Source organism: methanotrophic endosymbiont of Bathymodiolus puteoserpentis (Logatchev) (assembly GCF_900128525.1).
Taxonomy (GTDB): domain Bacteria; phylum Pseudomonadota; class Gammaproteobacteria; order Methylococcales; family Methylomonadaceae; genus Methyloprofundus.
This window is the reverse complement of record NZ_FQTQ01000181.1, coordinates 1-53,456: the sequence shown is the minus strand read 5'-3', so window position 1 is coordinate 53,456 and position 53,456 is coordinate 1. Positions and strand designations below refer to the sequence as shown.

Annotated in this window: 50 protein-coding genes and 1 pseudogene; 23 read left to right on the top strand and 28 right to left on the bottom strand. The window is 40.0% G+C overall.

The features are described from left to right. The 4 genes and pseudogenes from BQ7314_RS13480 to BQ7314_RS13465 all read left to right on the top strand — a co-directional run. A pseudogene (locus BQ7314_RS13480) lies at nt 1-184 on the top strand (IS66 family transposase); the annotation flags it as partial. A 26-nt stretch (nt 185-210) separates the two neighbouring features. Continuing rightward, a complete protein-coding gene (locus BQ7314_RS13475; RefSeq protein WP_174484212.1) occupies nt 211-2,226 on the top strand; it encodes a cellulose biosynthesis cyclic di-GMP-binding regulatory protein BcsB in 2,016 nt (671 codons plus the stop codon). Continuing rightward, a complete protein-coding gene (locus BQ7314_RS13470) occupies nt 2,216-3,220 on the top strand; it encodes a family 8 glycosyl hydrolase (RefSeq protein ID WP_174484210.1) in 1,005 nt (334 codons plus the stop codon). The genes BQ7314_RS13475 and BQ7314_RS13470 overlap by 11 nt, the downstream gene beginning before the upstream one ends. Then, nucleotides 3,217-5,874 carry a cellulose synthase subunit BcsC-related outer membrane protein gene (locus BQ7314_RS13465; RefSeq protein WP_174484209.1) on the top strand — a complete coding sequence of 886 codons (2,658 nt, stop codon included), beginning with the start codon at nt 3,217-3,219 and terminating at the stop codon, nt 5,872-5,874. Before BQ7314_RS13470 ends, BQ7314_RS13465 begins: the two co-directional genes overlap by 4 nt. Here the strand turns inward: BQ7314_RS13465 and BQ7314_RS13460 are convergent. The 16 genes from BQ7314_RS13460 to mnmG form a co-directional block, all read right to left on the bottom strand. Beyond that, entirely contained in the window at nt 5,858-6,859 is a 1,002-nt protein-coding gene (locus BQ7314_RS13460; RefSeq protein ID WP_174484208.1) for a choice-of-anchor A family protein, read from the bottom strand. The two genes, BQ7314_RS13465 and BQ7314_RS13460, sit on opposite strands and share 17 nt — an antisense overlap. A 555-nt stretch (nt 6,860-7,414) precedes the next feature. Continuing rightward, nucleotides 7,415-9,244, bottom strand: coding sequence for a glutamine--fructose-6-phosphate transaminase (isomerizing) (gene glmS, locus BQ7314_RS13455; protein WP_174484207.1), 1,830 nt, complete (start codon nt 9,242-9,244; stop codon nt 7,415-7,417). A 1-nt stretch (nt 9,245) separates the two neighbouring features. Further along, nucleotides 9,246-10,616: a bifunctional UDP-N-acetylglucosamine diphosphorylase/glucosamine-1-phosphate N-acetyltransferase GlmU gene (gene glmU / locus BQ7314_RS13450; RefSeq protein WP_174484206.1), complete on the bottom strand. Its 1,371-nt coding sequence runs from the start codon at nt 10,614-10,616 to the stop codon at nt 9,246-9,248. Nucleotides 10,617-10,896: 280 nt separating this feature from the next. Further along, nucleotides 10,897-11,319: a F0F1 ATP synthase subunit epsilon gene (locus BQ7314_RS13445; protein ID WP_174484205.1), complete on the bottom strand. Its 423-nt coding sequence runs from the start codon at nt 11,317-11,319 to the stop codon at nt 10,897-10,899. A gap of 23 nt (nt 11,320-11,342) precedes the next feature. Beyond that, a complete protein-coding gene (gene atpD / locus BQ7314_RS13440) occupies nt 11,343-12,719 on the bottom strand; it encodes a F0F1 ATP synthase subunit beta (protein ID WP_174484204.1) in 1,377 nt (458 codons plus the stop codon). Between the two features lie 39 nt (nt 12,720-12,758). Further along, nucleotides 12,759-13,625 carry a F0F1 ATP synthase subunit gamma gene (gene atpG, locus BQ7314_RS13435; RefSeq protein WP_174484203.1) on the bottom strand — a complete coding sequence of 289 codons (867 nt, stop codon included), beginning with the start codon at nt 13,623-13,625 and terminating at the stop codon, nt 12,759-12,761. Between the two features lie 12 nt (nt 13,626-13,637). Then, entirely contained in the window at nt 13,638-15,179 is a 1,542-nt protein-coding gene (gene atpA, locus BQ7314_RS13430) for a F0F1 ATP synthase subunit alpha (protein ID WP_174484202.1), read from the bottom strand. Between the two features lie 21 nt (nt 15,180-15,200). After that, on the bottom strand, nt 15,201-15,731 hold the full coding sequence (locus BQ7314_RS13425; protein ID WP_174484201.1) for a F0F1 ATP synthase subunit delta: 531 nt from the start codon (nt 15,729-15,731) through the stop codon (nt 15,201-15,203). Next, on the bottom strand, nt 15,731-16,210 hold the full coding sequence (locus tag BQ7314_RS13420) for a F0F1 ATP synthase subunit B (RefSeq protein ID WP_174484200.1): 480 nt from the start codon (nt 16,208-16,210) through the stop codon (nt 15,731-15,733). Before BQ7314_RS13420 ends, BQ7314_RS13425 begins: the two co-directional genes overlap by 1 nt. Nucleotides 16,211-16,251: 41 nt before the next feature. After that, the gene (gene atpE / locus BQ7314_RS13415) at nt 16,252-16,536 is read right to left on the bottom strand and encodes a F0F1 ATP synthase subunit C (protein WP_080521283.1); all 285 of its coding nucleotides are present in this window, start codon (nt 16,534-16,536) and stop codon (nt 16,252-16,254) included. A 42-nt stretch (nt 16,537-16,578) separates the two neighbouring features. Then, nucleotides 16,579-17,355, bottom strand: coding sequence for a F0F1 ATP synthase subunit A (atpB, locus tag BQ7314_RS13410; RefSeq protein WP_174484199.1), 777 nt, complete (start codon nt 17,353-17,355; stop codon nt 16,579-16,581). Nucleotides 17,356-17,375: 20 nt separating this feature from the next. Further along, complete coding sequence (locus BQ7314_RS13405; RefSeq protein ID WP_174484198.1) at nt 17,376-17,744, bottom strand: ATP synthase subunit I; 369 nt, start codon at nt 17,742-17,744, stop codon at nt 17,376-17,378. Between the two features lie 217 nt (nt 17,745-17,961). Then, on the bottom strand, nt 17,962-18,846 hold the full coding sequence (locus tag BQ7314_RS13400) for a ParB/RepB/Spo0J family partition protein (RefSeq protein WP_174484197.1): 885 nt from the start codon (nt 18,844-18,846) through the stop codon (nt 17,962-17,964). 3 nt (nt 18,847-18,849) lie between these two features. Further along, nucleotides 18,850-19,617, bottom strand: coding sequence for a ParA family protein (locus BQ7314_RS13395; RefSeq protein ID WP_174484196.1), 768 nt, complete (start codon nt 19,615-19,617; stop codon nt 18,850-18,852). Then, the gene (gene rsmG / locus BQ7314_RS13390; RefSeq protein WP_174484195.1) at nt 19,614-20,231 is read right to left on the bottom strand and encodes a 16S rRNA (guanine(527)-N(7))-methyltransferase RsmG; all 618 of its coding nucleotides are present in this window, start codon (nt 20,229-20,231) and stop codon (nt 19,614-19,616) included. Before rsmG ends, BQ7314_RS13395 begins: the two co-directional genes overlap by 4 nt. Further along, nucleotides 20,224-22,092 (bottom strand): tRNA uridine-5-carboxymethylaminomethyl(34) synthesis enzyme MnmG, encoded by a 1,869-nt coding sequence (gene mnmG / locus BQ7314_RS13385; RefSeq protein WP_280953892.1) that lies wholly within the window; start codon nt 22,090-22,092, stop codon nt 20,224-20,226. The genes rsmG and mnmG overlap by 8 nt, the downstream gene beginning before the upstream one ends. Before the next feature lie 100 nt (nt 22,093-22,192). Here mnmG and BQ7314_RS13380 point away from each other — a divergent pair, with 100 nt between their 5' ends. Further along, nucleotides 22,193-22,411 carry a DUF7230 family protein gene (locus BQ7314_RS13380; protein WP_174484193.1) on the top strand — a complete coding sequence of 73 codons (219 nt, stop codon included), beginning with the start codon at nt 22,193-22,195 and terminating at the stop codon, nt 22,409-22,411. Nucleotides 22,412-23,524: 1,113 nt separating this feature from the next. On the opposite strand, the gene BQ7314_RS13375 is transcribed toward BQ7314_RS13380, so the two are convergent. Next, nucleotides 23,525-25,438, bottom strand: coding sequence for a DCC1-like thiol-disulfide oxidoreductase family protein (locus tag BQ7314_RS13375; RefSeq protein WP_174484192.1), 1,914 nt, complete (start codon nt 25,436-25,438; stop codon nt 23,525-23,527). 144 nt (nt 25,439-25,582) lie between these two features. Further along, entirely contained in the window at nt 25,583-25,783 is a 201-nt protein-coding gene (locus tag BQ7314_RS13370; RefSeq protein WP_174484165.1) for a hypothetical protein, read from the bottom strand. Nucleotides 25,784-26,003: 220 nt separating this feature from the next. On the opposite strand from BQ7314_RS13370, the gene BQ7314_RS13365 reads away from it, so the two are divergent. Next, nucleotides 26,004-26,432 (top strand): hypothetical protein, encoded by a 429-nt coding sequence (locus tag BQ7314_RS13365; RefSeq protein ID WP_174484191.1) that lies wholly within the window; start codon nt 26,004-26,006, stop codon nt 26,430-26,432. A 207-nt stretch (nt 26,433-26,639) separates the two neighbouring features. Here the strand turns inward: BQ7314_RS13365 and BQ7314_RS13360 are convergent, their stop codons facing one another. Further along, nucleotides 26,640-26,825 (bottom strand): DUF2970 domain-containing protein, encoded by a 186-nt coding sequence (locus tag BQ7314_RS13360; RefSeq protein WP_174484190.1) that lies wholly within the window; start codon nt 26,823-26,825, stop codon nt 26,640-26,642. A gap of 107 nt (nt 26,826-26,932) precedes the next feature. On the opposite strand from BQ7314_RS13360, the gene metH reads away from it, so the two are divergent. The 10 genes from metH to nth are packed head-to-tail and all read left to right on the top strand — an operon-like array spanning nt 26,933 to nt 37,028. Next, the gene (gene metH / locus BQ7314_RS13355; RefSeq protein WP_174484189.1) at nt 26,933-30,598 is read left to right on the top strand and encodes a methionine synthase; all 3,666 of its coding nucleotides are present in this window, start codon (nt 26,933-26,935) and stop codon (nt 30,596-30,598) included. Nucleotides 30,599-30,617: 19 nt separating this feature from the next. Then, nucleotides 30,618-31,184, top strand: a complete 567-nt coding sequence (locus BQ7314_RS13350) for a plasmid pRiA4b ORF-3 family protein (RefSeq protein ID WP_174484188.1) — start codon at nt 30,618-30,620, stop codon at nt 31,182-31,184. A gap of 18 nt (nt 31,185-31,202) precedes the next feature. After that, nucleotides 31,203-31,583 (top strand): hypothetical protein, encoded by a 381-nt coding sequence (locus tag BQ7314_RS13345; RefSeq protein WP_174484187.1) that lies wholly within the window; start codon nt 31,203-31,205, stop codon nt 31,581-31,583. 59 nt (nt 31,584-31,642) lie between these two features. Continuing rightward, entirely contained in the window at nt 31,643-32,218 is a 576-nt protein-coding gene (gene rsxA, locus BQ7314_RS13340; protein ID WP_174484186.1) for an electron transport complex subunit RsxA, read from the top strand. Next, nucleotides 32,218-32,739 (top strand): electron transport complex subunit RsxB, encoded by a 522-nt coding sequence (gene rsxB / locus BQ7314_RS13335; protein ID WP_174484185.1) that lies wholly within the window; start codon nt 32,218-32,220, stop codon nt 32,737-32,739. Before rsxA ends, rsxB begins: the two co-directional genes overlap by 1 nt. Beyond that, nucleotides 32,732-34,192: an electron transport complex subunit RsxC gene (rsxC, locus tag BQ7314_RS13330; protein ID WP_174484184.1), complete on the top strand. Its 1,461-nt coding sequence runs from the start codon at nt 32,732-32,734 to the stop codon at nt 34,190-34,192. The genes rsxB and rsxC overlap by 8 nt, the downstream gene beginning before the upstream one ends. 1 nt (nt 34,193) lies before the next feature. Further along, on the top strand, nt 34,194-35,132 hold the full coding sequence (locus tag BQ7314_RS13325) for an RnfABCDGE type electron transport complex subunit D (RefSeq protein WP_174484183.1): 939 nt from the start codon (nt 34,194-34,196) through the stop codon (nt 35,130-35,132). A 2-nt stretch (nt 35,133-35,134) separates the two neighbouring features. After that, complete coding sequence (gene rsxG, locus BQ7314_RS13320) at nt 35,135-35,725, top strand: electron transport complex subunit RsxG (protein WP_174484182.1); 591 nt, start codon at nt 35,135-35,137, stop codon at nt 35,723-35,725. After that, nucleotides 35,726-36,397 carry an electron transport complex subunit E gene (locus BQ7314_RS13315; protein ID WP_174484181.1) on the top strand — a complete coding sequence of 224 codons (672 nt, stop codon included), beginning with the start codon at nt 35,726-35,728 and terminating at the stop codon, nt 36,395-36,397. It abuts the gene before it with no gap. Beyond that, nucleotides 36,390-37,028, top strand: a complete 639-nt coding sequence (gene nth / locus BQ7314_RS13310) for an endonuclease III (protein WP_174484180.1) — start codon at nt 36,390-36,392, stop codon at nt 37,026-37,028. Before BQ7314_RS13315 ends, nth begins: the two co-directional genes overlap by 8 nt. 98 nt (nt 37,029-37,126) lie before the next feature. On the opposite strand, the gene BQ7314_RS13305 is transcribed toward nth, so the two are convergent. From BQ7314_RS13305 to rluD, 4 genes are all read right to left on the bottom strand, one after another. Next, entirely contained in the window at nt 37,127-39,136 is a 2,010-nt protein-coding gene (locus BQ7314_RS13305; RefSeq protein ID WP_174484179.1) for a methyl-accepting chemotaxis protein, read from the bottom strand. A gap of 57 nt (nt 39,137-39,193) precedes the next feature. Beyond that, on the bottom strand, nt 39,194-40,099 hold the full coding sequence (locus BQ7314_RS13300) for a ZIP family metal transporter (protein ID WP_174484178.1): 906 nt from the start codon (nt 40,097-40,099) through the stop codon (nt 39,194-39,196). A gap of 114 nt (nt 40,100-40,213) precedes the next feature. Next, nucleotides 40,214-40,939 (bottom strand): peptidoglycan editing factor PgeF, encoded by a 726-nt coding sequence (pgeF, locus tag BQ7314_RS13295; protein ID WP_174484177.1) that lies wholly within the window; start codon nt 40,937-40,939, stop codon nt 40,214-40,216. After that, nucleotides 40,917-41,870, bottom strand: a complete 954-nt coding sequence (rluD, locus tag BQ7314_RS13290) for a 23S rRNA pseudouridine(1911/1915/1917) synthase RluD (protein ID WP_174484176.1) — start codon at nt 41,868-41,870, stop codon at nt 40,917-40,919. The genes pgeF and rluD overlap by 23 nt, the downstream gene beginning before the upstream one ends. A 100-nt stretch (nt 41,871-41,970) precedes the next feature. Between rluD and BQ7314_RS13285 the strand changes: the two genes are divergently transcribed. From BQ7314_RS13285 to rfbC, 7 genes are all read left to right on the top strand, one after another. After that, nucleotides 41,971-42,807, top strand: a complete 837-nt coding sequence (locus BQ7314_RS13285) for an outer membrane protein assembly factor BamD (protein WP_174484175.1) — start codon at nt 41,971-41,973, stop codon at nt 42,805-42,807. A gap of 147 nt (nt 42,808-42,954) precedes the next feature. Then, on the top strand, nt 42,955-43,665 hold the full coding sequence (locus BQ7314_RS13280) for a CbtA family protein (protein ID WP_174484174.1): 711 nt from the start codon (nt 42,955-42,957) through the stop codon (nt 43,663-43,665). 3 nt (nt 43,666-43,668) lie between these two features. Next, the gene (locus BQ7314_RS13275; protein WP_174484173.1) at nt 43,669-43,854 is read left to right on the top strand and encodes a CbtB domain-containing protein; all 186 of its coding nucleotides are present in this window, start codon (nt 43,669-43,671) and stop codon (nt 43,852-43,854) included. A gap of 204 nt (nt 43,855-44,058) precedes the next feature. Beyond that, complete coding sequence (rfbB, locus tag BQ7314_RS13270) at nt 44,059-45,126, top strand: dTDP-glucose 4,6-dehydratase (RefSeq protein ID WP_174484211.1); 1,068 nt, start codon at nt 44,059-44,061, stop codon at nt 45,124-45,126. Next, nucleotides 45,126-46,022 (top strand): dTDP-4-dehydrorhamnose reductase, encoded by an 897-nt coding sequence (gene rfbD / locus BQ7314_RS13265; protein WP_174484172.1) that lies wholly within the window; start codon nt 45,126-45,128, stop codon nt 46,020-46,022. The genes rfbB and rfbD overlap by 1 nt, the downstream gene beginning before the upstream one ends. 2 nt (nt 46,023-46,024) lie before the next feature. Further along, the gene (rfbA, locus tag BQ7314_RS13260; RefSeq protein ID WP_174484171.1) at nt 46,025-46,912 is read left to right on the top strand and encodes a glucose-1-phosphate thymidylyltransferase RfbA; all 888 of its coding nucleotides are present in this window, start codon (nt 46,025-46,027) and stop codon (nt 46,910-46,912) included. Continuing rightward, the gene (rfbC, locus tag BQ7314_RS13255) at nt 46,909-47,454 is read left to right on the top strand and encodes a dTDP-4-dehydrorhamnose 3,5-epimerase (RefSeq protein ID WP_174484170.1); all 546 of its coding nucleotides are present in this window, start codon (nt 46,909-46,911) and stop codon (nt 47,452-47,454) included. The genes rfbA and rfbC overlap by 4 nt, the downstream gene beginning before the upstream one ends. Before the next feature lie 303 nt (nt 47,455-47,757). Here rfbC and BQ7314_RS13250 read toward each other — a convergent pair whose 3' ends face one another. From BQ7314_RS13250 to BQ7314_RS13230, 5 genes are all read right to left on the bottom strand, one after another. Continuing rightward, nucleotides 47,758-49,695 (bottom strand): polysaccharide biosynthesis protein, encoded by a 1,938-nt coding sequence (locus tag BQ7314_RS13250; RefSeq protein ID WP_174484169.1) that lies wholly within the window; start codon nt 49,693-49,695, stop codon nt 47,758-47,760. A gap of 628 nt (nt 49,696-50,323) precedes the next feature. Further along, nucleotides 50,324-50,884, bottom strand: coding sequence for a sugar transferase (locus BQ7314_RS13245; RefSeq protein ID WP_174484168.1), 561 nt, complete (start codon nt 50,882-50,884; stop codon nt 50,324-50,326). 14 nt (nt 50,885-50,898) lie between these two features. Further along, nucleotides 50,899-51,858: a UDP-glucose 4-epimerase family protein gene (locus tag BQ7314_RS13240; protein ID WP_174484167.1), complete on the bottom strand. Its 960-nt coding sequence runs from the start codon at nt 51,856-51,858 to the stop codon at nt 50,899-50,901. Further along, nucleotides 51,855-52,745, bottom strand: coding sequence for a glycosyltransferase (locus tag BQ7314_RS13235; protein ID WP_174484166.1), 891 nt, complete (start codon nt 52,743-52,745; stop codon nt 51,855-51,857). The genes BQ7314_RS13240 and BQ7314_RS13235 overlap by 4 nt, the downstream gene beginning before the upstream one ends. A gap of 405 nt (nt 52,746-53,150) precedes the next feature. Then, nucleotides 53,151-53,315 (bottom strand): hypothetical protein, encoded by a 165-nt coding sequence (locus BQ7314_RS13230; protein ID WP_174484164.1) that lies wholly within the window; start codon nt 53,313-53,315, stop codon nt 53,151-53,153. Nucleotides 53,316-53,456 lie beyond the last annotated feature (141 nt).

Here is a 53,456-nt window from a genome sequence, read left to right as displayed (position 1 = left end):
AAAAATCAGTGGAAGCACCCGAAGTGATGCAGGACGGAAAGCTAGAGATACTTTTGCCAGTCTAAAAAAGACCTGTCGAAAGCATGACTTATCATTTTGGGATTATTTGAAAGATCGCTTATTGGGTGTAGGCGATATTTCTCCGTTATCGGAAGTCATCCGTGCGGCCGCTGCCTGTGGATAATGAGAAGTTACTAAGAACGCTCACAACTGGTTGTTTCTATAAACGATATAGTTGCTAAGCAGTTTGTACTCAACCCTAAAAAACCACAGATTATTAGTGATATAGTATTACCAATAGAGTATTTTATTGCTGGCTATAACAAAATTACGCTCTCAGTTGCTCAACATTATACTGAGCAATGCGAATTCCCAGAATCTTCTGAGCTTTGGACCCAAGTAAACTCTGTCAAGTCCTATTTTAGTATTGACTCAAGTTATACCAACGAAAGATACACTCTGGCAGATTTAAATAAAATAATCGATAAAAAACTAGATCACTATGCAATAACTTTATTACGCCCTAATACCTCCTATAATGATAACGATTTGCAATGGGGCAGCTTAGTATCGCAAGCTATTGCCTTACGGCTAGACTATAAGACCTTCAAACTGAATTTACAGCAAGCGACAGCCATAACTAAGCATAAAGATCAGATTTTATCGAATCAAGACCCTTTGCGATTTTTACAACAATCTAAATTAAACTCCGATGCTGTTTTAATAGGCACAAGCGCCGAACTTGCCGACTTATTAGCACCCGAGCTAAAACATAAAATAAAGGGTGCTTATTTGGGTGTTTACCCTGCGCAAAAAAATAATGCTCAAATTATTATTATCTCAGGGACAACACCGGATGAAGTAACTTTGGCCGCGAAAACCTTTGCTTATGCACGCAACGCATTTCCTGACACACAAGATATGTTTATCAAAACTTTAAACATTCAACCTTATCCAATATCAACGAGGTCCAATATCATCGTTCCTGGGCTCACTTATCAATTTAAAGATTTAGGCTTTACCACGCGTACAATTCACCCTAAGAGTAAGTATGTGAGCTTAACATTTAATATGCCTAGCGACTTGTATCATGAACCAAAAAGCAACGTTACTATTAAGCTAGCTCTAAACTATGGAGCTGCATTTCGCTCTGACTCTGTTTTAAATATTAGGGTGAATGATATTTTTGAAAAAGCGATAAATCTGGACAACGAAGATGGCGATAGTTTTCAAGCTTATACAATTAATATTCCTAGTAGCACTTTTGAGCCTGGATTCAATAAAATTAGTTTTGAAGCTGTTATGCCACCTGTGGTATCAGGTGACTGTACTTATATGCAGGATAAAAATAGCTTATTAACGCTGTTTGAAAATTCAACTATTCTATTTCCAGAGCTTGACCATTATACGCAATTACCTGACTTGTCCTTATTAAAACGAACGGGGTTTCCCTATCTAAGCGCGACTAATGGCTCAGGTTTAGGCATCGTACTGCGTGATCAAAACCACGCAACTTTACTTGGCTCATGGCAATTAATAGCAAAGCTGAGTCAAATTAATCGCGCCCCTTTACCAGAAGCAAAATTATCTTTCAAATCTATTAATGACCGCCACTTATTTATTATCGGTGCTCGAAATTCATTATACGATGATGACTTAGCTCATGCACCAATACAATTAAGCGAAAATATCACATTTCCTTATAGCGCAGGCCATGCCATACAAGAAAAACACCAATCTATTTATCAGTCGCTAGAGCAGTTACTATTTCCCGAGTCTAAATCATCAAATAATGCTCTATTACAACCACTACATACACAAATTAATTTTAATGCCTCACTCGGCTCACAAGCACTCATGGTCAGCTATCCATCCGAGACCGGGATCAATAAGAAACTGAATACACTTATTACTTATGATAACCCCGCGGTATTTTATGCCACTATGTACCGGCTCGTTCAGCCTGAGTTATGGAATAAGCTAAATAATAATATCGCTATATGGAAAGATGATGCAAAATCGCTAGAAACATTAAGCGCAGGAAAGACCTTTTATATAGGCGAAACTACCTTACGTAATAAGCTTGCTTACCATTTTTCACTGCATCGTAACTACTGGTTACTAATAATTCTTGGCCTACTACTCTTCGTTGCATTTCTAAGTCATCAAGCTTTAAAGCGTTACAAACTCAAATATCATAGCAATACCTCTGAATATGATTCGTAGTCTGCTATTATTTTTCCTATTATTAAGTGCCTGTAGCAAGCAGCCAAGCCCCGCACAAAAATCGTGGCAAGCGTTCAAACAAGAATTTATTAGTATAGAGGGACGTGTTATTGATAATGGCAATAAGGGAATCAGCCACTCTGAAGGTCAGGGCTATGGCCTGTTATTTGCCGTTTATTTTAATGACCAAAAAACATTTGCTACACTATGGGACTGGAGTGTTACCCACTTACAGACACGTAATGACTACTTATTTTCTTGGCAATACACTCCGAACCAGGGTGTTACCGATGTCAATAATGCTAGTGATGGTGATATTTTGATTGCATGGGCCTTATTGCAAGCAGCTCAGCGGTGGCATAATTCAAGCTATCAACAAGCGGCTAATAATATTCTCCGCGACATTCGCAATAAATTAATCAAGAATTGGCAGGGGCATAAGATTATCATGCCTGCTGAACAAGGCTTTATTACTCAGCCAGGAAAACTAACCATCAACTTATCTTACTGGGTATTTCCTGCCTTACAAGAATTTGCACGTGTTGATAAGAGTCCACTGTGGCAAAAATTAATTAATAGTGGCCTGTATTTATTTAATACCGCCGAGTTCGGGCAATGGCAGCTACCCGCTGATTGGCTGCAACTAGATGATAAAATCACCTTAAGCTCTGAAAGACCACCAGTGTTTGGTTATGAAGCTATTCGTATCCCCTTATATTTAAGTTGGGCAAATTTACTCCCCTCCGAGAAGCGCAAACAATTTCTAGCGTATGCACAGGCTAGTCAAAATCAATTGGGTTATCTAAGCCCAAAGGCTAACTTATTAAATAATAGTTTCGCTGAATACCCTGCTAATGCTGGCTTTATATCTACCTATCAATTAATTGCTCAAAAACCTATCGGCTTAGCTAATATTTCTCAGAATAAAGACTATTACTCACATAGCCTTGAACTACTTGCCTTTATCGCTCAGCAACAGTCAATTGCCCAATGACCCGTCCCGCCTTTACTCCTTTTATACTAAAACTACTTAGTATCGGCAGTTTCATGATTGCTGTTGCCACCATATGGCACATTACCCAAGAGCAACCCTTATTGCCCAAGCAAGAGCAAGTAACTATAAATATAGCCTCTAAAACCAAAACACCGGCCTCTCCATCAAAGCCAAAATTTGATAAAACCACTCAAGCGCCTGATGAGCGCATTCTATGGCAACTATTTAACTCCAGTAAGTTAACTCTACTACAATCCACTATTAGCCAATGGCAAAAACAGTTTCCAAAGTGGTCTCCCCCAATACAGCTACTTACCTTAATACACAAAAAGCAACCACCGAGTTCAATAGCCAATAGGCAACCGATAGGACATGCTTGGAACCCCCTATTGCTTAACAGTGATATTAATCAAGTCATTTCTCTTGTACTCAGCCAGCCCAGTCAGCACTGCGGCCAACTACAACAATTATGGAATGGAAAAAATATTTATCACTACGTAAACTCACAAGCAGATAAGCTCAACTTATTAACTGCCGCCATTCACCACTGCCATTCAGACCAAGATAGACTTAATTTGATTCAAAGTGCACAAAGCTACTTGGATATAACATATTTTAATCGTTTAATTCAAAATGTTCAGCCGATGTTTCATAAACCTAAAGACATACAGCGTATCGCAAACATCCACTATAGGTATAATCGCTACTCCCTTTCTCAATCCATCACCAAGCATAACGTACCGATTATTGAACAGCTGCTTCCTCAACTGACCATCGCGATAAAACAACGTAAAGATGTTGCTATCGCTAATCAACTTGGCTGGTATTTTTTCAAACAGAACCGGACAATATCAATAAACTGGTTCAGTGCTGCACTCACTTGGCAGCCTCGACACCTCGACTCAGCCATAGGCTTAGTACAAGCTTTGTATGATAATCACCAAAACACACAAGCACTAGATTTAGCTCGTCACTTTTCTGATCACCCCAGAATGCAGCCGCTGCTCGCTAGCCTTTTACTGGCTCAAGCACAAGAATTATACGACCAACATGATTATCAAAACAGCCTAAATACATTACAACAAGCGCAACGATACCTGACTGACGCTCGCCCTGCTGATGAACTAAATGCTTGGATTTTATGGCAAACGGGAGATCAGCAAAAAGCCTTACAACTGGCACAACGCTATCAACCACAATCTAAAGGAATGCGGGAACTAACAGGCCTTATCTATTATAAAAAGGCTTGGCAGCAAATGGATCAAAAACATTATACTCAAGCTGAGGCATCTCTCAACCTCGCACAATCATACTCGGGAGAGAGTCCTGAGGGCAATGAACTCAAAGCCTGGCTTGATTATAAACAAAGTCCAAAAAAATATAGTTTCCCTGAATTATTTGCCTATAAAGAATTTCTTGCTGCTAAGCAATATGCCCCCACCCCATCAATCGCTGCCAGTATTACACCTAGTGCACATTTACTACAGAATATAGATTCCACATTTATAGAAACGGGCATACTATATCGCAGCAGAAGTGGCAGTGCTGGAACCAGCCGACTAGAAATCAAAGAATTACCTCTTATTGGTAGCCGCTATGTATTTTCTAACACTCATGAATTTAGCATTCATGGCTTTCGTAGTGAATTATATAGTGGTCAAGTCAGTAAACAAGATTGTCGATCTATAGGAAGCATAGGTTTAAATGCAAACAATACCCAAATGAAACCTTGTTTTAGCCCCTTTAAGAATTCACTATCTAATGGCTTATACGCACAGATAAACTACCAACATGCGGGGAAATTTAACCCCTATTTCTCTATTGGCAGCACGCCTATGAATGGCATACTGGGGCCCAGCATCACATGGAATATTGGTTTCAAACAACACGGGGATCATGGATTCTGGCAACTTGAGGGATTTTCCAAACCTGTACGCCAGTCAATTTTATCTTACACTGGTATGCAAGACCCTTATAGTCATGAGAAGTGGGGACGTGTAATGAGTACGGGATTACTAGCAACTACCTTAATTCAGCTCAATCAAGATTGGAGTCTTTATAGCGAATCAAAAGGAGCTTTTTTAGGAGGAACTAAGGTTGCTAATAATCTCAACCTAAGTCAAAGTATCAGCCTTGCTTATAATTTTTATTTCAAACACTTTGATTATTTCTCCCTGGGTCCCCACGCATCAATACAGCATTATAAGAAAAATCTAAGTCATTTTACCTTAGGTCATGGGGGGTATTTCAGCCCACAACTACTTTACAATATCGGGGCATCACTTAACTTCCTGACCAAAGAAGGCAAACCTTTTATTCTCAAAGGACAAGCCAGTGCAGGCTTTCAATCGTTTACTGAAGAACAATCTCTCTATTTTCCCACAAACTCGACGCTACAAAGCCTTGCCGAACAAAACTTACAAAATCAAGGCATATATTCCAAAAACAGCCAATTAGGTGCAGCCTTTGATTTAGAATTGAAAGGTGCTTGGCTACTAACGCCTAATATACAAATAGCTGGCGGAGGTGGATTTCAGCAAATAGGAAATTACTCAGATTATTTTTTTGCCGCCAATATTCGCTATTATTTTAAAGGTCGTGTAGCTACATTCAGTACAGATATTCCAAGATTTACCTTCAAGCAACTGTTCTAGCACGTAACAACAGAAATAAACCACCGATACTAAATAAGATTAAAGTAGAGGGTGCCGGTATAACCGCAATAAACTGGTAATGATTCACTTGACCACTTAATTGACCCGTTACACCCCTTAAAGAATTAACAATAAGCTGTCCATCAATATGTCCATCATAAAATACACTATCCGCTAAAGGCGCTAAAATACTTCCTTTAATACCGATACCATTAATCCCTAAATTAGTAGCTTGAAATAAATTAAATAAGACTTTTTGTGTCAAAGTTCCATCATGCCTAATAGTGCTATTAACATCATTGTCCAGAATACGCACGATATTATTGTTCACAGACCTATAGAAGCCAAAACCGCTCAAATTAACATTCGTACCTGAAACATTAATCAAAGCATGTGATTGTATTGGAATATCTAAGGTGAATTTATTGGTTCTAGCTAATTCATCAGCCGTAATAGAAAAAACATTAACATCCAAATTAACCCCACTTAATGTTAGCTGCCCATAGTTATTCATGTCACTTACTGCTGTAGTCGCAAGATTAGACCAGCGCAATGAACTTTGCTTCAATTGTTGCTCTATACTATTAAAATCTAATGGATTACCAGAAATATACGCCCCATTCGGACTAGCTGGGCTAGTACTATAAAAGCCAACGGTATTATCCAAGGTAACTACGCCACCACTACGAGCATTACCATTATAAACTCGGCCATTATGAAATGTTAGATCGCCACCCACAACCAAGTCATCTCGTGTTCCATGAGAATTATCAAGTAGCTTACCAATAGCATAATTATTTAAGGTTAAATTGCCTCCAACAGCTAATCGTCCTTCAACATCAGATTGCGCAGCATCCATATCTCCAAAAACAAAGGCATCAAACGCACCTGCCGCACCAAAATCAAGCCTATAGGCTTGGCTCTCTGCGGTAAAAAAAGAAAAAACCAAGAGAACCTGACACAAGTACTTTTTACTAGTCAGCATACATAATATTCCTATTGGAAGGCGGCAGTGCGCCTATGAATTTAACATTTCCTAACATATTAAGTGTCGTAAATTTACCTTGATATTAACCCGCAGCACATGTCCCCCCGATAAATTATCATTTTTTAAGCTTAACCCATTACCCAAATTAAATGACTAAATAAGTAAGATATTGGAAAGATTATAATTCAGCTTAAGATGAAATGGTGCCAAGATTATTTTCTAAAACTATAGAGCCTGTTAAGGTTGAGGATTCAACCATTACCCCCTTTTTTCTCAGACTATCATTTGGCCTCAAACAGCTAAACATTAATTTAATACGCTTCACAATTTCAATAAATATTTTGCCAAGTACTTTGCAATAAAAAGAAGGTAGCTAACTCTAAGACCAGCAAAAGCTATGCGCAATATAGGCTGCCGCCTCCTTTAATCCAGCTAACACTCTTATCTTCGGAATTCTGCTACCATTTCTTTGCCATAAACCTTTACCAGCTTCTATTCAAATTACCTCATGCAAATTTTCACTTAATAACATATCACTAATAAGCAAACTACTTACTCTACTGTAACTGATTTTGCTAGGTTACGCGGCTGATCAACATCTGTACCTTTCAATATAGCAACATGATAAGAAAGCAATTGTAACGGTATTATATAGACAATCGGTGCTATCAAATTATTCACTTTAGGCACGCGTACAATCTGTACATTCTCATCATCTTCGGTAGTAATTGATTCATCCAAGAAAACAATTAACTGCCCTCCGCGCGCACTTACTTCTTGAATATTAGATTTTAATTTCTCCAACAAACTATTATTAGGTGCGACTGTAACGACCGGCATTTCTGCATCAATTAACGCTAAAGGGCCATGTTTTAGTTCACCAGCCGGATAAGCTTCTGCATGAATATATGAAATTTCTTTTAACTTTAACGCGCCTTCCATTGCAATTGGATAATGCGTTCCTCGCCCCAAAAACAAAGCATGATTCTTTTCTGAAAACTGCTCTGATAATATCTTTATTTCTGCATCAATCAATAAGACATCATCAAGAATACGCGGTAATTTAAACAATTCAGAACTTATCTCTGCTTCCTTTTCTTCATCTAAAGCAAAGCGCCTGCCGACAGCAACAACCAGTAACATCAAGGCTACCAATTGTGTCGTAAACGCTTTAGTTGAGGCTACTCCAATTTCTGGGCCGGCACGCGTCATCAAAACTAGGTCTGATTCCCTCACTAAAGAACTTTCCGGCACATTACAAATTGATAGTGAATATTTAGCACCTAGGCGTTTCGCTTCTAATAAAGCAGCTAAAGTATCGGCTGTTTCTCCGGACTGTGAAATGGTAACAACCAAGGTATCTGCAGGTAACACGGGGTCTCGATAACGAAATTCACTGGCTACTTCAATATTACAAGGCACACGAGCTAAGTTCTCAAACCAATATTTTGCCACTAAACCTGAATGATAACTGGTGCCACAAGCTAAAATTTGCACCGATTTAATTTTATCAAAAACGCCTGCTGCCTTATGTCCAAATGCACTATCTTGTAATTTATTACCAATAAAGCGGCCTTCTAGCGTTTCGGCAATAGCATTAGGTTGCTCGTAAATTTCTTTGAGCATATAGTGGCGGTACTCGCCTTTATCTACTGCATCTGCTTTTACAGTACTTTCTTTAATTGGGCGTTCGACAATTTGGTCATCTTTGTCGTAAATAACTAAACTATCTATTTTAAGTTCAGCAATATCGCCTTCTTCTAAAAAGATAAAACGGTGTGTCACAGGTAAAAGAGCAGCGACATCTGAAGCTATAAAATACTCACCAAAACCAACACCTATTACCAGGGGACTTCCTTTACGGCAAGTAATCAAGGTATTTTCATCTTCTTTACTGACCACACCTAAAGCATAAGCACCTTCTAAGTGCTTAATCGTATTTTTTACGGCTTGTAATAAGCTCTTGGTAGTTTCTAGCTCATGATAAACCTGATGAGCAATCACTTCAGTATCTGTTTCAGAAGTAAATGTATACCCCTCTGCTTTTTGCGCTTCTCGTAAGACTTGATGATTTTCAATAATACCATTGTGTACGATAGCAATTTTATTATTACAAATATGCGGGTGTGCATTTTTTTTGCTCGGCTTTCCGTGTGTTGCCCAACGTGTGTGTGCAATACCTATATTTCCAGAGAAAGGTTCAGCTTTTATTAAATCTTCAAGTCCTTTAACTTTACCTATTTCTCTTTGTCGAAAAATTTTACCATTAGCGACAACAGCTAACCCTGCTGAATCATAACCACGGTACTCTAATCTTTTCAGCCCTTCAAGTAAGATAGGGACAACATTTCTTTGCGCAACTCCACCGACGATACCACACATATTATTGCTCCTTTTTTACTGGACGCTGCCAGCCTTGTATACTGATCTGTTTTGCTCTGGATAAACTTAACTGTTCATCAGGCGTATCTTTGGTAATCGTAGAACCTGCCCCAATCGTAGCATTTTTACCCACTGTTACCGGCGCTATCAATTGTGTATCTGAACCAATAAAAGCACCATCCTCAATAACTGTACGGAATTTATTTACCCCGTCATAATTACAAGTAATTGTACCTGCACCGATATTCACCCCACTGCCAATTGTTGCATCACCAATATAACTGAGATGATTAATTTTACTGCCTTTAGCAACAGTTGATTTTTTGATTTCGACAAAATTGCCGATATGTACATGCTCGGCTAATTCTGCCAGTGGACGTAACCTAGCAAAAGGACCAACTTTACTACCAGTCCCCACCACGGCATTATCAATAATACAATTCGCTAGGATCTGTACATCATCAGCTATTACCGAATTATTAATAATAGTATTTGCTCCAATACTGACATTATTACCAATGCTATTCTTGCCTTCAAAAATCACATTAATATCAACAGAAATATCTTGCCCCAAAGATGCAAAAGTTCCTCGGCAATCTATCCTTGCAGGATCAACCACAGTGACTCCAACCTCCATCAGTTTATCTGCTTGAGCCAATTGATAAACTCTTTCTAAGTGGCTTAACTGCTTACGATTATTCACTCCAAGGACTTCATCTGGGTGTTCAGGCTGACTCGTTTTAATCGTTATACCTTCATTAACTGCCATTTCAATAACATCTGTCAGATAAAACTCTTGCTGGGCGTTACTATTACCTATGCGGGCAATCCAGCTTTTTAACTTTTCACCTTTTACAGCAAGGATTCCAGTATTAACTTCTTTAATCAGTCGCTCTTGTTCTGTAGCATCTTTATGTTCGGTAATTTTTGTAACTTTACCCTCATTATCTCGGACAATGCGCCCGTAACCTGTAGGGTCGTCTAAATTAACGGTTAATAATGCCAATGACTGCTTGGTAACATTACCCAATAACTGCTCAATCGAGTGCTTTGTTAGCAGAGGTACATCGCCATATAAAATCAACACTGTATCGTCATTATTAATCAAATTATCCGCTTGTAAAACTGCATGCCCAGTACCTAATTGCTCTTTTTGCTCTACCCACTGTGCATCTAGGTTAGATAAGCTTTGTTTAACCAACTCACCACCATGACCGTAAATAACGATAATTTCGTTACCATCAAGCAATTTACTTGTATCATAAACGTGTTGCAATAAACTACGGTTTGCAATTTCATGTAAAACTTTTGGCCGAGCTGAGCGCATGCGTGTACCTTGCCCTGCTGCCAAAATAAGCGTTTTCAATGTCATGTAAGTATTTCCTTAGGTTTTCAAGTGAGGGGACTGTATAAATTATAGCAAGCATTATTCTGTAATAAAGAAAAACCAAGAGATCTTTAACAAAAAGCACTGTCTACCAAAATGTAATCACTCAGGTTTCCACCTATTTTAACGCTTTGCCTTCTCCCAGAGGAAGAGGGGCCTAAAGGCTTACACCAAAATAGATGCGTTAATTATTGCTAGCATTTTAAATAAAAAAAGCCCGATAACGAAACCGCTATCGAGCTTTTTTATTAAACACCTAAGTTCCTTAGTGGCCTCGTTTCTTGAGTCTATCTATGGTTCTTAATTGCATCATTGCTTGAGCTAGTTGAGCTTGAGCCGTTGCATAATCAATCTTACCAGACTTATCATTTAACGCTTCTTCTGCTGCTGCTTTCGCTTGTAAGGCGGCTGCTTCATCAATATCTTTTGCTCTTATGGCTGTATCAGCGAGTATCGTCACTAAGTGTGGCTGTACTTCTAATAATCCACCGGAAACATAAAACGCCTGAGACTCTTTCTCGCTCACTTTTACGCGAACTTCTCCTGGGTTCAATTTAGATATTAGTGGCGCATGACGCGGTGTAATACCAACTTCGCCAAGTTCAGCAGGAGCAAAAACCATTTCAGCCATTCCTGAAAAAACCTCCTGTTCTGCACTTACGATATCTACATGTACTGTCATGGTCATAATATTACCTATAAGTTAACAACTTACATTTTTTTCGCTTTTTCAACCGCTTCATCTATGGAACCAACCATATAAAACGCTTGCTCAGGTAAGTCATCATATTCACCATCAATAATACCTTGGAATCCAATGATAGTATCTTTAAGTGAAACATATTTTCCTGGAGAACCAGTAAAGACTTCCGCAACAAAGAAAGGCTGCGATAAGAAACGCTGAATTTTACGCGCTCTTGTTACAGTTTGCTTATCTTCTTCTGATAACTCATCCATACCCAGAATTGCAATAATATCACGTAACTCTTTATAACGTTGCAAGATACCTTGTACTCCACGAGCCACATCATAGTGCGCTTGACCAATCACTAAAGGATCTAACTGACGACTACTTGAATCCAATGGATCAATCGCAGGATAAATACCTAATTCAGCAATTTGACGAGACAATACAACCGTTGCATCTAAATGCGCGAAAGTTGTTGCTGGTGATGGATCGGTTAAATCATCCGCCGGTACGTATACGGCTTGAATTGAAGTAATTGAACCTTTTTTAGTTGAAGTAATACGCTCTTGTAATACACCCATTTCTTCAGCTAGCGTAGGCTGATAACCTACCGCTGATGGCATACGACCTAATAGTGCTGATACTTCAGTACCCGCTAAGGTATAACGGTAAATATTATCTACGAAGAATAAAACATCACGCCCTTCTTCACGGAAGTATTCCGCCATAGTCAATCCAGTCAAAGCAACGCGCAATCTGTTTCCAGGAGGCTCATTCATTTGACCATAAACTAATGATACTTTATCGATAACATTTGAATCTGTCATTTCATGGTAGAAATCGTTACCCTCACGAGTACGCTCACCAACACCAGCAAATACAGAGAAACCACTGTGCTCAATCGCAATATTACGAATAAGCTCCATCATATTGACAGTCTTACCTACACCAGCACCACCGAATAGGCCAACCTTACCGCCTTTAGCAAATGGACATATTAAGTCAATAACTTTAATACCCGTTTCTAAAAGTTCACTAGCTGGAGCCTGTTCAGCATAAGAAGGTGCGTCACGATGAATGACCCATTTTTCTTCTTCACCGATTGGACCTTTTTCATCAATTGGATTACCTAAGACGTCCATAATACGCCCTAAAGTTTTTTGTCCAACAGGTACTTTGATCGCGTCACCGCTGTTGCTTACTTCTAAGCCACGACGAATACCATCCGTTGTTCCCATTGCAATTGCACGTACTATTCCGTCACCTAATTGTTGTTGAACTTCTAAAGTTAGTCCAACGCTCTCTACATTTAGCGCATCATATACTTTTGGTAGTGCTTCACGTGGAAATTCCACATCCACAACCGCACCAATAATCTGAACGATTTTACCCGAACTCATTGTGTCGTCCTCTTAATTACTTAAATTGTTCTACAAGACCTAAACAGCTGCGGCACCGGCAACAATTTCTGAAATTTCCTGCGTAATAGCGGCTTGTCTTGCTTTATTATAAACAAGTTGCAACTCATCAATAAGGTTGCCAGCATTATCTGAAGCACTTTTCATCGCAACCATTCTCGCTGATTGCTCACAGGCATTATTTTCTACTAAACCTTGATAAACAATTGATTCTATATATCGAGTGAGTAAATTATCTAGAACTTCTTTAGCATCAGGCTCATATAAATAATCCCAATGCTTTTTTAGTCCATCATTTTCAAGTTCACTCGCCACAACAGGAATTAACTGCTCTATAGTAGGTGCTTGAGTCATAGTATTTACAAATTGATTGTACATCACATGTAACTCATCAATCGTACCTGCATGATATGCATCGAGCATGATTTTAATAATACCCACTACCTCATTGAGGTGTGGAGTATCACCTAATTTAGATACCTGTCCAACTTTGTTTATCTTTAAACTACCAAAAAAGCTCGCGCCTTTACTACCAACAGTGCAAACATCCACATCAATATTATTATTGTCCCACTGAGTCAGTTGCTTCAGCGTCTTTCTGAATAAGTTTGAATTCAGACCGCCACATAAGCCCCTATCAGAGCTAATAACAATAATACCCACTCGTTTCACTTCACGCTCAACAAGAAATGGGTGCTTATACTCAGGGTTAGCATGAGCCAGATGTTTAATGATCTGGCTAATCTTTTTTGAGTAGGGACGCGTAGCATTCATTCTGTCTTTTGTTTTACGCATTTTACTCGCAGCAACCATTTCCATAGCGCGAGTGATTTTTTGAGTATTCTTAATACTCGCAATCTGGGTGCGTATTTCTTTACCAACAGCCATTAGAAGCCCCTTTTACCAGCTACTTGTTTTAATGAAAGTCTCTATCGCAGACTGAATACCCTGCTTAATTTCATTACTATAATCGCCTGTGTCGTCAATCTTTTTCATTAGATCAGCGTGCTCAGACTTCATATAAGATTGTAAAGCAGCTTCAAAATCAAGTACTTTATTAACCTCTAAATCATCCAGAAAACCTTCGTTCGCAGCATGCAATGAAACACCCATTTCAGCAACTGACATAGGCGAATATTGACCTTGTTTCATCAGTTCAGTAACACGTTGTCCACGTTCAATTTGTTTGCGTGTACCTTCATCTAAATCAGAAGCAAATTGAGCAAAGGCTGCTAATTCACGATACTGAGCTAAATCAAGACGCGTGCCGCCCCCTAGCTTCTTAATGATTTTAGTTTGTGCTGCACCACCTACTCGTGATACTGACAAACCCGCATTAACCGCTGGACGAATACCTGAATTGAATAAATCAGACTCAAGGAAAATCTGTCCATCAGTAATCGAAATTACGTTAGTGGGTACGAATGCCGAAACATCGCCACCTTGAGTTTCAATAATTGGTAATGCAGTTAAAGAACCTGTTTTACCTTTTACTTTGCCGCCAGTTAGCTTTTCTACTTCATCCACATTAATTCTAGAAGCTCTCTCTAGTAAACGAGAATGAATATAGAAAACGTCTCCAGGGTATGCTTCGCGACCTGGAGGACGACGTAGTAGCAATGACATTTGACGATATGCCCAAGCTTGCTTAGTTAAATCATCATAGACAATAAGAGCATCTTCGCCCTTATCTCTAAAATATTCACCCATTGAACACCCTGTATAAGGGGCAATGAACTGTAACGCAGCAGATTCAGAAGCAGTGGCACAGACAATAATCGTATGAGCCATTGCCCCGTGCTCTTCTAGCTTACGCACTACATTAGCAACTGATGAACGTTTTTGACCGATCGCTACATAGATACATTTAACGCCTGTACCTTTTTGATTGATAATCGCATCAATCGCAATTGCTGTTTTACCTGTTTGGCGGTCACCAATAATCAATTCTCGCTGACCACGGCCCACTGGAACCATGGCATCAATTGACTTCAATCCTAATTGTATTGGCTGGTCAACTGATTGCCTTGAAATTACACCGGGTGCAATTTTTTCAACCGGTGACATTTCTTGAGCGTCAATTTCACCTTTAGCATCGATTGGATTACCTAGCGCGTCTACAACACGCCCTAGCAGTGCTTCACCTACAGGTACTTCTAGAATTTTACCAGTACATTTAACGGTATCGCCTTCTGTAATATGTTTATATGCACCTAGCATAACAACACCTACAGAATCTCTCTCTAAGTTTAGAGCCATACCGAAAGAGTCACCTGGGAATTCAAGCATTTCCCCTTGCATAGCCTGTGACAACCCATGAACCTTTACAATACCGTCAGTTACACTAACAACGGTACCTTCCGTATGTGCTTCGACATTAACGTCAAAATTTTCGATCCGTTTCTTAATCAGATCACTTATTTCAGATGGTTTTAATTGCATATTTTTTCTCAGTCTAAGCTGTTAGATCCTTTTAGCTAGTTGTTGAAGTTGACCACTAATAGATCCGTCAATTACGCTGTCACCAGCTCTCACTAAAAATCCACCGATTAAAGAGTTATCGACACTTGCGTGAATATTAACGTCTTTATTTAGCTTCTTTTTTAGTGACAATGCAAAACTTTTCTCTTCTGCTTTGGTTAAGGCATAAGCTGTTATAACATCAACATCGACATAACCTTCATCTTCAGCCTTATAGCTTTCAAATAATTCCGCAATTTGTGGAGCCAAATATAGCCTGCTATTTTCGATCAATAATTTTAGAAAATTTAAACCTTCACCTTTTACTTGATCTTGACAAATCTCCTGCATTAGCTGGACTAATCTATCTTCGCTAACTTTAGGGTTATTGATAATGGCAGATAAATCTGTATCTTGGATTGCAGCCGAAAGAAAAGCTAAAGCATCAGACCACTCTTGCGAATTGCCTGTTTCTTTTGCTCTTTTAAATGCCGCTTCTGCGTATGGCCTTGCCAAAGTTGCTAATTCACTCATTATGCTTGACCTAATTGCTCAGATACTTTGCTGATAAGATCTTTGTGCTTAGCTTTGTCGATTTCTTGTTTTAAAATCTGTCCAGCCGCTTTTAGTGCTAACGCTGATACTTCTTTGCGCATAGCTTCTTGAGCTTGCTGCATCTCTTGTTCAATTTGCGCTTTAGCCGCATCAATCATACGCACGCCTTCTACCTTAGCTGTGCCTTTTGATTCTTCAACGATTTCATTCGCTCTTTTTTGAGCAAGATTAATAATATCAGCTGATTGTTGTTTCGCCTCTCTAAGAACAGTTGCAGCTTTTTTTGCTGCCAATTCCATATCGTGCTGGCCTTTTTCAGCCGCTGCCAATCCTTCAGCAATTTTTGCTTTACGTTCTTCGATAGCGCCAATTAGTGGTGGCCAAATATACTTCATAGTAAACCATACCAGAAGTGTAAATGTTATCATTTGACCGATTAGCGTAGCATTAATACTCACTAGCCTTCCTCATGTTGCTGTTAAAATAACTGATGAGTGTCTTATCCTGCAACTGCTTCAACAGCAGACAGGAATGGGTTAGCGAATGTAAAGAATAACGCCATACCAACACCAATCATAGTTACCGCATCAAGTAGGCCCGCAACAACGAACATTTTAACTTGTAGCATAGGTACCATCTCTGGTTGACGAGCTGCGCCTTCTAGGAATTTACCACCTAATAGACCGAAGCCTATCGCTGTTCCTAATGCACCCATACCTAAAACCAGACCTACTGCAATAGCAGTCATACCTTGTACATCTGCAATCAACGCTGCAAGTTCCATAATACCTCCAAAAGTATTGTTATTTAAAGTTTAAAGAAAATCTTAATGGTCTTCATGCGCCATGCTTAGGTATACAACTGTCAATACCATAAAGATGAAAGCCTGAAGAGTAATAATCAAAATATGAAACACTGCCCATGGAAAACCCAGTAAAGGCTGAATATACCAAGGTAATAGTGCAATCAATATAAAGATCAGTTCGCCCGCATATAAGTTACCAAATAGACGTAAAGCAAGTGAAATTGGTTTTGCAATTTCTTCAACCAATTTTAATAGTAAGTTGAAAGGCATCATCCAAGGGCCAAAGGGAGTACAAGTTAGCTCTTTTGCAAAGCCCACAACCCCTTTAATTTTGATACTATAGAAGATAATCAAGCAAAACACACTGATTGACAACGCAAAGGTTGCATTTAAGTCTGTGCTAGGCACCACGCGCATATATTCCATGCCCATCATACCTGCTACAGCGGGTAATATATCAACTGGAAATAAATCCATAAAATTCCACAAGAATACCCAGATAAAAATAGTCAATGCTAAGGGAGCGATTAACTCGCTTCTACCATGAAAAGTATCTTTAACTTGCTGATCAACAAATTCAATAATCATTTCTACAAAAGCTTGGCTTGTGCTAGGCACCCCAATAGTTGCCTTTTCTGCAGCAACTTTAAAAAACCAAACAAATAAAGCACCTAAAACTGCCGAGAAAAATAAGGTATCTAAATGCAAAGACCAAAAACCTTCACCTACAGACAGCGGTGTTAAATGGTGAACAATATATCCTGTTGCGCCTTCTGCCGCATGTGCCTCAGTAGCCATCTTTCCTCGCTTTAATCTAATTAATATTTACGTATCAATAACGCAAACCAAAAAACTGTTAATGCTGACATATAAACCGTCAACATCGCTATAACATCTAGCCTTGGGTCTTGAAAAATTACAGCAAATAGTATTGCTGTCATAATTAATTTTCCAGATTCTCCTGCATAAAATGACTGGACAACTTTTTTCGCCTCCTGCCCCTTATGCTGGCTAACTTTTCGAGCAAAATATACATTTGGAATTAATGCCGCAATCCCGCCATAAAAGGCAGATTTAGCACTTAATTCGTTACCCAGAAAATAAAAAGCTATAATTGCAAATAATATAATGCATATCTGCCCAACAATAACCTTAGCAAAAACTGAGAGTTTAATTTTTTCTTCCACAAAAGCTAATCAAAAAGTTTCCGAATTATATCTTTCAGGGCATATTTAAGCAAGAATGATTTTATTTTACTTTCCCTACTATCGCTCCTTAACCCAAGGAATACGCATTTCACTAAACCTGAAACTTTAGGTCATATAGTACCACAAGCCCTCTGTCCTCAGGCGGTGCTTACGAGCATTATTGAAATCTTAATTCCTGAGCTAATTTTGATCCGATTTAAAAATTGTGTTTTAAATTAAACCGACTCACAATTCCATCTAATTCATCTAGGCTGCTATAATCAATAATCACCGAGCCTTGACCATTTTTTTTATGCTTAATAGTAGTTTTAGCCCCTAAAAAATCACTTATTGCTTCTTGCAACCGCAAGGCATCTCGATCAAATACCTTTTCCTTTACTTGCTCTGTAGCCTTCTCATTTTCTTCGCTTGCTTTTTGTACTTTTTTCACCAGCGCTTCAGTGACCCGTACTGACAAGCCTTCATCAGCAACCTTAATAGCAAGTAATATTTGTTTTTCTGCCGACAAACTTAATAACGCCCGAGCATGCCCCATACCCAGCTGACGATTCATCAAAAATACTTTTACTGCCCCCTCTAATTCATTTAGGCGCAATAAATTAGTTACTGTTGTTCTTGACCGACCAACAGCTTCAGATATTTGCTGGTGCGTTAATTCAAATTCAGCTACCAGCCTTAGCAGCGCTTCTGCTTCTTCTAGCGGGTTTAAGTCTTCACGCTGAATATTTTCTATCAAAGCAATTGCCATTGCAGCACGATCTTCAATATCTTTAATAACAACAGGGACTTCAGTCAAGCCAGCTAACTGGCCTGCACGCCAGCGTCGCTCACCCGCAATAATTTCATAACGATTATAAGCAACCTCGCGCACAATAATCGGCTGTATGATGCCTTGCGCACGTATTGAATCCGCTAATTCTTGCAAACGCACGGAATCCATATCCTTTCTAGGCTGATACTTACCCCGCTGTAAATATTCAACAGGTAACTCTTGCACACTATCTTTTGCATGCTCTTTAACGACCATATCGCCCATTAAAGCACCCAAACCTTTCCCTAATCCCCGTTTTTTTGCTGACATATGTTATTTCTTTTCTTTTCTGATTAATTCACCCGCCAAAGCAATATAAGCAAGCGCGCCACGCGAACTCTTATCATACTGTAATATGGGCATACCATGGCTTGGCGCTTCCGCTAATCGGATATTACGCGGCACACAAGTTCGAAATACTTTATCTACAAAATATTCAACCAATTGCTCTGAGACATCTTTTGTTAATCGACTACGATTATCAAACATAGTCCGCAGAATACCCTCTAAATATAAGTCTGGATTTGCTGTCTCTCGAATATTTCGTAATGTCTCCATTAATGCCGACAAGCCTTCTAGTGCATAATATTCGCATTGCATTGGCACGAGCACACTAGTTGCAGCGACCATAGCATTTAAAGTCAGCATATTTAGCGAAGGCGGACAGTCAATTAAGATATAATCGTAATCATTTTGCACTTGCTTCAAAGCATTCGCTAATCTACGCTCACGCTGAGTCATCTTCATTAACTGTACTTCTGCCACCGTCAAGTCTGAGTTACCCGCAATCACAGAAAAACCAATATCTGGAACCTGGACAATCATTTCTGAAACAGGTATATCTTCCAATAATAAATCACAACTGGAATACTGTACGGTCGCCTTATTAACACCACACCCCATCGCCGCATTACCCTGAGGGTCTAAATCGATAAGCAACACTTTACGTTTTGCTGCCGCCAAACAAGCCGCCAAATTAACACTCGTCGTAGTTTTACCTACACCACCCTTTTGATTGGTTACTGCAATTATTTTCGTCATGATTTATTTATCCGCACCACACAGCGTTCTGCATCAATACCCGGCACCACAATCGATGCTACTGAATAAATACGCTCTAACTGCTCAAGCTCAGCCACAGGCACCTGCCCTTTCATTGCGATTAACACCCCTTCCGCTTGCAACAAATAATCCGTCCACTGCATTATGTCATGTAAACTAGCAAAAGCACGACTGAGGACGGCATCAAACTCACCTGCCTTTTTCAGTTGCTCGACCCGAGCATGAACAACTTTGACATTTTTTAATTTTAATTCCAAAACTACCTGCTGAACAAAGCGAGTTTTCTTAGCATTACTATCCAGCAAAGTAAATTGCACATCAGGCATAAAAATAGCTAAAGGAATGCCAGGCAACCCAGCGCCAGTCCCAACATCAATAATATTTTTACCTAGAGTGAAAGGTAGTACACTCAAGCTATCTAAAATATGCAAGCGCAGCATTTCTTCTCGATTACGTATCGCTGTTAAATTATAAGTTTTATTCCATTTTTCTATCAAACACACAAAAGCCAACAATAAATTAATTTGCTGCTCCGTAGCACTAATACCCAAATCTACTAGGCCAGTCACCAGCACGTCCCGACTATTATCCATGTTGCTTTTTCATATAAATAAGTAATAAAGAGACTGCCGCCGGCGTTACTCCTGGGATTCTTGACGCTAAACCTAATGTTTCAGGGCGCTGCTTAGCTAGCTTTTCTCGAACTTCATTAGATAACCCCGGCACCAGACCATAATCAAAATCTGCCACTATTTCCAAATGATTGTAGCGCTTTGCCTTATCAATATCCTGTTGCTGTCGATCAATATAACCTGCGTACTTGGCCTGTACTTCCACTTGCTGCAAAACCGAGCCATCAAGCTCCGCCGTATCCGAAAATTCCATTAACTGCACAATATCAACCTCAGGGCGGCGCAATAACTCCATTAAGCTAGCCTCTTTAATTAGCGGCTTACCCCAAACCTCGGCAACACGCACAGCTTCCGAACTGTCTTTTCTAACCCATTTAGCACTTAATTCAGTCTGCAGCTTTGCTATCGATTCACGCTTATCAGTGAAACTCTGCCACCTCTCATCACTAACAAGACTTAACTCACGCCCCTTCTCAGTTAAACGTAAATCTGCATTATCCTCGCGCAATAATAACCGATATTCAGCACGACTAGTAAACATCCGATAGGGTTCTTTCGTCCCTAGCGAAATCAAATCATCAATCATAACACCGATATAAGCCTCATCTCTTGCTGGACACCAACTATCTTTACCTTGCGCTTTTCGTGCCGCATTCAAGCCAGCAATCAGACCTTGCGCAGCCGCCTCTTCATAGCCCGTTGTACCATTGATTTGCCCAGCAAAATACAAGCCCTGCATATGCTTAGTTTCTAATGAAGTTTTTAAATCTCTAGGATCAAAGAAATCATATTCAATAGCATAGCCTGGCCGAACAATTTCAGCCCGTTCAAAACCTACCATAGACCGAACAAACGCATACTGCACATCAAATGGCAAGCTAGTGGAAATTCCGTTAGGGTAATATTCGTTGGTATTCAAGCCCTCAGGCTCAATAAAAATCTGATGTGAAGATCGCTCAGCAAAACGCACAACCTTATCTTCAATTGAAGGACAGTAACGCGGCCCAACACCTTCAATCTCACCAGCATACATAGGCGAACGATCCAAGCCACCACGAATAATATCATGCGTTTTCTCATTGGTACGCGTTATATAACAAGGCACTTGCTGCGGGTGCTGATCAGCTAAGCCCATAAAAGAAAAAACAGGCACCGGCGTATCACCGTCCTGCCGTTCTAAACGCGAAAAATCAATAGTTCGCCCATCAATACGTGGCGGTGTACCCGTTTTTAATCTATCTATATTGAAAGGTAGCTCACGTAATCTATCAGCCAAAGCTATAGATGCGGCATCTCCTGCACGACCACCCGCATAATTTTCCAAACCGATATGAATTTTACCGCCTAAAAAAGTACCTGTCGTTAGCACTACAGATTTTGCTTTAAACTGTAAGCCCATTTGAGTTTTAACCCCAACAACCGTTTCACCTTCAACGATTAGATCAGATACCATTTGCTGAAATAGCATTAAATTCCGCTGATTCTCCAAGGAATTTCTAATAAATTTTTTATACAGCTCTCTATCTGCCTGGCCTCGCGTGGCGCGCACAGCCGGTCCTTTACTTGCATTTAAAATTCGAAAATGAATCCCTGCATGGTCAATCGCTCGCGCCATCACCCCCCCCAACGCATCCACTTCTTTAACTAAATGGCCTTTACCAATACCACCAACAGCAGGGTTACAGCTCATTTGCCCCAAAGCATCAATACTTTGAGTTAGCAACAGGGTTTGCGCACCTGTACGCGCAGCGGCTAAAGCAGCTTCAGTCCCTGAATGACCACCACCAATAACAATAACATCAAATTCTTTTGAAAATTCCACGGGCATATCTTAAAATAAAACAAAGAACCATTTTAGTTTGTTCACAAAAATTTTGCACAAAAGAAATGCTTATCTACTATATTACCCAGGAGTAGCCACAATGAAGAAAAACAAAAATCCTGCTAAAAACAAGGCAATAAGAGCACAAAACCTTGTTGCCAAACACGCACATTTTTTTAACAAAGCACTTATTTTCCAAGATAAAAGTAAATATCAACGCAAAGCTAAACACAAAAACCTGAATCCATTTTTTATGCAATGCATGCATTACATAAAAAATGGATTCAGATTTACTCAAAATCATTACATATTACCTTAAGCTTTACTTCACTCTAAGAAATTCTAGAATCATTTTTAAAACCCACTACTTACCCTACTCATAAAATGCGAATTAAGAGCTGAAATTTATAAATAGTTGATATCAAAAGGTTAGGTATCAGCGCTTGCTCTTCAGTCGCTTGCAATATTTTAAGCATTTGATTTTACAATTCCGATTTAGCCCTTAATTCATATTAAAGCTATTGAGTGCGTTAATAACTGGATGCGTCACTCAACAAGAACATTCATAGTCAACGGAAAAGCCTCATAACAAGTCATTTTTGTCTCTCCTAATTATATTAATAGCTTCTATTGCTTACAAAACGAAGTCATGATATAAATAAACCGTACTTAATTTAAGTATATAATTATAAAACTTGGAGGCCATAATGAAAAAAATATTATCAGCTTTAGCTATTACATTGATGCTTGTTGGTGCGACTGGGTGCATGGATGATCCCGATGGTAGTCAGCAGCACACCACACGAAATACTTAAATCTCAAAGTAATTTAATTATTTTTATATTTGGAAAATTCTAATATTTTCCGCGCGATTGCGATCGTATTGCATGTTGTTTTTCGCCTAGAGCAAGTTACGCTAAATTTTGCACAATCACCTATAGGCGTGATCACACGAAGCATAACATCCAAAGTACTGTGACATTTGACCATCAAAACTCACATTAAAGAGGATACCGCGACTTAAAATAGCCTAGAAGTTTCCGGCACATTGCTTGCATCTTCTGGGACTGTAGCGGGAAACACTATCGCTGTTTCATATAAGAAAAATTAAGCTACAATATTATTTTAAGCAAAAAAAAGCCCAAGTAAACTTGGGCTTTTCTATAACTAGTATCTATTTTTTACTTAGAAAGAAATAGAACTAGAAACTTTTTGCTTGCTGCCATCTGGGTTATCCATGCAACCTGTACCGCCAATTAACATTAAAGAGATAGCTAATAAAGATAATACTTTTTTCATGTTATCCTCCTCAGGATTTAAATTATTATTTTTGTTACGTACTAATCAAAAGCACGGAACAATTTATATCATGACAATAGTTTTGATGCAACACCATTATTTATTTATATGTATTTAGTCGAAACATTTTTACCTAATTAATCACTCGGTCTAAGCCTGATAAATTAATATGTACTTTTTTATCCCGCCAAATAACAGTACCAATATTATCCCACTCACCCGACAAGTTATCCTTACGCAAGTTATCTCGCCACTGCACAGGTGAAACAATAGCCTTATGCTTAATAATAAATTTAGCATGATTAAGATCTAACCCAACCTTAGTACCCCAAAAAGCCGTTACCTTCATAATAAATTTACTCAGCCTATCCGAATTTATATTGGGTGTTACGGCAATATTTGCCCACATAGAATGCACACGCCCCCAATTAGGTGCCAACATACGCCCTTTATCATTAACAAAAGGCAACCACCGCTCTTTGCCCTGAGCATCGATATAAGTAATAGCTATTAGGTCCTCATAGCCGGCAAAATGATCATGCAAGTACAAAGCATGTGGAGTAATCCCCAGAAATGTCGTAGACAGCATCAAAACAGCATTACTCAGCGCGCGTGCCTGATTCGCTAAAGGACTTTCCACCTGCGATAAATTATAAAAACGGTACAAAAACCCATAATGAATACTACTATTTAACTGTAGCACCGTTAACACAACAAAAACTTTAGCCATACGAAGCCTAAACTGCTTAGGTTTTTGCTCGGCATATCGCTCAAAAATTCGAGTATATAAATCTATAGGGTAGGCTTTATTCTCTACAGGCGCCAAACAAGACGCATCACACACGATGCGCTCACGATTATCCGCAATACGACGATAACAGGCCTTAGCAACTTGATAAACACCCGGTAAACGCAGACACCAAGAAAACACAGCCATATAGCGCATTTTTGCAAATATCTGAATATAAGTATCTACTCCAGAATAAACTTTTCCTGACAAGTCGACAGCATATAAATCATCCAATAAGACTTGCTCATCATAAGCTTGTAACTCAGCAGCAGCACCTGATTGTGTTTGTAAATCTTTAAATAGCACACCACGGAAAATATCAAAATGATCAATAATCACCGCCGTACGGTTGCATAAAGGGCAATCTCCATCATAAAAAACCGTCAACTGCGGTGCTTTATACACCAATTTATTTGCCATAGCTCGCCACCAAGAAAAAGGCACCATCAAAACGTAAACTGCGAGCATCCCCAAGCCAAAAGGGTAAATATTAAAACTAATGGTGATCCCAATATGCAATCCGGCACCCACCAGGAAAAAGAACGGCCGAAAGTTACGCCGATAAAACAAAAAGATAAAAGTAAATTGAAATATTAAAATCAAATAGCCAATACTTTTTTGTATCAGTTCATTATTTAACAACCAAGACAAATCCAAAGCTGACATATAATAAGGCATAGAAGATGGCAACCACGCCCCTAAGCCATTACGCCAATGTTCAGCAAATAGTTTATGTATCGCTGAATCAAAATAAAGAAAGCCCAAACAAATTAAAACCGGAAATAGCAAACTTAAAGCACTGACTGTTTTTGGCAAAACAGGCTTATCTGCGTACTTAAATTGCAACTTATAGAGCAAATTATCAATAGATACAGCACGCCCAATAGGCATAAAAATAAGAAAAAACCCGACGCCAATCATAAACAAATCAAAGCCACCATCAAAATCGCGCTGCATAGGCGTAAAATTGACAAAAACAATCCAAAAAATATAATTAGCAATAATAGAAAATTGACTGCGATACCCGACAATAAGCCAGGCAGCGACCACCGCCCACAAACATAAAAACAAAGGAATCATAGGGAATTCCACATCTACGTAAGGAATAGGGTCAAAAATAAGGTGATTAAAATAAAGTAGAAATAAAATTTCTTGAAAGGCAACCATTCCGTATAGAACACGAAAGATACCAATAATAAAGGCAGGGGCTTGACGCTGATGATAACGCGCGACAGCATTAGATAAAGTACTTAGCATTTGTGGCTCAATCTATATAACAAAAAGACTACAGATTATAATGTAATATTGCAAAGCAGACTAAATTCACTAACCACTAGACATAAAAAAACCCGCAAGTTAAAAACTTACAGGCTTTTAGAACAAACAGAATAAGCTTATTACTTACTCTTCGTCTTCAGGCTCAGCGAAAACCCATTTTACGAAGAAATAACCAACAGCAATAACTACTGCTGCAACGGCCATGCCCGCAGGCTCTTTTAACATTTCAGTAACGTCTAATATTGCACCCATGAGTGTCCTACCTTCTTGTGATTTATTATAATTATTACTGCCAAAAAATATGCCAGTAAATGAATGTATCATGATACTTGATGATTCATTGAAGTCAAGAATTTATTGAAGACACCTCGTCCATTTTACAATTAATTTTTCCTAAAGCATCAAATCTCCTTAAATATTGCTACCATTTAGTTTTAATGTAAATTTCCATAATAAAGCTTAGCTGTTTATAATAGTCATTCCTTGATCATTGTGTGTTTTAAGCGGCGCACAAAAGAAAACAACAAAAATAAGGGGTCAACAAATGTTTGGTGGTTTATTATCTATTCTGATTGCAATTTGGGTCTACAGAACAGCAGTACAAGCGAAAACAGGCAAAGTTTTATTTTGGACAGCTGGCGCTGCCATTACTTTCTTTGTCGTACAACTACTCTTTTATGAATTCAATATTATCATTATTGATACTTTTGATGGTAGCAATATCGGCGGTGACTATGACCGCGACTTTACTGATATTGGCGATAGAAAAGACGGGGGCGGTCTCCAAGATGGCTTCTTTGGATCAGTACTTGGAATTTTATTTGAAATCTTACCACTCTTTATGGCGTGGTTAAGTGTTGCACTAATAAGAACAAAATTTATGCTAAAAGAAAGCATCAACTACGCAAACCTAGTTAGCGGCATTAAAGATACGTTTATTGGTATCAAAAACAGTTTCAAAACAACTGACTAAACCAATATAAAGTCCATATCACTCAAAAGCCTAGGTGTCTGCCTAGGCTTTTTTGCTTTAAAGAGCGAAAAGCTGCGCAATATGCAGGCATCACAAGCACGCTAGGAAACAGTCACGTAGCGCAGTGCTGCGTAAAACGTTTTTCTAGTACGTACCTGTGAAGAAACCAAAAAACAAGCAGGTTCAAGGCTTATTGCATTCTCGCTCCTAAACAATAAACGATATAATAGTAACCAGTATGACAATGAATAACACTGTTGCAATCGCTCCTACTATCAAATAACTGGACAAGGATCCATTTTCAAAATCTCTTTGCCTGTTGGCTTTGCTTTGTACGCCAATTGCTGCAGCAAGTACGCTTTGAATAACCTGTTTAAGTGACGGTTTAGACATGCTTAATTCCTCTGTAATATTAGAAAATTACTATATACGCCTCAAGCAAGTAAAGCATTTTTCGCTTTGTTTAGCAACCCAGATAGAACCGATTCCAAGTGACATCTATGAATAAAAAAGAATTTTTAATCCAGCAACTTTCACAACGCATTTTATTTTTAGATGGTGCAATGGGGACGATGATCCAGGGCTATCATTTAGAGGAAAAAGATTATCGAGGTGAGCGCTTTAGTGACTGGGATTCTGACTTAAAAGGCAACAATGACTTATTATCGCTAACTCAGCCGGATATTATCAAAGCTATACATAAGGCCTATTTAGATGCAGGGTGCGATATTATCGAAACCAACACCTTCAATGCTACGACGATTGCCATGGCCGATTACAACATGGAATCATTGGCCTATGAAATTAATTTCGAGTCGGCAAAACTCGCCAAACAAGCGACAGAAGAAGCAAGTTTACAGACACCAGACAAGCCACGCTTTGTAGCAGGAACATTAGGCCCAACTAACAGAACCGCATCAATGTCACCTGATGTTAATGCGCCGGCATTTCGCAATACCAGCTTTGATGATCTAGTCGAAGCTTATAGTGAGGCAGTACGAGGTTTAGTCGATGGCGGTACTGATATACTATTAATTGAAACTGTCTTTGATACACTCAATGCTAAAGCCGCTATTTTTGCTATCGATCAATTTTTTGAGCAGCATAATATTGAATTACCAGTAATGATTTCCGGCACCATTACAGATGCCTCTGGCCGTACTTTATCAGGCCAAACGGCACTCGCCTTCTGGAACTCTGTCAACCATATCAATCCTATTTCTATTGGCTTTAACTGTGCTTTAGGTGCACAAGAAATGCGTCAATATGTAGAAGAACTATCGACTAAGGTTGATACCTATATTTCAGCTCACCCGAATGCTGGCCTACCTAATGAGTTTGGTGAATATGATGAAACCCCAGAAGAAATGGCAGCAGAAATTGGCGACTGGGCGAAAAGTGGCTATCTAAATATTATTGGTGGTTGCTGTGGCACCTCTCCTGAATACATCAAAGCGATTGTTGATGCCGTCAGCCCTTATCCGCCACGAAAAATACCTAAAATAGAAGTCCGTTGCCAATTAGCTGGACTGGAGCCATTTTCTATCGGCAAAGATTCTTTATTTGTTAATGTCGGAGAGCGCACTAATGTCACTGGCTCAGCGCGCTTTAAACGCCTTATTGTTGAAGAAGATTATGATACTGCTTTAGATGTTGCGCGCGAACAAGTCATCAATGGCGCACAAATTATCGACATCAACATGGATGAAGGCATGCTTGAGTCGAAAGAAGCGATGGTACATTTCCTTAACTTGATCGCTTCTGAGCCAGATATTTCTAAAGTCCCTATCATGATCGATTCGTCAAAATGGGATATTATCGAAGCCGGTCTAAAATGCATACAAGGCAAGGGAATCGTTAACTCCATTTCCATGAAAGAAGGCGAAGACGCGTTTATTAAACACGCAAAATTAGTACGCCGTTATGGTGCTGCCGTGATTGTTATGGCTTTTGATGAAGAAGGTCAAGCGGATACTTATGATAAAAAAGTTACTATCTGCCAACGTGCCTACAAAATTTTAGTCGAACAAGTGGGTTTTCCGCCGCAAGATATTATTTTCGATCCTAATATTTTTGCTATTGCTACCGGTATTGACGAACATAATAATTACGGTGTCGATTTTATCGAAGCGACTCGAGAAATAAAGCGCACCTGTCCGCACGCCATGATTTCAGGCGGCGTATCCAATGTTTCCTTCTCTTTTAGAGGCAATAACCTAGTACGTGAAGCGATTCATGCGGTATTTCTTTACCATGCGGTGCAAGCCGGCATGGATATGGGGATTGTCAACGCGGGGCAGTTAGCGATTTACGCCGATGTCCCTGATGAATTACGTAATGCTGTAGAAGATGTCGTGTTAAACCGTATTGATGACGGCACAGATAAATTATTAGAAGTCGCCGAAAAATACCGTGGCGATGCTGTCGTCAACTCCAAAACAGATTTAGAATGGCGCAAATTACCTGTCAACAAACGCCTAGAGCATGCTTTAATTAAAGGCATCACCGATTTTATCGACGAAGACACTGAAGAAGCAAGACTACAAGCTGAAAAAACCCTGCATGTTATTGAAGGCCCGTTAATGGATGGCATGAATGTCGTTGGTGATTTATTCGGCGCAGGGAAAATGTTTTTACCCCAAGTCGTTAAATCGGCCCGAGTGATGAAAAAATCTGTCGCCTATTTGCTGCCGTTTATGGAAGCAGAGAAATCAGGCGAAGTACAGACTAACGGTACAATTTTAATGGCCACTGTAAAAGGTGATGTGCACGATATTGGTAAAAATATCGTGGGCGTTGTCTTACAATGTAATAATTATGAAATCATTGACTTAGGCGTTATGGTGCCAACACCACAAATACTACAGGTCGCAAAAGAGAAAAACGTCGATATTATTGGCCTTAGTGGATTAATTACCCCGTCCCTAGAAGAAATGGTCCATGTTGCCAAAGAAATGCAACGCCAAAATTTCACCATCCCCTTAATGATTGGTGGCGCAACCACTTCACGCGCACATACTGCAGTGAAAATTGAAGAAAATTATTCAGGTACAACTGTTTACGTCCCTGATGCTTCACGTGCCGTAGGTGTTGCAGGAAATTTACTTAGCCCAGAAAATAAAGCTTCCTTTGGTGAAAAACTGCGCACAGAATATGCCGAAGTGCGCGAGCGTCACAAAGGACGTAAAGCAAAAACCAAACAACATAACCTAGAATCAGCACGAGCCAATAAATTTGTTTGGCAAAATCACACGCCTGTGCCCCCCAAAAAGCTAGGTATAGAAGTCATTGATCGCTTCCCCCTAGAAACTCTCGTTTGGTATATAGACTGGACTCCTTTCTTTCAAACTTGGGAATTAGCCGGCAAATACCCTGCTATTTTGGATGATAAATTAGTCGGTAAGCATGCACGAGAATTATTTGAAGATGCGCAAGCGATGCTGAAAAAAATTATTTCTGAACAGTGGCTAGAAGCAAGAGCTGTTATTGGTTTTTTTCCAGCAAACAGCGACGGTGACGATATTATTTTATACACCGATGAGTCACGCACTGAGCGCCTAGAAATACTACATCATTTACGCCAACAAAATATTAAAGCACCGGGGCGACCTAATTATTGCTTATCGGATTTTGTCGCGCCTAAAGACAGTGAGCAAAAAGACTATATCGGTGGCTTTGCAGTCACAGCCGGAATTGGCATAGAAAAGAAATTAGCCGAGTTTGAAAAAGACCATGATGACTACAATAGCATTATGCTTAAAGCGTTAGCTGACCGATTAGCCGAAGCCTTTGCTGAATATATGCACCGTGATGTACGTAAAAATCACTGGGGCTATATTGGTGATGAAGAGTTAAGCAATGAAGAACTGATCAAAGAAAATTATAAGGGCATTCGTCCTGCGCCGGGCTATCCAGCTTGCCCCGATCATACGGAAAAAGCAAAATTATTTGCCTTGCTAGATGTACAAGCTAACACAACAATTGAATTAACCGATAGTTTTGCCATGTACCCAACCGCAGCCGTCAGCGGCTGGTATTTCGCGCACCCTGAAGCACAGTATTTTAATGTCGGCAAAATAACGACTGAACAATTGGAAGATTATGCAAAACGCAAAGGCTTATCTATTGACGAAGCTGAGCGTTGGTTAGTTGGACATTTACAATAAATATTCAAGGACAATACTTATGACAGCCAAACAATTACGCTCCATTTATCAGCTAAAAATAGAATTACAAGGTGCCAAGCCCCCCATTTGGCGACGATTATTAGTGCCTAGTGATATTAAATTAGATGTGTTGCACCTAGCCATCCAGGTTTCAATGGGTTGGACAGACTCTCATTTACATCAATTTATCACAAAAGATCGAAAATTCTATGGCATCAAAGAGGATGACTTAGAATTTGATATACAAGATGAAAGCAAATTCCGTTTATCTCAATTGCTCACCGCCGAAAAGGATAATTTAATTTATGAATATGACTTTGGCGATAGCTGGATACATACAGTCATTCTGGAAAAAGTACTACCTTTTGATCCAGAAAAGAGGCTGCCTTACTGTGTCACAGGAAAACGCGCTTGCCCACCAGAAGATTGTGGTGGTATCTGGGGTTATAAAGATTTATTAGCGATATTAGAAACCCCAGAGCATGAAGATTATGAAGAGATGCGCGATTGGTTAGAAGGGGATTTTGACCCTACTTATTTAAATCGCAGAGAAATAAACCAGCTATTGATTGAGTATTGTCGTTAAACAATAACAACACTCACAATGAGTAAAGCCACCAATAACTGGGCACACACCCACAGAAATAACCAAGCAATCAGAGTGGCGATCACACTGATTGTCTTGTTATTTTTTGCTCTCATATTGGGTGACAACTCTGGCTCATATTTACGCACAGAAAAAACATCTGCCACTATAAGCGCCATTAAAGTTGTAGAAAGAGAAGGTTATAGTCGCTTCAGCGGTCAAACCAAAAACATCACTTATGTGGTCAGCTTAATATTAGCTGATGACACACAGTTCAAATTTATGTTGCAGCAATCTCCCCCTAAAGTCGGCACTAAAGTCCCTGTATTAGTAGATATATATGATGATGGTAAAAACTATTACCGCTATTCACTTATGGACTGGCAGTTATTAAAATAATAGCCAATGATGCACCTACACCGCATAAATTATAGGCCATCCCCCTCAAACACATCATCATGACGCACTATCTAGTCTTACTTGTCAGTACCATACTGGTCAATAACTTTGTACTGGTTAAATTCCTCGGTTTGTGCCCCTTTTTGGGGGTCTCACGCAGGTTAGACTCAGCAGTCAGCATGGGCTTAGCAACGACATTTGTGCTTACCCTCGCATCAGTCAGCAGCTATTTACTCTATCAATACTTGCTCATTCCCTTAGAGCTTGAATATTTACGCACTATTAGCTTTATTGTCGTCATTGCCTGTGTTGTACAATTAACCGAAATCATATTACATAAAACCAGTCCTACGCTATACCGTCTACTGGGCCTTTATTTACCCTTAATTACCACAAATTGTGCAGTTTTAGGTGTTGCACTATTAAATATTCAAGCTCAGCATAATTTTTTGGAGTCTGCCCTGTTTGGTATTGGCACCGCATTAGGCTTTACTTTGGTTTTAATTCTGTTTGCCGCTCTACGTGAACGCATTGATGTTGCCGATGTACCTAAGCCATTTCAAGGCGCAGCCATAGGTTTAGTCACTGCTGGACTCATGTCAATGGCCTTTATGGGCTTTACTGGACTTACTTAATGCTATTACTGTGCCTGATCTTTGTTATGCTTGGCTTAATCTTAGGCTTTGCCGCGCAATATTTAAAAGTGCAAGGTGACCCTATTGTGGAACAAATTGATGCCTTATTACCACAGACGCAATGCGGCCAATGTCAATTCCCTGGCTGCAAACCTTATGCACAAGCCATTGCTCAAGGTGAAGCCGATATTAACCAGTGCCCACCGGGTGGAGAACAAACGATTAATGCTTTAGCGAGTTTACTCGGCATGGAAAGCAAACCACTCAACACTGAATTTGGCACCATAAAAACGCCTGCTATCGCTTTTATTATCGAACAAGATTGTATCGGCTGCGTGAAATGCATTCCCCCCTGCCCGGTCGATGCTATTTTAGGCGCAACTAAACAAATGCATACCGTTATTACCTCAGAATGTACCGGCTGTGAACTCTGTATCGCCCCCTGCCCCGTAAATTGCATTATTATGTTGCCACGAGAAAACAAACCTAGCGAATGGCAATGGCCAGCAGCCCATGACTAAGCTAGCCCATTTCCATGGCGGCTTAGCTATCACAGCTGACAAATGTGCCAACCCAATCATAGACAGTAGTTTGCCCGGTGAGCTGATTTACCCCTTATTGCAACGCTCCAATAACTACGCCCTGCCAATAGTTAAACTAGGCGAGCGAGTGCTGAAAGGGCAAATGATTGCTTCGGCAAACTCACTCTTTAGCGCACCTATTCATGCGGCAAGCTCAGGCACCGTTAAAGCGATAGAGCCACGTATTATTGCCCACCCCTCCAATCTAGCCGATGATTGTATTATTATTGAAACCGATGGTTTAGATGCCGCACTAAGCGCCATCCCTTGCTTTGATTACCAACAAGAAACACCCGAGAATTTGCGCACCAAAATTCATCAAGCGGGTATCGTTGGTTTAGGCGGAGCCGCATTCCCTACCGCAACAAAATTAAGCACCGAACAAGACATACATACGCTGATTATTAATGCCGCGGAATGTGAACCTTATATCAGCTGCGATGCCAGTTTAATACGACAAAAAGCAGAAGGAATAGTACAAGGCGCGTTGATTCTGCAATATATTCTTCAAGCGAAACACTGCATTATTGCTGTAGAAGAAAATATGCCAGAGGCAAACCAGGCATTGTTGCAAGCTATCAACACTCACTCAATACAGCTTATTAGCGTTCCCGCTATTTACCCTACTGGCGGTGAAAAACAACTGATTCAGGTATTAACAGGCACTAAAATACCCGCAAAATGCCTACCCACTGAACATGGTTTTATTTGCCAAAACGTTGGCACGGCTTATGCCGTTTATCAAGCGATTATTCAAGGCTTAGCGCTGACTGAGCGAATCATCACCGTTACGGGCAAAGGCATAAAACAGCCACAAAACATTCGCACTCGCATAGGTACGCCGATTAAACACTTAATTGCCCAATCTGGCGGTTATAATAAAAAGGTACAACGCCTCATTATGGGCGGTTCAATGATGGGTATCGCCTTAAGCTCAGATGAAATAGCGGTCACTAAAGCCACTAATTGCATTTTAGCCATGACCAGCAATCAACAGGAAAACAAGTCAGCTGAAATGCCTTGTATTCGTTGCGGAGATTGCGCAGCGGTTTGCCCAGTGGAATTACTACCCCAGCAACTTTATTGGTATGGGCGCTCGGGACAATTAGATCAATGCCAAAATTATCAATTATTTTCCTGCATAGAATGCGGCTGTTGCGATGTCGTCTGTCCCAGCCATATTCCTTTGGTACAACAATTTCGGGTAACAAAAGGCGAAATTATTACTAAAGAAAAACAGGCAGTACAATCCAACTTAGCCAAAACACGCTTTCAGAATCAACAACAACGCCGCGCCAGAGAAGAGCAAGAGCAATTAGCCAAAGCCGAAAAACGTAAAGCCATCATTGAAAAAATGAAAGCTGCAAGTTTAGCCAAAAAGAAGTCATTATAATATGCAGTTCCCCACCACTAGCTCCCCTTTTACCCCTGCCAGCAACACCGTTAATCGTGTTATGTTGCAAGTCCTTATTGCCTTACTACCCGCTATCGGTATTATGTTTTGGCTATTTGGCAATACGCTATTAATACAGCTATTACTCTCCTGTAGCACAGCACTATTAGCTGAGTCATGCATACTCTGGCTCAGAAAAAAACCGATAAGAATGCACTTATTGGATTTAAGCGCGCTCGTAAGCGCCGTGCTATTAGCCTTGGCAATACCGACGGTTGCCCCTTGGTGGATCAGTGTTAGCGGTACTTTATTTGCCATTATTATTGCCAAACACCTCTATGGCGGCTTAGGCTATAATCCCTTTAACCCAGCCATGGCAGGCTATGTGTTTTTACTCATTTCCTTTCCGCAACAAATGACCGCATGGCAACTACCTTTTGATGTTATTAGCTCCGCCACCGTTTTAGATCATACAAAAACACAGTTAGGCTTAGATTTTTCCCTGGATAAAATAAGAACTTCGCCATTATTTGGTTATGCAGCGGGCAAAGGCTGGGAATATCTATCCTTAGCTTATTTACTCGGCGGTTTATGGCTATTGCAACGCAAAGTCATCAGCTGGCATATTCCTGTTGCCGTGTTGTTAGGCCTAACTATTCCAGCATTGACAGCCTACCTAATAGATAGCTCGCGATTTACTTCACCTTTATTTCAGCTATTTTCTGGGGCAACTTTTTGCGGTGCTTTTTTTATTGCCACCGACCCCGTGACAGCCGCAACCAGCAATAAAGGGCGTTTAATTTTTGGCGCATTACTGGGTAGCTTAATTTATATTATTCGCACTTGGGGTGGCTATCCCGACGCTATCGCTTTTGCTGTTTTATTAGCCAACCTTGCTGCTCCAAGCATTGATTATTACATACGGCCTAAGCGAACTTAACCATGATCATATCGCCACCTATACATGCCGCATTACGTATCGGCCTGTTTTCGTTTATTATCGTAGGCTTGGTTTCTTTGGTTTACCATGGCACCAAAGACAAAATCGCAGACAATGAACGACGCGCTTTATTGCAAAGCTTACAAAGCGTCATCGATAAACGCCGCTATAATAACGACCTAGTTCATGACAAAATTCAGCTACAATCCGGTGGGCAAGCTTATACGATATACCGAGCGCGCCAAGCAGGTAAACCCGTAGCAGCCATTATCACCAGCACAACAACTCAGGGTTATAACGGCGCTATTGATTTACTTATTGCTATTAATGTTAACGGCACAATAAACGCTGTACGCGTTCTTAATCATAGAGAAACACCTGGCTTAGGTGATGCGATAGAACTAAAAAAATCTAACTGGATTTTAAGCTTTAATCAGCTCTCCTTAAAAAATTCAGATCAATGGGCAGTCAAACGTGATGGCGGTAACTTCGATCAATTTACAGGCGCAACCATTACGCCACGCGCTATTATTAATGAGGTCAAAAATACAGCCTTATTTTTTCAACAACACCAACAAGAGATTTTTCAATAAATGTACTCAGACTATTCGAAAATCTTGAGTAATGGCTTATGGCATAACAATCAGGCTCTCGTTGCCCTGTTAGGTTTATGCCCTTTACTTGCGGTTAGTAATACCGTGATTAATAGCTTAGGCCTAGGGCTCGCAACAACCTTAACGCTGATATTATCTAACTTACTGGTTTCTTCATTACGTCAATTTATTCTGCCAGAAATTAGGCTACCATTATTTGTACTGATTATTGCTGGTGTCGTTACCATTATTGAATTAATCATGCATGCGTGGTTTTATGAGCTGTACAAAATTCTGGGAATTTTTATTCCGCTGATTGTGACTAACTGCGCCATTATTGGCCGCGCAGAAGTATTTGCCTCTAAAAATCGCATTATGCCTTCAATATTAGATGGTTTAGCCATGGGGCTGGGCTTTAGTTTCGCCTTGGTTGTATTGGGTGGATTTAGAGAGGTTCTAGGCTCAGGTACTTTATTAGCGCAAGCGGATTTGCTCTTTGGTAATACAGCTAAAAACTGGAAAATCAACGTCTTTGACGATGATTCAAGTATCTTATTAGCCATACTGCCGCCTGGTGCTTTTATCGGCTTAGGCTTATTAATTGCGTTAAAAAATAGCCTTGAATTACGTTTACAAGCAACTAAACCTGTTACCCCAAAAGTTTATGAATAAAGATAAACGCTTAGAAATCTTTAAACGCCTAGCCGAAGCCATCCCCGAGCCCGTTACTGAATTAAACTATAACAGTACTTTTGAATTACTAATCGCCGTGGTTTTATCCGCACAGGCAACTGATAAAGGCGTTAATAAAGCCACAGCCAAGTTATTTCCTATTGCCAACACACCACAAGCTATTTTGGATTTAGGTGAAGAGGGATTAAAAACCTATATAAAAACTATCGGCCTATTTAATAGCAAAGCGGCTAATATTATTAAGCTTTGTCGCAAGCTACTGGATGATTTTCAGGAAGAAGTACCACAAACTCGCACAGAATTAGAATCCCTTGCTGGCGTTGGGCGTAAAACAGCTAATGTGATTTTAAATACCGCTTTTGGTCAGCCTGTCATGGCAGTCGATACGCATATTTTCCGTGTATCCAATCGCACTAAGATTGCCCCAGGAAAAAATGTTTTAGAAGTTGAAGCTAAATTAGATAACAATGTACCCAAAGAGTACAAACAGGATGCTCATCATTTATTGATTTTGCATGGGCGTTATACCTGTATCGCTAGGAAACCTCGTTGTGGCAGTTGTGTTATTGAGGATTTATGTGAATTTAAGGATAAAGTTTATGCGACGTAAAGGCACTTGTGGGAAGGACTTTTAACTGACAAAAATAGCGACATAAAGCCCCGCCCACAACATATTAAGGAAATTTTATATTGACACGACTCGGTGAGTTAAACCTTAAACCGCGATATCAAAGCTTGTAAATCACTTGCCAATCGCGCCAAAGCATTACTACTCTCAGTTACCTGCTGCGAGCCTTGTGCCGTATCCATCGTCACGCCATTAATATGCTCAATACTTCGACTAATATTATCAGCTACAACGGATTGTTCTTCAGAAGCACTAGCAATTTGTGTACACATACCATCAATTTCAGTCACTGCAGCGGTAATATTTTCTAAAAACTCACTTTCCTTTTGAGTCTCCGAAATAGTCACCTGCGCCCGATCTTTGCTTGTCTGCATCACACCAACTGCTTTACGAGTGCCTTCTTGTAGACTTTCAATCATACTCTGTATCTCAGTTGTTGAATCTTGCGTACGACTTGCCAAGGTTCTGACTTCATCTGCAACAACAGCAAAACCTCGTCCCTGCTCGCCCGCTCTCGCAGCTTCAATCGCAGCATTTAGCGCTAATAAATTAGTTTGTTCAGCAATACCTTTGATAACATCTAAGACTGAACCAATATTCTCCCCATCAGCCTCTAGCTGTCTAACCACGTCTGTCGCCACGCTAATTTCTTCTGAAAGCGCAGTAATCGCAGACACTGAATTATTAACAATCAAACGCCCTTTACTTGCTTGTTCATGGGCATTTTTAGTTGCCACTGCCGTAGAGGATGCGCTTTTTGCCACTTCTTGTACTGTTGCCGCCATTTCCGTCATAGCCGTTGCGACCTGCTCCACTTCCTCTTGCTGACGTTGAACCCCTTGATTGGTTTGTATGCTTGTCACTGAAAGCTCTTCTGCCCCCGAGGCAAGCTGCTCAATAGAGCGTTCTAATTCACGCACTACCTCTGCAAACTGTCCAGCCATACGGTTAAATGATTCAGCCACATCAGCAAACTCATCTTTATTATCTAATTGCAAACGGGAAGTTAAATCACCTTTTGCCAATTTTGCAGAAGCTTCTTCGATACTTAATATAGCGGTATTAAATGAATTATAAAAACCCGCAAATAAATAGAGAGCGATAAAGGTAAAGATAGCAACAATAAGAGCTAAAGTGATCATTTTTGTCGCTAACTGATCTTCTCGCTGCTCTAATAATAAGGCTAACTCAGGAATCAACTGATCCAATAATTTAAAATTAGCCTTAATAGCTTCAGTACCCTTGGCAAAAACCACTGCTGATTTAATGGTGATAGGCGTTCTCTGTAAAATTTCTTGTTCAAGAAAAGCTAGGTAGCCCTTAGCAATGCTTATTGCCGTATCAGCATTTGGCTTAATTTTAGCGCCAACTTCTGGATTGCTTTGCACTATCACCTGCGTACTTCTCCCTAAAGCATTAATACTTTTCTGTACCATCGCCAATAAACTAGATAACTTAATGCTCTCCTTCTGAGTAACGATAGCCCTAGCCACTAGACCCGAAGCCATGCCCCGAGCCTGTCCCAAATTTTCTACAATTTGTGGCAAGGTGTTAACAACAGAAAAAGCAATATAAAAACTTTCTAATTCTGGATCCATCGTTAACCCTGAGCGATCACTCACCGTAGAAACTAACTCTAAAGTGCCAGCAATCAACTGCGTATGGCGCGTAAAAATATCTTTTGCTTGCCCATCAAAGGCATCGGATTCTAAGCGCTTCCAAGTTGATTTAATTTCCTGCCATTTAGCTGAGACACCTAATTGCTCACCTAGCTGCTGGTCAACCTCATTAATCGCCTGAATATCTTGAATAATCTGTGCACGCTTAGCTAATAATTTACTTTTAAACGAAGTATTTCCCGATAAATAAGCATTAGTCATACCGCGATGCTCAGGAAAATGCTGAATTAATTGACGCAAAGGAACAATATATTGCAAGCCTGTCTGTTCTTTTTTGGCAATATCAAGAGCCGCTAATTGCCCCATGATTAATAAATAAAAGGTAATTATCAGAGGTATTAAAAATGCAATAGAGATCAATAGCATTTTTTTAGAGCAGCTGATCTGGTTCATTAGAGCCGTGGCAAACATAAAAATCCTCTTTTTAGTTATGGTTTATTGTGAGTCTATCGGCATGACTTAAATAATCTAAAATATATTCATCCGTGATTTATGATCAGTATGCTTATCTGCGCCTTTCAATCGAGCACTAACCGCATGATTATCTGCATCTTCTAATTGAATATCATGGGCGACACCATGCAATGAAACGATTAAAACAACGCCTGCTAAAATTAAAGCAATTTGCTGTAATGAGGTTTTAATATCAGTTTTCTTATGCAAAGTTGGAATCAAATCTGCAACCGCAATATAAATAAAACTAGATGAAGCAATCGCTAAAAAATAAGGGAGACTATCATGAAGGCCAGCCAAACTATAATATGCCAACACGCCACCTAGCACGGTTGTTAAGCTGGCGAGTACATTGTAAATCAAGGCTTTCTTTTTGGAAAAACCACTGTGCAATAGAATTGCAAAATCGCCTACCTCTTGCGGAATCTCATGTGCGGCAACCGCTAAACTAGTGACAATACCCAGCTGAACATCGGTTAAAAATGCCGCAGCAATCAACACACCATCCACGAAGTTATGGATACCATCACCAATAAGAATCATTGTTCCAGCTGATTTATGCGAACCATGATCGTGGCTATCTCCATGTTCATCATGTTCATCGGTATCAATATGAACCTCACAGCTACTAGAATGGCAGTGCCGCCAAATTAATAATTTTTCTAAGGTAAAAAACAATAATAAGCCCAGCATAATCGAGCCAGATAAAGTTTGTATTTCTGATGGCGCTACCTCTTCAAAAGCATGTGGAATCAATCCCCAAAAAGCCACAGCTAACAAAGCACCGGTAGCAAAACTAATGCCATGCGGCAAAACCTTAGCACGCATACTATCAGATAATAGTAAAAAAACAGAAGCGGCTAAAACGCTTAATACACCACCGATAGCCGTAAAAATAATAATTAAAAAGAGTAAATTCATCGAAAGAAATAATAAAGTGAAATTATTTGTAGTTGTGGGAGGGGCTTTAGCCGCGACTTGTATCAAATCGCGGCTAAAGCCCCTCCCACAATATATTATGCTTAGAAACAAGAACTATTCCATCCAGATTAAAGTTGCCATACGCCCTGTCTGGCCATCGCGCCGATAGGAAAAAAAACGTTCTGTATCAGTCACGGTACAAAACTGGCCACCATAAATTTTCTGCACGCCAACACCCTTTAAAATAATGCTAGCTATTTGGTAAATATCCGCCAAATACTTGCCATCACTTTGCTGTGTAAATGCACCCGTAAATTGCCTAGATTTATTAATAAATAAATCATATACATCTTGGCTGACTTCAAAACAGTGTGGACCAATAGCCGGCCCTAGCCAAGCCATTATTTCAGCGCCTGGCATCTTTGCCACAGCATTTTCCACAACGCCATTAAGCAATCCACGCCAACCACCATGAATCGCAGCAACCATCGTTCCTTGTATATCACAAAGTAACACCGGCAAACAGTCCGCAGTTAACACCGTACAAACAATATTTTTTTTATACGTATAACTCGCATCACCGACAAACATTTGACCTGCTTGGTCAGCACAAACCACATCCACACTATGCGTTTGCTGCAGCCAAACAGGATCACTAGGTAAGCCCAGCATGCGAGTCATTTTCTGCCTATTTTGAAGTACATGCTCCGGGTTATCCTGCACATGCTCAGCGAGGTTTAAACTACTAAATTCAGCCTGACTAAATCCGCCTGTTCTCAGTGTCGTCGCCGCATGAATATTGGCAGGTGCCGGCCAATCAGGAATGATCCAATGCGTCATTATTCCTCAAAGCAAGTAATAAGGCTTGCATATCCTCTGGCATGGGTAATTCCCACTCCATATATTCACCAGTACGTGGATGCATTAAACCCAATTTTTCAGCATGTAAAGCTTGGCGCTTAAAGTTACGCAAAATAGTTTCCAACTTCACCCCGCAATCTTTAGGCATTTGGAACCGACCACTGTACATAGGGTCGCCTACGAGCGGCATTTTGATATGCGCCATATGCACTCGGATTTGATGTGTACGACCGGTTTCTAATTTAACTTGTATCAGCGTATTACGTAAGAACCGCTCCAGCACACGATAATGCGTTATTGCACGTTTGCCACTGTCATTGACCGCAAATTTCTTACGGTCGGTAGGATGCCGGCCAATAGGCTCATCTAAAGTACCACCTCCAGTCATTCGTCCTATAGTGACCGCTAAATATTCACGATGAATCTCGCGCGCTTGTAATTGCTCAATCAAACTATGATGTGCAGCTAATGTTTTAGCAACCATCAATAAGCCACTGGTATCTTTATCAATGCGATGCACAATCCCCGAGCGCGGAATTGTCACCGCATCAGGCAAATGAAATAACAAGGCATTTTGTAAAGTCCCCGTCCAATTACCTGCACCTGGATGTACAACAAATCCTGCAGGTTTATTGACGATTAAAATATCATCATCTTCATAGATAATATCCAGCGGAATATCTTCAGCTAAATACTCAGTCACTTCCTCTGCTTCAGCATCGAGAACAATCGTCTCCCCCCCATCCAATCGATCTTTTGCTTTAATTTGTACACCATCTACGGTGACCCGTAGCGCTTTTATCCAAGTCTGTAGTTTATTCCTAGAATAATCTGGAAAAACCACCACTAAAACTTGATCCAAACGCTTCCCCGCTAATTCCAAGGGTACTTCGGCTGTTAATATTGCCATATAAAATTTCTTTCCCAACAACTGTATTTATCTACAACAAATTCTTTTACAATAAAGAATAAAGTAAAATTTATCAATCTTACATCGTGTCGCTATCTCTATGCCATCATTTTTCAAAAAATTAACAATTATTCTTTGTTTATCTTTTTTACTGCAGGCCTGTAGTTATTTTTCCAATGATAAAAACACCAAAGGAGATAATTATGCAGGCTGGACAGTAGAGCAATTTATTGCTGAAGGCAAAGAAAACTTAGCCGATGAAAAGTACAAAAAAGCGATAAAAGTATTTGAGCAACTGGATTCACGTTACCCTTTTGGCCCCCATTCTGCACAAACACAACTCGACTTAACTTACGCCTATTACAAAAATGGCGATTCAGAAGCGGCATTAGCATCAGCAGACCGCTTTATAAAAACCCACCCACGACATAAAAATGTCGATTATGCTTACTATTTAAAGGCACTGGTTAATTTCAATCGTGACTTAGGTTTTTTAGATCGCTATGTTCCATCTGATAGCACACAGCGCGACTCAGTGTTCACACAAAATGCTTACCTCAGTTTTGATGAGTTAATACGCCGCTTCCCGAATAGCCAATACGTAGCTGATGCTAAACAACGCATGATTTCTTTAAAAAATTCACTAGCGCGCCATGAATTACATATTGCCCGCTTCTATATGGATAGAGAAGCCTATTTAGCCGCCGCCAATCGAGCAAATTATATTTTACAACATTACCAGCAAACCCCAGCCGTCCCTTACGCATTAGAACTGCAAATAAAAGCCTATAAAATATTAGGGCTACAGGATTTAGCTGATAATAGCGCCAAGATTTATGCCTATAACTATCCTGATGGCCCACAATACCCCGAGGCTGACTCCAGCGGTGTGACTGTCGTACCTTTTATTTGGAGGTTGCTGAGTTTTGATGACTAATCCCTCTCTTTGCTACAACAAGAGTAAATATAAAACTTGTGGAGTATGAAGGTTTTCCACATAGCCCAGTATTTACTTTACCCTCTACGAGTCGCAAGCGATATGCAGGCGACATTAACCCCATAGCTCTTACTTACGGCCCAAACCATGTATTTTCGCCAGATTTTTCTTAGCGCCTGCTTAACTGCAATCCTTGCCAGCATCGTTTTTAGTTTGTATCAATTTTATTTTGTTAGCCCACTTATTTTTGCGGCTGAAATTTATGAAGTAGCTGAACCTATGAACACCGAACAAGTCGAACCTTGGGCGCCTGAAGATGGTATAGAGCGCTCCTTTTTTACTTGGCTGGCTAATTTTTTAATGAGTTTAGCCTATAGTTTATTATTAGCTTGCGGCATAGTCTATCGTGGCGCTAGTTCGGCATTAAAAGGCCTAGCTTGGGGCATAGCAGCTTATTTAGCCATTTTTATGGCCCCCAGCTTAGGTTTGCCTCCAGAAATACCGGGTATGGATGCAGCCGACCTAAATTTACGACAAAACTGGTGGCTCCTTACTGTCACTTTTAGCGCTATTGGTTTAGGCGTATTAGCTTTTAGCCCTCGTTATTACAAAGGTGCAGGGGTGATTTTGCTAATACTACCGCATTTAATCGGAGCACCAACACCTGAGCTGCATGGGTTTAGCCATCCTGACCCAAATGCAGTACAAGCTTTAACCGATCTATGGCATCAATTTGTCCTGCAAACCAGTATTGCAAATGCCTTGTTGTGGCTTATAATTGGCCCAACGACTGGTTTTTTATGCCAACGATTTATAGATGGCATTTCCCCTTACAACCTACAGATTAATAAAGGCTGACCTATGAATACTGATAATTCGCTTGCCCAAGAACAAAATATCCCCCTCGCAAGCAGCAAAAATTTACAACTCTTTGCCGCCGCGGCCTTAGGTATCGTTATTTTATTTGGTGTTGGTTTCGCTCCTATGGATATGGCACATAATGCCGCACATGATACCCGTCATAGCGTTGCCTTTCCTTGCCATTAATTCTGAAGACGGGGCTTTTAGCCACAATTGCATACGCAGGGCGGACTTGAATCCGCAAGTTACACCAAGGAATACATATTAATAAAGCCTGAAACTTTAGATTATGAAGCACGCCAGCCCTCAAAGGACTGACAGTGCTTTCTGATACTATTGAGTTTTAATTCCTAAAGACCTAATTATTAACAACACAACAAACACGAGCGCATAATGATATTTGTCACAGGTGGAGCAGGATTTATAGGAGCCAATTTTGTCCTAGATTGGTTACAAGAACATGATGAACCAATCGTTAATATTGATAAACTTACTTATGCAGGTAACTTAGAAAGTTTAGCCTCATTACAAGATGATAGCCGACACACCTTTGTTCATGCCGATATTGGCGATACTAAAGTCATACCTGAATTGTTAGCAAAACATCAACCGCGTGCCGTGATTAATTTTGCGGCAGAATCACATGTAGATCGTTCTATTCATAGCCCTGAAGACTTTATTCAAACCAATGTTGTCGGCACCTTTCATTTACTAGAATCTGTACGTAGCTATTGGAATCAATTAGACCAGCAAAATAAAACAGATTTTAGGTTCCTACATGTTTCCACCGATGAAGTTTATGGCTCATTAACTAAAAATGAACCCGCCTTTACTGAACAACATCAATACGAACCCAATAGCCCTTATTCAGCCAGTAAAGCAGCCAGCGACCATTTAGTCCGCTCTTATCACCACACTTACGGCCTGCCTGTATTAACCACTAATTGCTCAAATAACTACGGCCCGTATCACTTCCCAGAAAAATTAATTCCATTAATGATTGTCAATGCTCTAGCCGGCAAATCGTTACCGATCTATGGTGACGGACAACAAATTCGCGACTGGCTGTATGTTAAAGATCACTGTAGCGCTATTCGCCGCGTCGTAGCCGCGGGCATAATAGGAGAAACTTATAATGTTGGTGGCTGGAACGAAAAACCTAATATTGAAATCGTGCATACCGTCTGCGCATTACTTGATGAGCTGCGCCCACGCGAGGACAAAAAAAGCTACACAGAACAAATTACTTTTGTCACTGACCGTTTAGGTCATGACCGGCGTTATGCCATTGATGCACGTAAAATTGAACGCGAACTAGGCTGGAAGCCTGCCGAAACTTTCGACACAGGCATACGTAAAACTGTGCAATGGTATTTGGATAATCAAGAGTGGGTCGCCAATGTACAGTCAGGCGCTTATCGTGACTGGGTGGAAACCAACTACGCTGAGCGTACATAATGAAAATTTTATTATTCGGTAAAAATGGCCAAGTAGGCTGGGAGCTACAACGCAGCTTAGCGCCTTTAGGTGAAATTATTGCACTTAGCTCTGGTAGCCAAGACCATTGCGGTGACCTCACTAAGCTATCAGGTTTAGCAGAAACGGTTCGACAAGTAAAACCAGATATTATCGTGAATGCCGCAGCGCACACTGCTGTCGATAAGGCTGAAAGTGAAGCCAAATTAGCACACATCATTAATGCCGATGCACCGGGTGTATTAGCTCACGAAGCAAAGGCACTCGATGCTTGGTTAATTCATTACTCTACCGATTATGTCTTTGACGGCAGCGGCAATACGCCTTGGCTTGAAGCTGATGTTACCGCGCCACTCAGTGTTTATGGTGCGACTAAGCTCGCTGGCGAACAAGCCATCCAAGCGTCAAACTGCAAACATCTTATTTTCCGCACCAGCTGGGTGTATGGCGCACGCGGCAATAATTTTGCCAAAACCATGCTACGCCTTGCGCAAGAACGTGATAGCTTAAGCGTTATTAATGATCAAATTGGCGCCCCAACAGGTGCGGATTTATTAGCTGATGTCACAGCACATGCTATACGTACTGCACAAGCGCAGCCCGAATTAAGTGACCTCTACCATCTAGTAGCCTCCGGTGAAACATCATGGTACGGCTATGCAAGCTATGTAATAGACACTGCGCAAAAAATGGGCCTGCAGTTAAAAGTAAACTCAGAGTCAATTACCCCCGTGCCAACCAGCGCTTTCCCTACTCCTGCCCAGCGCCCTAAAAACTCACGCCTAAATACGCATAAACTACAAACTAGCTTCAACCTTACACTTCCGCTTTGGCAAGCTGGCGTAAAACGTATGTTAACTGAATTTATAGAGAAATAACTATGACGCAAAGAAAAGGCATTATCCTCGCAGGCGGTTCAGGCACACGCTTATACCCAGTGACTAAAGTAGTTTCAAAACAGTTACTCCCTATTTACGACAAACCCATGATCTATTATCCACTTAGCACTTTAATGCTAACTGGAATAACAGATATTCTCATTATCAGCACCCCACAAGATACGCCTCGTTTTCAACAATTACTCGGTGATGGCAGTGACTGGGGACTTAACCTAGAATATGCCGTACAACCTAGTCCAGATGGCTTGGCACAAGCTTTTACCATAGGTGCTGATTTTATTGGTAATTCACCTAGTGCACTGGTCTTAGGTGATAATATTTTTTATGGTCATGATTTACAGTTATCATTAAACCAAGCAGCAAAACAAACAACTGGCGCTACCGTCTTTGCTTATCATGTTCATGACCCTGAACGTTATGGTGTTGTCAGCTTTGATAAACAAGGCAACGCAACGTCAATCGAAGAAAAACCCACGATACCTAAAAGCCATTACGCCATTACTGGCTTGTATTTTTATGATAATCAAGTGGTCGATATGGCCAAAACACTTAAACCTTCTGCGCGTGGTGAACTAGAAATTACCGACATCAACAAACTTTACCTAGAACAAAAACAACTCAGTGTAGAAAAAATGGGGCGTGGTTACGCATGGTTAGACACGGGAACACATGAAAGCCTCAATGAAGCCAGTGCCTTTATTGAGACTATCGAGCGGCGCCAAGGATTAAAAGTTGCCTGCCCTGAAGAAATCGCCTTCCGTAATGGCCTTATTAATGCAGAAAAATTAACTGAATTAGCTCAACCCTTGGTAAAAAATGGCTATGGCCAATACCTACTTAAATTACTAAAAGAAGAGAACAGCTTATGAAAGTAATCCCGACAAATATTCCCGATGTATTGATTATTGAACCCAAAGTCTTTGGTGATAGCCGCGGTTTTTTCTTTGAGAGCTTTAACCAAAAAGCATTTAATAACGCCACGGGGGGGAATGCTCAATTTGTTCAAGATAACCACAGTCGATCTGCTAAAGGCGTATTACGTGGCCTACATTACCAAATCCAACAGCCTCAAGGTAAATTAGTCCGCGTCACCAGCGGTGCTGTTTTTGATGTTGCGGTCGATATTCGCAAATCATCACCCACTTTTGGCCAATGGACTGGCGTAGAATTAAACGCTGAAAACCATCGTCAACTTTGGGTACCTGCAGGCTTCGCCCATGGCTTTGTAGTCTTAAGTGATACAGCAGATTTTCTGTATAAAACAACAGATTACTACGCGCCAGAATTTGAACGTTGTATCGTCTGGAACGACCCAACCATTGGCATAAACTGGCCAATTGATGAAGAACCTCAACTTTCTGAGAAAGACCAACAAGGGATGCTACTGAGTAATGCAGAGGTGTTTGCTTAGTCCTAGCTTTCTAGCCCAGCCTTCGTAAATAGTGATTGAACTCGGTATTCTGCATAACAACGTGGAAAATAAGGATTAAAAATCATGCCAAAATAGGCTAAGCAGTGCTACTACACCTATTTATACGTATAGTTCAGTTGCTTACAAATTTAAGTTCAAAAGCTGGAGTAGGTGCAAATCTCTACACAAATTTAGCAACCTCTTCAGAAGAGAATGCCGCTTGCTCTCCCATACCCTAGCAATCAGCTCTGCTGTGAGAGATAGTCACAGCAGAAACCTCAAAATACACATAAAAAATACTTGTTATTTCAAGTCCCTTTCAGCTAACCATAACCAATCACTCACTTCACACTGCGGAACAAATCCGGAAACTGACTCCGTTAAAATAGCCCTCATTGCGAGACAATCATCATGCTCGATTGCTTGTTTTAAACGGTCCAATTGTTCGTTAAGCTTACTCCAAGGAATAATATCTTCCTCAGCACGCATAATCCTACAGTGAGTCGTACCAGAAACATTATCACCAATTAATAACTCCTCATACAGCTTTTCACCCGGCCTTAACCCTGTAAAAACAATTTCTACCTCACCCTCTGGGTGTAGCTCATCTTTTACTTCCAAGCCACTTAAATGAATCATCCGCTTAGCTAAATCGACAATTTTAATCGGCTCACCCATATCTAATACAAACACATCTCCACCTTGCCCCATTGCACCTGCTTGTATCACTAGCTGAGCAGCCTCAGGTATGGTCATAAAATAACGAATAATGCGTGGATCTGTTACGGTAACGGGGCCACCCCGCGCAATTTGTTCTCTAAATAAAAGAATAACAGAACCAGAAGAACCTAGCACATTACCAAATCGTACCATCGTAAAGCGGGTATTATGACCTTCCTCTAAACTTAATCCTTGCAAAACCAACTCAGCAAAACGCTTAGTCGCTCCCATTGTATTCGTTGGCCTTACTGCTTTATCGGTCGATATAAGAACAAAAGTTTCGACATGACAACTAATCGCTGCCTGAGCAAGGCAAAGTGTACCTAATACATTATTCTTAACTGCTTCACCAGGGTTATGCTCAACCATAGGTACATGCTTATAAGCAGCGGCATGATAGATGGTTTGCACATTAAATGCTCGGCAAACTTTCTTTAGGCGCAATTCATCAATAACCGAGCCTAATATTGGAATAATCTCAAACTCACACACAGCCATTACAATAATGGCCTGTCTAAGCTCCTTATCAATAGAATAAAGTGCAAATTCATTACGCTCAAAAAGTATCACTTTAGCGGGCTGTAAAGCAATTATTTGCCTACATAACTCAGAGCCAATTGACCCTCCTGCCCCTGTTACCATAACAACTTTATTAGTAATATTGGCACTCAGCAGAGACTGATCGGGAATAACAGCATCACGACCTAATAAATCCGCAATATCTACTTCCTGTACTTCATCAAATTTAATTTTACCCTGAGCTATATCGCTCATTCCAGGTATCGTTCTTACATGCACAGGGTAAGGCTCTAACAAGCGAATAATTTCACTTCTACGTGCACGAGAAGCGGAAGGAATTGCCAACAAAACATCTGTTATCTGATATTTTTCAATCAAATAAGCTAATGCTGTCATCGAATAGATTCTTAAACCATTCACTTTTTGCTTATGCAATAATTTATCATCATCTATAAAGGCAAAAGATTCGAACTCTTTGCCACACTCTAGTGCAGAAGCTAACTGCACCCCCGCATGACCTGCACCATAAATAATAACATTTTTGGTGCACCCAAGATTAGCTGTATTGCTTACCAAGCCAGAATAAACATCAGCTAGCCACCAACGAGCAATAAAGCGACTGCCACCAATAAAAAATAAAAGCACCAGCCAGTTCAACGCGGGGACGGTTCTAGGGACCATACCCAGTTTTGTCTGGAAAGCAACAACAGTAAAAATAACTATATACAGTGAAATCGCCTGAAAAATAGCCCATATTGCTCGGCCACCAATATAGCGAATAATAGCGCGATACAACCCGAATCGAATAAAGATAGGAACCGCAAGAATAGGACTCAGGCAAAATAAAATCCAAATATCGCCTTTAAGTATATATAATTCGCCCAAACGCAAGGAAAAAGCCACCCATAAAGCTGACATAACCAGCACACTATCGACAGCAATTAAGATAGCCGCTTTTGTACGCCGCGTAAGGCTAAGAAACCAGAAAACTAATTTATTCATTTATAAAAATAAAATAACAAAAAGAAATGCACACATAGAAACGTGCATGAAATAACATCCTGAAATTAGAAATCGGGAGTTTGTTTCATGCACGCTCCTTAAACGTATGACTTTAAAATTCATTTAGCATTCCTGAATAGAATGCCGGCTTTTTATGCACACACAATGACTCATAAAAATACACTCTATCCATTTTACGCAAGCACATAAAATATACCTACCTAAATTCAGATATATTTATTTGCTAACCTACAGGGTTTGGGTCGTTCAGGCTGATCATCAGCATAGAGAGAGTGCTTGACAGTGTTTCGGATAGGTAGGCTTTGAGCCTTAATCCTGCTTTCGAATATAATATTATGTATAAAATAGATATTATGGCACTACTTAGAATATTTTGGCATGATTTTTTAATCATTATTTTTCAATGAGTTACAAAAATAGCAGTAATTTCTCATTATCTACAGGTATTTAAGACATTCACTTCATAGCGTAGGGTGTGCTGACGATAGGAAGCGCATCGTTCATGTGGTGCGCTTCGTTCCTCAGCACGCCCTACAACACGCTTTAGTACCTGTTAAAATGAGAAGCTACGAATATTAGGTTTAAGCACTATTTTCGAAAGCTGGGATTAATGGCTGACACCCTGTCGTTTAACTACCTTTAAAAAGGTCATCCACAAAATTTTAAAATCAAATATAAAAGAACATCTTTGCAAATATTCAAAATCTAAATCAACCTTTTGAGGAATAGGTAGTTCATCTCGGCCGTTAACCTGCGCCCAACCCGTTAAGCCGGGTAATAACTTATCGACACCTTTTTCTGTACGCAAGGCGATTAAATCATCCTGATTAAATAAGGCAGGCCTAGGCCCGACAAAACTCATATCACCTTTTAAGATTGACCATAACTGAGGTAATTCATCTAAACTTGATTTACGCAAAAAACCACCGATAGGTATTAATACACTTTTAGGGTCTGGTAATAAATGTGTAGCGACAACAGGCGTATCAATTTTCATACTGCGAAATTTAGGCATTTTAAAAATACCATTATTTCTACCTACTCGATCAGACCAATACAAAGCTGGGCCTTTCGATGTTAACTTGACTAACACCGCTATCATAATAATGGGTAGCAGTAATATAACCGTAGCAGTCAGGGCTAAAATTAGGTCAAATAATCTTTTCATATAAGCAGGATAGTCTAATTAAATAAGTAAGTATCCGCTATTTTTTTTAATTGCTCATCCATAGTAATAACCGGTTTCCAGTCAAGCAACTCTCTTGCTTTAACACTATCCACCTGCAATGAACCAAATAAACGACCTGTTGCACTTTGCTTGCCAAGCAATTTAGCAAGCAATATCATTAAGCTCACAGGGACAGGCAGCAGCCAAGTCCTTTTACCAAAAGCTTGGGCAACTTTTTGTAAAAGTTCTGTCGTCGAAACATCCTCACCATCTGAAATTAAAAAAACCTGATTTGCAGCTTGTGGTGTTTTTTTATAATCGGCACAATGCATAATAAAGCTCACTAAATTATCTAATGCGACCAAAGAGCGCTTATTATATACAGCTCCAAATGGCAAAGGCACGCCTTTATTAATCCATTTTATCATACTAGCAAAATTAGCTTTTACACCGGGACCATAGACCAAAGGAGCACGAATAATGACCACCTCCATCTCTGTCTTTTTGGCTAATGCAAGCAAACCCTGTTCAGCTTTATATTTAGACAAACCATAAGGGTCGGTAGGAATATAACTATCGTCAGGCGTGAATGGGTGTTCAAGCTCAGTCACTTCTCCATGCACTTTAATTGAGCTTAAAAAAACAAAGCGTTTAATACCTGCCACAGCAGCCTGTTTCGCCAAATTTAATGTAGCGTCAGTATTAATACGTCTAAATACCGCTAAAGGATTATCAGCCAGGTCATTCATTATATGCACCCGTGCAGCGCTATGAATCACCACATCTACACCTTGCAAAGCATGCTCCCAAGCGACTTCATACGCCAAATCAGTTATCTTAAACTGTTCAATTTCCTCAGAAAATACTTGACTATATTCACGCACAGCGGCAATGATCTTATGCCCTGAGTCATAAGCATCAAAACAAACTGCTTTACCTACAAAACCCGTAGCCCCTGTGACCAATATCCTCATTTTTTAGGCCCTTTTATGGCATAAAAAAATAGTGCGATAAAAACAAGCACCTGATCAACACCTCGCCTTCTTAGTTGTCTAGCTTTAAATGCCAATTGCAATATATCCACCCTAGATGAGAGCTGCACTGAAGTTATATCAAGAACCTTAATCAGTAATGCGATAGACTCAAATACTTGATCTGATAAAATATACTTGATTCTATAAATCACCCCCTTTAAAGATGTATTAGCGCCAACTTGGTTAGCACCATGCTGCCGATACTTCACCTTAGGCTCAGAATCAATAAGCCATAGATAGCGGTTGCGTCTTAAAATTGCATAAGAAAGCCAGTCATGAAGCACAAAATCATTCAATTCAGGACAAGTATTTAAATAGCTTTTTATAAGACTCGCTGCTTTATTTGTAAAAATGTAGGTACAGCCAGGGCCGGCAGCCTCAAACAGGTAATCAAGCTTTTTTTGTGGCTGAGATTTAACAATCAGTTTTTCGCGCCCATCCTCCCAAAAAGCAATAACACTTGCTGAATAAGCTTCTGCACCCATGTGTTTCATCCGCTTGATGCCGTGAGATAACTTATCTAAAGACCAAATATCATCTTGATCAGCAAAAGCAATATAGTCAAAACTCGAAAAATCAACCTGACGAATTAAACGATAAAAATTTTTAGCGGCGCCGCCAAATCGTTCACCATACTCCAGCACAGTAATATTCTGGTTTTCTTCTTCAAGTTGCTGACACCATTCATTCGTTAAATCCGAAGATAAATCAACACTAATAAAAATGTGGACCGAAACGGCCTCTTGATTAAGAATTGAAATAACCTGCTCTTCAATCCAGTTTATACCATTGTAAGCAGCAAGAAAAACTGAGACTCGCTGACTCATCTAGCTTGCCTTTTGTAACAAAACAAGTTTTGTACTTGACCAACTAATAGGCAACAACAATCAGAACAAAAAAAACTAACTTGCCGATAGTTATCTACCATTTCATATACATGTAGTAAGTCTACTACCAATATTAGTTTATTAAATGGCTTAAATTCTATAATAATCCCTCCCTCCTAGGCCTCTAGTTTTAAGAAAAATCAAATAGTAACGCTACTCATAGCGCAATACCTTTGTACATAAAACTCTAGCAATAAATAGCATTACCATACCTGTTTGTTACTGAAGCTGCGCAATGCACAATTCTATACCACGATATTTTGATTACTCAAAGGACTAGCATAACAAGTGGCAAAAAATGTTGTGAGCAATAGCTCACAACATTTTTTGCCGTCCTTGTTAGCTTTATTTGACCGCCATATCAAAACGATCCAGAGTCATTACTTTAACCCAAGCAGCAATGAAATCATTGACAAACTTCTGTTTTGCATCATCAGATGCATACACTTCAGCCACCGCGCGTAACTCATTGTTGGACGAAGCCGCTATCGCGGAGAAAAGAACCACCACGCTGGTAATTAAAGTGTAACCTCACTTCCTTCTATTCGCATAGGAAGGTAACCTGCAAGCTCATTAAACTAACAATGAGGTTACGTCGTTATGAAACCATCTCTTGAATCAAAATACAACCATTATTATTCTCTCCACTGC

Coding starts and splice junctions, on each gene's coding strand:
- atpG (WP_174484203.1), bottom strand. CDS start 13,625: ATGGCTGTTGGTAAAGAAATACGCACCCAGATTGCGAGTATTAAGAAT.
- atpA (WP_174484202.1), bottom strand. CDS start 15,179: ATGCAATTAAAACCATCTGAAATAAGTGATCTGATTAAGAAACGGATC.
- BQ7314_RS13300 (WP_174484178.1), bottom strand. CDS start 40,099: ATGAATTTACTCTTTTTAATTATTATTTTTACGGCTATCGGTGGTGTA.
- BQ7314_RS13345 (WP_174484187.1), top strand. CDS start 31,203: ATGAGTAAAGCCACCAATAACTGGGCACACACCCACAGAAATAACCAA.
- atpD (WP_174484204.1), bottom strand. CDS start 12,719: ATGAGTTCGGGTAAAATCGTTCAGATTATTGGTGCGGTTGTGGATGTG.
- BQ7314_RS13235 (WP_174484166.1), bottom strand. CDS start 52,745: ATGAGTCAGCGAGTCTCAGTTTTTCTTGCTGCTTACAATGGTATAAAC.
- nth (WP_174484180.1), top strand. CDS start 36,390: ATGAATAAAGATAAACGCTTAGAAATCTTTAAACGCCTAGCCGAAGCC.
- BQ7314_RS13470 (WP_174484210.1), top strand. CDS start 2,216: ATGATTCGTAGTCTGCTATTATTTTTCCTATTATTAAGTGCCTGTAGC.
- atpB (WP_174484199.1), bottom strand. CDS start 17,355: ATGGCTACTGAGGCACATGCGGCAGAAGGCGCAACAGGATATATTGTT.
- rluD (WP_174484176.1), bottom strand. CDS start 41,870: ATGGCAATATTAACAGCCGAAGTACCCTTGGAATTAGCGGGGAAGCGT.
- glmS (WP_174484207.1), bottom strand. CDS start 9,244: ATGTGTGGTATCGTCGGTGGAGTTGCGCAAAGAAATGTTGTCCCTATC.
- BQ7314_RS13240 (WP_174484167.1), bottom strand. CDS start 51,858: ATGAGGATATTGGTCACAGGGGCTACGGGTTTTGTAGGTAAAGCAGTT.
- rsxA (WP_174484186.1), top strand. CDS start 31,643: ATGACGCACTATCTAGTCTTACTTGTCAGTACCATACTGGTCAATAAC.
- BQ7314_RS13285 (WP_174484175.1), top strand. CDS start 41,971: ATGCCATCATTTTTCAAAAAATTAACAATTATTCTTTGTTTATCTTTT.
- rfbC (WP_174484170.1), top strand. CDS start 46,909: ATGAAAGTAATCCCGACAAATATTCCCGATGTATTGATTATTGAACCC.
- BQ7314_RS13380 (WP_174484193.1), top strand. CDS start 22,193: ATGAAGAAAAACAAAAATCCTGCTAAAAACAAGGCAATAAGAGCACAA.
- BQ7314_RS13400 (WP_174484197.1), bottom strand. CDS start 18,846: ATGTCAGCAAAAAAACGGGGATTAGGGAAAGGTTTGGGTGCTTTAATG.
- rsxC (WP_174484184.1), top strand. CDS start 32,732: ATGACTAAGCTAGCCCATTTCCATGGCGGCTTAGCTATCACAGCTGAC.
- glmU (WP_174484206.1), bottom strand. CDS start 10,616: ATGACATTGAAAACGCTTATTTTGGCAGCAGGGCAAGGTACACGCATG.
- pgeF (WP_174484177.1), bottom strand. CDS start 40,939: ATGACGCATTGGATCATTCCTGATTGGCCGGCACCTGCCAATATTCAT.
- BQ7314_RS13275 (WP_174484173.1), top strand. CDS start 43,669: ATGAATACTGATAATTCGCTTGCCCAAGAACAAAATATCCCCCTCGCA.
- BQ7314_RS13250 (WP_174484169.1), bottom strand. CDS start 49,695: ATGAATAAATTAGTTTTCTGGTTTCTTAGCCTTACGCGGCGTACAAAA.
- BQ7314_RS13465 (WP_174484209.1), top strand. CDS start 3,217: ATGACCCGTCCCGCCTTTACTCCTTTTATACTAAAACTACTTAGTATC.
- BQ7314_RS13425 (WP_174484201.1), bottom strand. CDS start 15,731: ATGAGTGAATTAGCAACTTTGGCAAGGCCATACGCAGAAGCGGCATTT.
- BQ7314_RS13305 (WP_174484179.1), bottom strand. CDS start 39,136: ATGTTTGCCACGGCTCTAATGAACCAGATCAGCTGCTCTAAAAAAATG.
- BQ7314_RS13395 (WP_174484196.1), bottom strand. CDS start 19,617: ATGACGAAAATAATTGCAGTAACCAATCAAAAGGGTGGTGTAGGTAAA.
- rsxB (WP_174484185.1), top strand. CDS start 32,218: ATGCTATTACTGTGCCTGATCTTTGTTATGCTTGGCTTAATCTTAGGC.
- BQ7314_RS13325 (WP_174484183.1), top strand. CDS start 34,194: ATGCAGTTCCCCACCACTAGCTCCCCTTTTACCCCTGCCAGCAACACC.
- atpE (WP_080521283.1), bottom strand. CDS start 16,536: ATGGAACTTGCAGCGTTGATTGCAGATGTACAAGGTATGACTGCTATT.
- rfbA (WP_174484171.1), top strand. CDS start 46,025: ATGACGCAAAGAAAAGGCATTATCCTCGCAGGCGGTTCAGGCACACGC.
- BQ7314_RS13350 (WP_174484188.1), top strand. CDS start 30,618: ATGACAGCCAAACAATTACGCTCCATTTATCAGCTAAAAATAGAATTA.
- BQ7314_RS13365 (WP_174484191.1), top strand. CDS start 26,004: ATGTTTGGTGGTTTATTATCTATTCTGATTGCAATTTGGGTCTACAGA.
- rsmG (WP_174484195.1), bottom strand. CDS start 20,231: ATGGATAATAGTCGGGACGTGCTGGTGACTGGCCTAGTAGATTTGGGT.
- BQ7314_RS13445 (WP_174484205.1), bottom strand. CDS start 11,319: ATGACCATGACAGTACATGTAGATATCGTAAGTGCAGAACAGGAGGTT.
- BQ7314_RS13315 (WP_174484181.1), top strand. CDS start 35,726: ATGTACTCAGACTATTCGAAAATCTTGAGTAATGGCTTATGGCATAAC.
- BQ7314_RS13375 (WP_174484192.1), bottom strand. CDS start 25,438: ATGCTAAGTACTTTATCTAATGCTGTCGCGCGTTATCATCAGCGTCAA.
- BQ7314_RS13245 (WP_174484168.1), bottom strand. CDS start 50,884: ATGAAAAGATTATTTGACCTAATTTTAGCCCTGACTGCTACGGTTATA.
- BQ7314_RS13370 (WP_174484165.1), bottom strand. CDS start 25,783: ATGATACATTCATTTACTGGCATATTTTTTGGCAGTAATAATTATAAT.
- BQ7314_RS13460 (WP_174484208.1), bottom strand. CDS start 6,859: ATGCTGACTAGTAAAAAGTACTTGTGTCAGGTTCTCTTGGTTTTTTCT.
- rfbD (WP_174484172.1), top strand. CDS start 45,126: ATGAAAATTTTATTATTCGGTAAAAATGGCCAAGTAGGCTGGGAGCTA.
- BQ7314_RS13360 (WP_174484190.1), bottom strand. CDS start 26,825: ATGTCTAAACCGTCACTTAAACAGGTTATTCAAAGCGTACTTGCTGCA.
- rsxG (WP_174484182.1), top strand. CDS start 35,135: ATGATCATATCGCCACCTATACATGCCGCATTACGTATCGGCCTGTTT.
- BQ7314_RS13280 (WP_174484174.1), top strand. CDS start 42,955: ATGTATTTTCGCCAGATTTTTCTTAGCGCCTGCTTAACTGCAATCCTT.
- metH (WP_174484189.1), top strand. CDS start 26,933: ATGAATAAAAAAGAATTTTTAATCCAGCAACTTTCACAACGCATTTTA.